At 69.5% G+C, this 55393-nt stretch carries 59 protein-coding genes, 1 tRNA gene and 7 pseudogenes (1 of these 67 cut by a window edge); 45 read left to right on the forward strand and 22 right to left on the reverse strand.

The features are described 5' to 3' along the window. From FE633_RS29465 to FE633_RS29480, 4 genes are all read left to right on the forward strand, one after another. A partial coding sequence (locus tag FE633_RS29465; RefSeq protein ID WP_138048227.1) for a response regulator transcription factor occupies window positions 1-371 on the forward strand: 371 nt, incomplete at its 5' end. Window positions 372-509: 138 nt separating this feature from the next. Further along, window positions 510-3539, forward strand: a complete 3030-nt coding sequence (locus FE633_RS29470) for a helix-turn-helix transcriptional regulator (RefSeq protein WP_138048228.1) — start codon at window positions 510-512, stop codon at window positions 3537-3539. 207 nt (window positions 3540-3746) lie between these two features. Next, window positions 3747-4538 (forward strand): S1 family peptidase, encoded by a 792-nt coding sequence (locus FE633_RS29475; RefSeq protein WP_138048229.1) that lies wholly within the window; start codon window positions 3747-3749, stop codon window positions 4536-4538. A 151-nt stretch (window positions 4539-4689) separates the two neighbouring features. Continuing rightward, window positions 4690-5400 carry a LysE family translocator gene (locus tag FE633_RS29480; RefSeq protein WP_138048230.1) on the forward strand — a complete coding sequence of 237 codons (711 nt, stop codon included), beginning with the start codon at window positions 4690-4692 and terminating at the stop codon, window positions 5398-5400. Between the two features lie 16 nt (window positions 5401-5416). On the opposite strand, the gene FE633_RS29485 is transcribed toward FE633_RS29480, so the two are convergent. Then, window positions 5417-6532, reverse strand: a complete 1116-nt coding sequence (locus tag FE633_RS29485) for a winged helix DNA-binding domain-containing protein (protein WP_138048231.1) — start codon at window positions 6530-6532, stop codon at window positions 5417-5419. A 222-nt stretch (window positions 6533-6754) separates the two neighbouring features. Between FE633_RS29485 and FE633_RS29490 the strand changes: the two genes are divergently transcribed. Both FE633_RS29490 and FE633_RS49860 read left to right on the forward strand, forming a co-directional pair. Then, complete coding sequence (locus FE633_RS29490) at window positions 6755-7927, forward strand: magnesium and cobalt transport protein CorA (RefSeq protein WP_138048232.1); 1173 nt, start codon at window positions 6755-6757, stop codon at window positions 7925-7927. A gap of 44 nt (window positions 7928-7971) precedes the next feature. Further along, window positions 7972-8130: pseudogene (locus FE633_RS49860) on the forward strand (ATP-binding protein); the annotation flags it as partial. A gap of 95 nt (window positions 8131-8225) precedes the next feature. Here FE633_RS49860 and FE633_RS29500 read toward each other — a convergent pair. Next, window positions 8226-8885 (reverse strand): DUF1707 SHOCT-like domain-containing protein, encoded by a 660-nt coding sequence (locus FE633_RS29500; RefSeq protein WP_138048233.1) that lies wholly within the window; start codon window positions 8883-8885, stop codon window positions 8226-8228. 454 nt (window positions 8886-9339) lie between these two features. Between FE633_RS29500 and FE633_RS29505 the strand changes: the two genes are divergently transcribed. From FE633_RS29505 to FE633_RS29520, 4 genes are all read left to right on the forward strand, one after another. Continuing rightward, a complete protein-coding gene (locus FE633_RS29505) occupies window positions 9340-9615 on the forward strand; it encodes a hypothetical protein (protein ID WP_138048234.1) in 276 nt (91 codons plus the stop codon). 55 nt (window positions 9616-9670) lie between these two features. Beyond that, complete coding sequence (locus FE633_RS29510) at window positions 9671-10087, forward strand: endonuclease domain-containing protein (protein ID WP_171060169.1); 417 nt, start codon at window positions 9671-9673, stop codon at window positions 10085-10087. A 590-nt stretch (window positions 10088-10677) separates the two neighbouring features. Further along, window positions 10678-11376: a hypothetical protein gene (locus FE633_RS29515; RefSeq protein ID WP_138048236.1), complete on the forward strand. Its 699-nt coding sequence runs from the start codon at window positions 10678-10680 to the stop codon at window positions 11374-11376. A 293-nt stretch (window positions 11377-11669) separates the two neighbouring features. Next, a complete protein-coding gene (locus FE633_RS29520) occupies window positions 11670-12740 on the forward strand; it encodes a hypothetical protein (protein WP_138048237.1) in 1071 nt (356 codons plus the stop codon). A gap of 620 nt (window positions 12741-13360) precedes the next feature. Here the strand turns inward: FE633_RS29520 and FE633_RS29525 are convergent. The 4 genes and pseudogenes from FE633_RS29525 to FE633_RS29545 all read right to left on the reverse strand — a co-directional run bounded on the left by FE633_RS29525 (window position 13361) and on the right by FE633_RS29545 (window position 16685). Continuing rightward, a complete protein-coding gene (locus FE633_RS29525; protein WP_138048238.1) occupies window positions 13361-14020 on the reverse strand; it encodes an MSMEG_1061 family FMN-dependent PPOX-type flavoprotein in 660 nt (219 codons plus the stop codon). Between the two features lie 178 nt (window positions 14021-14198). Next, window positions 14199-14864, reverse strand: a complete 666-nt coding sequence (locus tag FE633_RS29530; RefSeq protein WP_138048239.1) for a nitroreductase — start codon at window positions 14862-14864, stop codon at window positions 14199-14201. A gap of 66 nt (window positions 14865-14930) precedes the next feature. Continuing rightward, the gene (locus FE633_RS29535; protein WP_138048240.1) at window positions 14931-15374 is read right to left on the reverse strand and encodes a hypothetical protein; all 444 of its coding nucleotides are present in this window, start codon (window positions 15372-15374) and stop codon (window positions 14931-14933) included. 421 nt (window positions 15375-15795) lie between these two features. Beyond that, a pseudogene (locus FE633_RS29545) lies at window positions 15796-16685 on the reverse strand (DUF5655 domain-containing protein). 148 nt (window positions 16686-16833) lie between these two features. On the opposite strand from FE633_RS29545, the gene FE633_RS29550 reads away from it, so the two are divergent. Together FE633_RS29550 and FE633_RS29555 are read left to right on the forward strand one after the other, a co-directional pair. Beyond that, window positions 16834-17151 (forward strand): hypothetical protein, encoded by a 318-nt coding sequence (locus tag FE633_RS29550; protein WP_138048241.1) that lies wholly within the window; start codon window positions 16834-16836, stop codon window positions 17149-17151. Window positions 17152-17173: 22 nt separating this feature from the next. Then, window positions 17174-17365, forward strand: coding sequence for a hypothetical protein (locus tag FE633_RS29555; protein WP_138048242.1), 192 nt, complete (start codon window positions 17174-17176; stop codon window positions 17363-17365). A 253-nt stretch (window positions 17366-17618) separates the two neighbouring features. Here the strand turns inward: FE633_RS29555 and FE633_RS29560 are convergent, their stop codons facing one another. Further along, window positions 17619-18170 (reverse strand): TetR/AcrR family transcriptional regulator, encoded by a 552-nt coding sequence (locus tag FE633_RS29560; protein WP_425473243.1) that lies wholly within the window; start codon window positions 18168-18170, stop codon window positions 17619-17621. 375 nt (window positions 18171-18545) lie between these two features. Here FE633_RS29560 and FE633_RS29565 point away from each other — a divergent pair, with 375 nt between their 5' ends. The 3 genes from FE633_RS29565 (at window position 18546) to FE633_RS29575 (ending at window position 20440) form a co-directional block, all read left to right on the forward strand. Continuing rightward, entirely contained in the window at window positions 18546-18992 is a 447-nt protein-coding gene (locus tag FE633_RS29565; protein ID WP_138048243.1) for an SRPBCC family protein, read from the forward strand. 11 nt (window positions 18993-19003) lie between these two features. Beyond that, on the forward strand, window positions 19004-19333 hold the full coding sequence (locus FE633_RS29570; protein WP_138048244.1) for a TfoX/Sxy family protein: 330 nt from the start codon (window positions 19004-19006) through the stop codon (window positions 19331-19333). Window positions 19334-19438: 105 nt separating this feature from the next. Next, window positions 19439-20440: an NAD-dependent epimerase/dehydratase family protein gene (locus FE633_RS29575; protein WP_138048245.1), complete on the forward strand. Its 1002-nt coding sequence runs from the start codon at window positions 19439-19441 to the stop codon at window positions 20438-20440. A 30-nt stretch (window positions 20441-20470) separates the two neighbouring features. On the opposite strand, the gene FE633_RS29580 is transcribed toward FE633_RS29575, so the two are convergent. Together FE633_RS29580 and FE633_RS29585 are read right to left on the reverse strand one after the other, a co-directional pair. After that, window positions 20471-21586, reverse strand: coding sequence for a sensor histidine kinase (locus FE633_RS29580; RefSeq protein ID WP_138048246.1), 1116 nt, complete (start codon window positions 21584-21586; stop codon window positions 20471-20473). A gap of 2 nt (window positions 21587-21588) precedes the next feature. Next, window positions 21589-22356: a response regulator transcription factor gene (locus tag FE633_RS29585; RefSeq protein WP_138048247.1), complete on the reverse strand. Its 768-nt coding sequence runs from the start codon at window positions 22354-22356 to the stop codon at window positions 21589-21591. 126 nt (window positions 22357-22482) lie between these two features. On the opposite strand from FE633_RS29585, the gene FE633_RS29590 reads away from it, so the two are divergent. Genes FE633_RS29590 through FE633_RS29600 form a run of 3 tightly spaced genes read left to right on the forward strand, consistent with a single transcriptional unit; the run spans window position 22483 to window position 24613 of the window. Then, complete coding sequence (locus FE633_RS29590; RefSeq protein ID WP_171060170.1) at window positions 22483-23205, forward strand: glycosyltransferase family 2 protein; 723 nt, start codon at window positions 22483-22485, stop codon at window positions 23203-23205. Next, window positions 23202-23825 (forward strand): TIGR04282 family arsenosugar biosynthesis glycosyltransferase, encoded by a 624-nt coding sequence (locus FE633_RS29595; protein ID WP_138048249.1) that lies wholly within the window; start codon window positions 23202-23204, stop codon window positions 23823-23825. The genes FE633_RS29590 and FE633_RS29595 overlap by 4 nt, the downstream gene beginning before the upstream one ends. Further along, window positions 23822-24613 (forward strand): class I SAM-dependent methyltransferase, encoded by a 792-nt coding sequence (locus tag FE633_RS29600; protein WP_138048250.1) that lies wholly within the window; start codon window positions 23822-23824, stop codon window positions 24611-24613. Before FE633_RS29595 ends, FE633_RS29600 begins: the two co-directional genes overlap by 4 nt. Before the next feature lie 337 nt (window positions 24614-24950). On the opposite strand, the gene FE633_RS29610 is transcribed toward FE633_RS29600, so the two are convergent. Then, window positions 24951-26216 (reverse strand): molybdopterin-dependent oxidoreductase, encoded by a 1266-nt coding sequence (locus FE633_RS29610; protein WP_138048251.1) that lies wholly within the window; start codon window positions 26214-26216, stop codon window positions 24951-24953. A gap of 114 nt (window positions 26217-26330) precedes the next feature. Here FE633_RS29610 and FE633_RS29615 point away from each other — a divergent pair, with 114 nt between their 5' ends. Then, window positions 26331-27779, forward strand: a complete 1449-nt coding sequence (locus FE633_RS29615; protein ID WP_138048252.1) for a hypothetical protein — start codon at window positions 26331-26333, stop codon at window positions 27777-27779. Here the strand turns inward: FE633_RS29615 and FE633_RS29620 are convergent. Then, window positions 27751-28410, reverse strand: coding sequence for a hypothetical protein (locus FE633_RS29620; RefSeq protein ID WP_138048253.1), 660 nt, complete (start codon window positions 28408-28410; stop codon window positions 27751-27753). The genes FE633_RS29615 and FE633_RS29620 overlap by 29 nt on opposite strands. A 179-nt stretch (window positions 28411-28589) precedes the next feature. Between FE633_RS29620 and FE633_RS29625 the strand changes: the two genes are divergently transcribed. From FE633_RS29625 to FE633_RS29660, 7 genes and pseudogenes are all read left to right on the forward strand, one after another. Next, on the forward strand, window positions 28590-29837 hold the full coding sequence (locus FE633_RS29625) for a lactonase family protein (RefSeq protein ID WP_138048301.1): 1248 nt from the start codon (window positions 28590-28592) through the stop codon (window positions 29835-29837). A 255-nt stretch (window positions 29838-30092) separates the two neighbouring features. Then, window positions 30093-30268: pseudogene (locus tag FE633_RS48735) on the forward strand (TerD family protein); the annotation flags it as partial. A gap of 248 nt (window positions 30269-30516) precedes the next feature. Then, window positions 30517-30708 (forward strand): annotated as a pseudogene (locus FE633_RS29635) (CorA family divalent cation transporter); the annotation flags it as partial. A 959-nt stretch (window positions 30709-31667) separates the two neighbouring features. Continuing rightward, window positions 31668-32093 carry an STAS domain-containing protein gene (locus tag FE633_RS29645; protein ID WP_138048254.1) on the forward strand — a complete coding sequence of 142 codons (426 nt, stop codon included), beginning with the start codon at window positions 31668-31670 and terminating at the stop codon, window positions 32091-32093. Next, a complete protein-coding gene (locus FE633_RS48740; protein WP_246113886.1) occupies window positions 32090-32761 on the forward strand; it encodes a hypothetical protein in 672 nt (223 codons plus the stop codon). Before FE633_RS29645 ends, FE633_RS48740 begins: the two co-directional genes overlap by 4 nt. After that, entirely contained in the window at window positions 32758-33519 is a 762-nt protein-coding gene (locus FE633_RS29655; RefSeq protein WP_246113887.1) for an ANTAR domain-containing protein, read from the forward strand. The genes FE633_RS48740 and FE633_RS29655 overlap by 4 nt, the downstream gene beginning before the upstream one ends. 78 nt (window positions 33520-33597) lie before the next feature. Continuing rightward, on the forward strand, window positions 33598-34314 hold the full coding sequence (locus FE633_RS29660) for a GAF and ANTAR domain-containing protein (protein ID WP_119102852.1): 717 nt from the start codon (window positions 33598-33600) through the stop codon (window positions 34312-34314). 60 nt (window positions 34315-34374) lie between these two features. Here FE633_RS29660 and FE633_RS29665 read toward each other — a convergent pair whose 3' ends face one another. The 8 genes and pseudogenes from FE633_RS29665 to FE633_RS29700 all read right to left on the reverse strand — a co-directional run bounded on the left by FE633_RS29665 (window position 34375) and on the right by FE633_RS29700 (window position 38788). Continuing rightward, a complete protein-coding gene (locus FE633_RS29665) occupies window positions 34375-35346 on the reverse strand; it encodes a YihY/virulence factor BrkB family protein (protein WP_138048256.1) in 972 nt (323 codons plus the stop codon). Between the two features lie 211 nt (window positions 35347-35557). Then, entirely contained in the window at window positions 35558-35992 is a 435-nt protein-coding gene (locus FE633_RS29670) for a hypothetical protein (RefSeq protein WP_138048257.1), read from the reverse strand. 166 nt (window positions 35993-36158) lie between these two features. Beyond that, window positions 36159-36218, reverse strand: a pseudogene (locus FE633_RS49565) (hypothetical protein); the annotation flags it as partial. Window positions 36219-36327: 109 nt separating this feature from the next. After that, window positions 36328-37146, reverse strand: coding sequence for a SigB/SigF/SigG family RNA polymerase sigma factor (locus FE633_RS29680; protein WP_138048258.1), 819 nt, complete (start codon window positions 37144-37146; stop codon window positions 36328-36330). A 313-nt stretch (window positions 37147-37459) separates the two neighbouring features. Continuing rightward, on the reverse strand, window positions 37460-37819 hold the full coding sequence (locus FE633_RS29685; RefSeq protein ID WP_138048302.1) for an ANTAR domain-containing protein: 360 nt from the start codon (window positions 37817-37819) through the stop codon (window positions 37460-37462). A gap of 48 nt (window positions 37820-37867) precedes the next feature. Continuing rightward, window positions 37868-38029, reverse strand: a pseudogene (locus FE633_RS29690) (PRC-barrel domain containing protein); the annotation flags it as partial. Next, window positions 38026-38427, reverse strand: coding sequence for an ANTAR domain-containing protein (locus tag FE633_RS29695; protein ID WP_138048259.1), 402 nt, complete (start codon window positions 38425-38427; stop codon window positions 38026-38028). The pseudogene FE633_RS29690 and the gene FE633_RS29695, both read right to left, overlap by 4 nt. Window positions 38428-38509: 82 nt before the next feature. Then, entirely contained in the window at window positions 38510-38788 is a 279-nt protein-coding gene (locus FE633_RS29700) for a hypothetical protein (RefSeq protein ID WP_138048260.1), read from the reverse strand. A 383-nt stretch (window positions 38789-39171) separates the two neighbouring features. Between FE633_RS29700 and FE633_RS29705 the strand changes: the two genes are divergently transcribed. The 6 genes from FE633_RS29705 to FE633_RS29730 all read left to right on the forward strand — a co-directional run bounded on the left by FE633_RS29705 (window position 39172) and on the right by FE633_RS29730 (window position 42292). Then, window positions 39172-39384, forward strand: a complete 213-nt coding sequence (locus FE633_RS29705) for a hypothetical protein (protein WP_138048261.1) — start codon at window positions 39172-39174, stop codon at window positions 39382-39384. Between the two features lie 117 nt (window positions 39385-39501). After that, the gene (locus FE633_RS29710) at window positions 39502-39684 is read left to right on the forward strand and encodes a hydrophobic protein (protein WP_138048262.1); all 183 of its coding nucleotides are present in this window, start codon (window positions 39502-39504) and stop codon (window positions 39682-39684) included. A 92-nt stretch (window positions 39685-39776) separates the two neighbouring features. Further along, on the forward strand, window positions 39777-39950 hold the full coding sequence (locus FE633_RS29715; RefSeq protein ID WP_138048263.1) for a CsbD family protein: 174 nt from the start codon (window positions 39777-39779) through the stop codon (window positions 39948-39950). A 134-nt stretch (window positions 39951-40084) separates the two neighbouring features. Further along, window positions 40085-40705, forward strand: coding sequence for a hypothetical protein (locus tag FE633_RS29720; RefSeq protein WP_138048264.1), 621 nt, complete (start codon window positions 40085-40087; stop codon window positions 40703-40705). After that, entirely contained in the window at window positions 40705-41142 is a 438-nt protein-coding gene (locus tag FE633_RS29725) for a hypothetical protein (RefSeq protein ID WP_246113888.1), read from the forward strand. The genes FE633_RS29720 and FE633_RS29725 overlap by 1 nt, the downstream gene beginning before the upstream one ends. Before the next feature lie 262 nt (window positions 41143-41404). Continuing rightward, complete coding sequence (locus tag FE633_RS29730; protein WP_138048265.1) at window positions 41405-42292, forward strand: hypothetical protein; 888 nt, start codon at window positions 41405-41407, stop codon at window positions 42290-42292. Window positions 42293-42568: 276 nt separating this feature from the next. Here FE633_RS29730 and FE633_RS47450 read toward each other — a convergent pair whose 3' ends face one another. After that, the gene (locus tag FE633_RS47450; RefSeq protein WP_171060171.1) at window positions 42569-42721 is read right to left on the reverse strand and encodes a hypothetical protein; all 153 of its coding nucleotides are present in this window, start codon (window positions 42719-42721) and stop codon (window positions 42569-42571) included. Between the two features lie 405 nt (window positions 42722-43126). On the opposite strand from FE633_RS47450, the gene FE633_RS47895 reads away from it, so the two are divergent. From FE633_RS47895 to FE633_RS29775, 9 genes are all read left to right on the forward strand, one after another. Further along, a complete protein-coding gene (locus tag FE633_RS47895; protein WP_212747295.1) occupies window positions 43127-43363 on the forward strand; it encodes a sensor histidine kinase in 237 nt (78 codons plus the stop codon). After that, window positions 43330-43500 (forward strand): hypothetical protein, encoded by a 171-nt coding sequence (locus FE633_RS49570; protein WP_342791224.1) that lies wholly within the window; start codon window positions 43330-43332, stop codon window positions 43498-43500. The genes FE633_RS47895 and FE633_RS49570 overlap by 34 nt, the downstream gene beginning before the upstream one ends. Before the next feature lie 94 nt (window positions 43501-43594). Next, window positions 43595-43813, forward strand: a complete 219-nt coding sequence (locus FE633_RS29740) for a rhodanese-like domain-containing protein (RefSeq protein WP_246113889.1) — start codon at window positions 43595-43597, stop codon at window positions 43811-43813. Between the two features lie 190 nt (window positions 43814-44003). Continuing rightward, window positions 44004-45233 (forward strand): NAD(P)/FAD-dependent oxidoreductase, encoded by a 1230-nt coding sequence (locus FE633_RS29745; RefSeq protein ID WP_138048266.1) that lies wholly within the window; start codon window positions 44004-44006, stop codon window positions 45231-45233. Between the two features lie 139 nt (window positions 45234-45372). Continuing rightward, window positions 45373-46758: an MBL fold metallo-hydrolase gene (locus FE633_RS29750; protein WP_138048267.1), complete on the forward strand. Its 1386-nt coding sequence runs from the start codon at window positions 45373-45375 to the stop codon at window positions 46756-46758. Between the two features lie 89 nt (window positions 46759-46847). After that, entirely contained in the window at window positions 46848-47429 is a 582-nt protein-coding gene (locus FE633_RS29755) for a rhodanese-like domain-containing protein (protein ID WP_138048268.1), read from the forward strand. Further along, complete coding sequence (locus FE633_RS29760) at window positions 47426-48400, forward strand: sulfite exporter TauE/SafE family protein (protein ID WP_138048269.1); 975 nt, start codon at window positions 47426-47428, stop codon at window positions 48398-48400. The genes FE633_RS29755 and FE633_RS29760 overlap by 4 nt, the downstream gene beginning before the upstream one ends. Before the next feature lie 387 nt (window positions 48401-48787). Continuing rightward, the gene (locus tag FE633_RS29770; protein WP_246113890.1) at window positions 48788-49918 is read left to right on the forward strand and encodes an aminotransferase class V-fold PLP-dependent enzyme; all 1131 of its coding nucleotides are present in this window, start codon (window positions 48788-48790) and stop codon (window positions 49916-49918) included. Between the two features lie 150 nt (window positions 49919-50068). After that, window positions 50069-50356 carry a metal-sensitive transcriptional regulator gene (locus tag FE633_RS29775; protein WP_138048270.1) on the forward strand — a complete coding sequence of 96 codons (288 nt, stop codon included), beginning with the start codon at window positions 50069-50071 and terminating at the stop codon, window positions 50354-50356. 19 nt (window positions 50357-50375) lie between these two features. Here FE633_RS29775 and FE633_RS48745 read toward each other — a convergent pair. Continuing rightward, a pseudogene (locus FE633_RS48745) lies at window positions 50376-50588 on the reverse strand (sulfite exporter TauE/SafE family protein); the annotation flags it as partial. 180 nt (window positions 50589-50768) lie between these two features. Here FE633_RS48745 and FE633_RS29785 point away from each other — a divergent pair. Next, window positions 50769-50903 carry an FAD-dependent oxidoreductase gene (locus tag FE633_RS29785; protein WP_138048271.1) on the forward strand — a complete coding sequence of 45 codons (135 nt, stop codon included), beginning with the start codon at window positions 50769-50771 and terminating at the stop codon, window positions 50901-50903. A 29-nt stretch (window positions 50904-50932) separates the two neighbouring features. Here the strand turns inward: FE633_RS29785 and FE633_RS29790 are convergent, their stop codons facing one another. After that, window positions 50933-51883 (reverse strand): helix-turn-helix transcriptional regulator, encoded by a 951-nt coding sequence (locus FE633_RS29790; RefSeq protein WP_138048272.1) that lies wholly within the window; start codon window positions 51881-51883, stop codon window positions 50933-50935. A gap of 63 nt (window positions 51884-51946) precedes the next feature. Between FE633_RS29790 and FE633_RS29795 the strand changes: the two genes are divergently transcribed. From FE633_RS29795 to FE633_RS29805, 3 genes are all read left to right on the forward strand, one after another. Beyond that, window positions 51947-54181, forward strand: coding sequence for an ATP-binding cassette domain-containing protein (locus FE633_RS29795; protein WP_138048273.1), 2235 nt, complete (start codon window positions 51947-51949; stop codon window positions 54179-54181). 25 nt (window positions 54182-54206) lie between these two features. Beyond that, window positions 54207-54283, forward strand: a tRNA-Arg gene (locus FE633_RS47455). A gap of 790 nt (window positions 54284-55073) precedes the next feature. After that, window positions 55074-55393, forward strand: the 5' portion of a protein-coding gene (locus tag FE633_RS29805) for an ArsR/SmtB family transcription factor (RefSeq protein ID WP_138048274.1). 802 nt of this gene lie beyond the right edge of the window; only the first 320 of its 1122 coding nucleotides appear in the window; the start codon lies at window positions 55074-55076; its stop codon lies off the right edge, out of view.

Raw genomic sequence — 55393 nt, forward strand, 5'->3', positions numbered from 1 at the left:
CGGCGGCGCGGGGGCCGGAGGCCGCCTCGGGCGCGGCGTGGGAGCAGGTCCGCGAGGCGCACGGGGCGCTGCGGGCGCTGGCACCGCGTGTCGAGGACCCTGCGCTGCGGGCCGAACTCCTCGCGGTGTGCGACACGCTGGCCGCCGCGCCGGCCTCGCCGCCCGTGGCCCACGGGGTTCGCCTCTCCCCGCGTGAACTGGACGTCCTGGCCTTCGTCGCCGCCGGGACGACCAACGCCGCCGCCGCGGATCGGCTCGGTCTGCGGTCCGAGACGGTGAAGGCGTATCTGCGCTCGGCGATGCGCAAGCTGGGGGCGCACACGAGGCTGGAGGCAGTGGTGGCGGCGCGACGGGCCGGGCTGTTGCCCTGAAGTCCGGAGCCATTCACGCACGCGCGCTCTGAAATCCCGTATACCAAAACTCTGTTATTTCCCTCACGGTGCACCCCTCCGAAATTCAGGAGGTCTTTGCTTAATATTGAACCGAACACGACATGAGGGAGGGTCCGCGTGCGGCGGGATTTCGAAGATCCTGTCAGACCCCGTTCCGACCAGGTCATCGGCCGGAACGAGCTGCTGACACGGGCACGTGAGCAGCTCTCCTCCGGCGGCAGCGTCCTCTTGTACGGTCCGCCCGGAATCGGAAAGTCGACCGCCCTTCGGGCACTGGCCGCGGAATACGCCGAATCAGCCCGGACCGTGTTGCGCTGCTCGGCCACCGAGTCGGAATCGCACCTCCCCTTCCTCGCCCTCGTCGATCTGCTCGGTCTCGTCGCCGACGGGGTGGCGCACGCGCTGCCGGCCCCGCAGCGCGCCGCTCTCGAAGCGGCGCTCACCGGCCGTGCCGAATCGTCCCTGCATCAGGGCGGTCTGGCACTGCGCCTCGCGGTGCTGTCGGTACTGCGCGCACTCGCGGCCAAGGGCGAGGTCCTGCTCGTCGCCGACGACCTCCAGTGGCTGGACGCGCCCAGCGCGGAGCTGCTCGGCTTCGCGGCCCGTCGCCTCGGCGGGCTGCCGGTACGGATGCTCGGCGCGGTGCGTACGGGCACCGAACCGAAGGAGCAGGAACACGTTCCGTATCTACGCGCGTATCCTCCGGAGTCGCTCGCCCTGCGCCTGGCTCCCCTCTCCCACCCGCAGGTTTCCGAGCTCCTCGCCGCCCGCGGCTACACCGGCCTGCGCCGCTCGACCGTCCGCGACATCCATCTCACCAGCGGCGGCAACCCGCTGTTCGCGCTCGAACTCGGCCGCGCCCTGGCCGAGAGCCCGACACCGCCGCGCCCCGGCGAGCCGCTGCCGGTGCCGACCTCGCTGCGCGCACTCGTCCTCAGCCGCCTCGACCTGCTGTCCACCGAGGCCCGGCGCACCTTGCTCGTCGCGAGCGCCGGAGCACGCCCCACGCTGGCGCTGCTGCACGCCGCGGGCCGTACGAACGCCGAGGCCGAGACGGCGCTCGCGGCCTCGCTCGGACTGGTGGCGACCAACGGACCGGAGGGCCAGGACGGGGCCGTACGGTTCGCGCATCCACTCGTCTCGGCGGCGCTGTACGCGCAGGCGACGCCCCAGGAGCAGCGGGCCGCCCACTCCGCGCTGTCCACGGCGGCCTCCGACCCGATCGAGCGTGCGCGCCATCTGGCCCTGGCCACCACCGGAAAGGACGAGCGTGTCGCCGCACGGCTCTCCGAGGCCGCGGCACTGGCCCGAGACCGTGGCGCACCCTCGGTCGCGGCCCAGCTCGGGATGCTCGCGGCCCGGCACACCCCGCCCGGCGCCCTACCCGGCGCGGACGAACGCCGGTTGAGATCCGCCGAGGACGCGCTGACCTCCGGCGACATCGACCTCGCGCGCGAAGTGGCCCGCGACGTACTGGACCGGGCGACCGACGCGGCGGTCCGGGTGCGCGCCTGGATGGTCGTGATCGACGCGGCCGGCCAGGCCATGAGCGAGGTCGACGCCGTCTTCCCGCAGGCCCTCGCGGACGCGGGCGACGACCCGCGGCTGCTCGCCCTCGTCCGGTACCAACTGGCCTGGCGCGCGCTGCTCGTCGAGGGAGAGATGGCCAAGGGCCGGGAGGAGGCCGCGCACGCCGCGCGGCTCGCCGCCTCCGCCGGCGACCGCAGCACCGAGTTGCTCGCCCTGTCGTTCCAGGCCCAGATGGAGACCTTGATGGGGCATCCCGATGCCTTGGCGACCGTCGAACGGGCACTCACGGAACCGCAGGACCCGAGGGTGGCCTGCGACCACAACGGCGCGGGCGCCACCCGGTTCCGCTGGCAGATCATGAGCGACCAGCTCACCGAGGCACGTACGACGATCACCCGGCTGCTGAGCGATGTGCGGCGGCGCGGCATGGTCGAGAGCGAGGTGCACTTCCTGCGCGGGCTCGCCGAGACCGAACTGCGCTCCGGACACTGCGGCCGAGCGCTCGCCCTCGCCCACGAGAGCCTGCGGCTCGGACGGGACACCGGGATCGGTGAGGCGGCGGGCAACATGTTCACCTCCCTCGCCGAGGCCGCGGGCGGCGACCTCGACCGGGCGCTCGCCCTGGCGGGCGACGCGGTCAGCCGCGCCGAGGAGGACGGCGACCTGATCTATCTGTCACGTGCGCTGGGCGCGCTCGGCCATGCCCGGCTCGTGGCCGGGGACGCCGCCGGAACGGTGCAGTCGCTGCGCAGGGCACGGGAGTTGGAGCAGGGGCTCGGCATCTTCGATCCCGCACGGGGCCGCTGGCACGGCGACCTCGCCGAGGCGCTGATCCGAATCGGCGAACCAACGGAGGCGCAGGACGTCATCGACGCCACGCGCGAGCACGCGGAGCGGCTCGGGCGCGCCAGCGTCCTCGCCGTACTGGACCGTGCCGAGGCCCTGGTGAAGGCCGCGCACGGCGAACACGAGGCGGCGGCCCAGCAGTTGGCCTCGGCCCAGGCCCGGCTCGGACGCTTGGGGTACGGACTCGAAGAAGCGCGCGCCGCTTTGGAGTTGGCGCGGCTGCGGGTGGAGCGGGCGCAGGGGGCGGGGGCCGGGGGAGGGTCCGGGCCGGGAACGGGGGCGAGCGCGTACGACGAGGCGACGCGGCTGTTCCGGCGGTGCCAAGCCGCGCCGTGGCTACGCCAGTTGGAGGCGACTGTTGGGGCTTTGACCGGTCCTGCCGCCTCTTCCGCCTCCGCGGACTCCACGTCCACCAGCAGCACGGCGTCGGGGGCGCCGACTGACTCAGCCGCCCCCGCACCCTCCGTGGCTTCCGGGTCATCCGGGTCATCCGGGTCATCCGGGGCTCCCGGGGCATCCCCGGCCCCTGGGGTTGCCCCCGCCTCGTCGGCCGCCCGGAATGCTTGCCCGGAACTCGACCAGCTCGCCGCGACAGAACGTCAGGTCGCCTCGCTCGTCCTGGAAGGGGCCACCAACCGCGAGATCGCCGCACGGTTGTTCATCAGCGTGAAGACGGTCGAGGCGACCCTCACCAGGGTCTACCGGAAACTGGGGATCCGCTCACGGGTCGACATCGTGCGGTTGGCGGCGGGACAGAAGCGGACTGGATGACCTTGAGGACCCCGCTGACCTGAGGGCCCCAAAAGGGATGGCGGTGGGCAACCGAGGGTTTTCCCTCGCCAACTCCCGCAGGGGGTTCCCTCATTGGGGAGAGCACGGGTCCGCTTCTAGCGTGGGACACGCCCCGCAGGCCGTCGCACCCCCACGCACCACAGACCCCCCACAGTGCACCCCCCACCGGCACTCCTGAGGAGATCCATGTTCGGGCTCACCCTTGCCAAAAAGGCCCTCGTCGTGACCGCGGCGGTCGCCGCCGCCACGACGACCGGCCTGCTCGGCGCGACCACCGCAAACGCCGCTCCCCAGCCCATCGTCGGCGGCTCGACGACCACGGCGTCCGCGTACCCGTACGTCATGCAGATCACCGACTCCTCGCAGAACCAGTTCTGCGGCGGCACCCTGGTCTCCGCGACCAAGGTCGTCACCGCCGCCCACTGCATGGTCGACGAGACCACCAGCAGCGTCCGTGTGGTCGGCGGCCGCACCTACCGCAACGGCACGAACGGCACGGTGGCCAGAGTCAGCAAGATATGGATCCACCCGGACTACACCGACGCCACGGAGGGCGACGACGTCGCCGTCCTCACCCTGTCGACCTCCATGCCGTACACGCCGATCGGTTACGTCTCCTCCTCCGACACCGGCGTGTACGCGGCCGGCACCACGGCCCGCATCCTCGGCTGGGGCACCACCAGCTCGAACGGTTCCTCCTCCAACCAGCTGCGCACCGCTACGGTCCCGACCGTCTCGAACTCCTCCTGCTCCTCCTCGTACGGCTCCCGGTTCGTCGCGAGCGACATGGTGTGCGCGGGCTACACGCAGGGCGGCACCGACACCTGCCAGGGCGACAGCGGCGGCCCGTTCGTCATCGGCGGCCGGCTCGCCGGCATCACGTCGTGGGGCGACGGCTGCGCGGCCGCCGGCTCGCCCGGCGTCTACACCCGGCTGACGACCTTCTCGTCGCTGGTGACGACGCAGATCAACTCCTGAGCACCCTCTCAGGTAACGCCAGGGGGCGTTGCGGTCCGCCACGAGCGGTTCGCAACGCCCCCTATCCATGTGCCGTCCGCCGCCCCCCGTTCAGGCCTGGACACGTTGTCACTGCCGGCTGCTTGAATGGGTTGCCGAGGGGGTGACGGACATGGTGTCCACGGATCGTTTCCTGGCCTTCGCGGCCATGTCGCTGCTGGTGATCGTGATTCCGGGCCCCAGCGTGCTGTTCGTGATCGGCCGCGCACTCGCCCACGGCAGGCGCACGGCGGTGGCGACGGCGCTCGGGAACGTGATCGGCTCGTACGTCCTGGTCGTGGCGGTGGCCGTCGGCATCGGCTCGCTCGTCGAGCGCTCGGTCGCGGTCTTCCTGACCGTCAAGCTGGCGGGCGCCGCGTATCTGGTGTTCCTCGGCGTCCAGGCGTTCCGCCACCGCAAGGACCTGAAGGCCTCGCCGATCGGGGCGGGGGTGACGGGGTCGCCGGACGCGACGGGGTCGGCAGGCCCGACGGGATCGGCGGGTGCGGCGGGATCGGCGGGTGCGGCGCGCGGCGATCTGCGGACAGTCCTGGACGGCGCCGTCGTCGGCGTCACGAACCCCAAGGGCATCGTCTTCTTCGCCGCCGTACTCCCCCAGTTCGTGGACCACTCTGCCGGTCAACTGCCCTTGCAGATGCTCCTGTTGGGCCTGGTGCCGATATCCATAGGCCTGGTCACGGACACCCTGTGGGGCCTGAGCGCGGCCGCGGCCCGCACCTGGTTCGCGCGCTCGGACCGCCGCCTGTCGATGATCGGCGGCGCGGGCGGCTTCACCATGATCGGGCTGGGCGTGACGGTCGCGGCGACGGGCCGGGCGGACTGAGATTCCACCGGCACCCTCAGGCGCGTACGACGCTGCCGAACCGGATGTCGTGCGAGGAGGCCGCGCTCAGCACCGACAGCACCCGCTCCCCTTCCTCGACGACCTGGTCACGCTCACCCTTGGTGAGCGGGTCGAACGGCTCGACGGTGAGCACGGCGCGGTCGCGCGACTCCTCCAGCCGCCACACGCCCCTGAGGAATCCGTCCACGAGCAACGTGCGGTACGCCTGGTTGCCCTGCCAGCTGCGCCCCTTGTACTCGGCGGGGACAACTCGGGAGCGGTCGGCGTGCGAGAGGAGCAGGTTGTCGAACTCGGGCAGCAGGCGAGGTGGTGCGGGGGTGTCCGCGTCCGGGCGGGGCGCGTCCGGGAGGTCGAAGAGTTCGACGCCGTTCTCGTCGCGGAAGGTGATCAACTGGGGCCGCAGGCGTTCAAAGGCCTCGCGCAGCCGGGTCAGGCCCGCCCAGGTCTGCATGTCCTTGACGGAGGCGGGGCCGAAGGCGGCGAGATAGCGCAGCACGGTCGAGTCGGGTGCGGGAGCGGGCTCGGCGGGGCGGCCGAGCCAGTGCTCGGCGGTGGTGAGCGCGACCTGGCCGCTCCTGCCCCACATCCCGCGCGGCGTGACCTGGACGAGGGGCAGCCGGCAGCGGGCCGCGATGGAGAGGGCCTGCGGGTCGGCGTGGGGCCACTCGACGAGCAGCGCCTCGCGCAACTCCTTCATGGTGCGCGGCTCGGCCTCGACCAGCTCCCGGCTGATCGCGGCGAGCCGGTCCAGGTCGACCCCGGCGAGCCCGTCGCGGAAGCCGTACAACTCCCGTTCGCGGGCGGCCTGCACCAGCGGCCGCAGCGTGAGGCAGTCGTCGGCGGTGTGCGTGTGGATGGTCGAGCGCAGGGTCACGATGCGTACGACCTCGCGGGCGCCCATCGCCGCCGACAGTTCCTCGGGGTCGAAGCCCTCCAGCCGGGCGGCGAGCGCGTAGTACGGCGGTTTCACGTTCTGCGCCTGCAGACCGACGAGGTGCTCGACGGCGTCCTTCGCGGACAGGGCTGCGCGACGCAGGAGCAGTTGCCGCTCGAGAGTCGCACGGTTCAGCGCTCGGACGCTCAGCACAGGGGCGGTCGAGGTCTTCGTCATGCTGCGCACGCTAGCCGGACTTGCGGACACCTTCTGTCCGCAAACCTTGCCGATCTCCTACCCGACTCCCCAGCCGGCCCTCATGGCGAGGTCATTTGACCCGTATATCCTGCCCGTGATCAGAGAGACAGAGTCAGACAGAGCCAGAGCCAGACAGAACCGCGAGCCAGACAGAACCTGCGAGTCAGAGCCACAGACCTTCGAACACGGGAGGCAGCCGCGATGCCGGAGCGCCGAGTCCGCCCCGTACCCGCCGCGAAGAGCAGCCGGAAGCCGGTGTGGCGGCGCGCCATGACTCCGTCGGCCCCACCGTCCGGGGAGCCGCCGAAGACCCGTCCGGCCCCGCCTGCCGCGACCGCCGCGGAGCCCGCCGTCGCCAGCGTCGTCGAGGCGGCCCTCTACCGCGACGGGGTACGCGTCTCCACGCCCGGCTCACTCGCGCAGACCTTCCGTGAGCTGCGCGAGCAGCGGGACGGCATGGCGTGGATCGGTCTGGCCCGTCCGACGGAGGCCGAAATCCTGTCGCTGGCCGAGGAGTTCGACCTCCACCCGCTCGCCGTCGAGGACGCGATGGAGGCGCATCAGCGCCCCAAGCTGGAACGCTACGGCGAGACTCTGTTCGTCGTCCTGCGCGCCGCCCGCTATCTCGACGCTCCGGAGGAGGTGGACTTCGGCGAGCTGCACGTGTTCGTCGGCCCCGACTTCGTGATCACGGTCCGGCACGGTGCGGCGCCGGACCTCTCGGCCGTCCGTCGCCGCATGGAAGAGACACCGGAACTGTTGAAGCTGGGCCCGGAGGCGGTCCTGTACGCGATCCTGGACGCGGTGGTCGACGGCTACCTGCCGGTCGTCGCCGGCGTCCAGAACGACATCGACGAGATCGAGACCGAGGTCTTCCGCGGCGACCCGGAGGTCTCCCGCCGCATCTACGAACTCTCCCGCGAAATGGTCGAGTTCCAGCGCGCCACCCGCCCTCTGGTCGGCATGCTGCACAGCCTGATGGCGGGCTTCGCCAAGTACGACACCGACGAGGAACTCCAGCGCTACCTCCGCGACGTCGCCGACCACGTCACCCACACCAGCGAACGCGTCGACGGCTTCCGCCAGGGCCTCGCCGACATCCTCACGGTGAACGCGACGCTGGTCACGCAGCAACAGAACGCGGAGATGCGGGCGTTGGCGGAGGCGGGCTTCGAACAGAACGAGGAGATCAAGAAGATCTCCTCTTGGGCGGCGATTCTGTTCGCTCCGACACTGGTCGGGACGGTCTACGGCATGAACTTCGAGCACATGCCGGAGTTGCACTGGGTATTCGGATACCCTCTTTCGATCGCCCTTATGGCGGTTGTTTGTACCAGTTTGTACGTCATCTTCAAGCGGCGAGATTGGCTCTGAGCTCTGGGACCGGCGGGTTCGACGGCGGTGACCAGGACACCGGGAACGACAGCGACCTTGCCTGGAGCCGCACCTTCACCGACCCGCGGCTCTGCGCGGCGATCGTGGACAGGCGCGCCTTCAACGCCACCTTGATCGAGACTGGTACTGAGTCCTACAGGCTCGCCCACAGCAAAGCCAACCAGACTGAGCAGTCGAGCTGACCAGGCTCGCTCAGCAACAACACCGCAATACGCGAGCGTCGCCCCGTACAAGAGACCTCAGCGGCCAGCCCCGCCGCCAGTTCACAACGATGGAGTCAAGCGCCTGCAGAACGAGACGTTGGCCTGCGCAGCAGCCACTGCCCGAACGTCCGACGCCGGGGCCGCACCACCACGCGGCCGTGGGCCTTCTGGCCGACCAGCTCCACTCGCAGAGTGACCGGCGTATCAGGGTTCGTCGGAGTCTGACGGTACTTGACCCTGCTGTGTACCAGCTGCAGACCATCCGTATCGACCACGATGCCCGGCCTCGTGACCAGCGTCAGGGTCTTCCCCGTCATGGCCACGTCGATCCGCAAGGTGTCGTGCGTGATCACTGCGTCAGTGAAGTCAAGTGTCACCTCGCAGTACGTCACCGCGAGCTCCAGCCTCCGCGGTACCACCCAGCGCCCCACGCGCTCGACCGCGCCGCTGTGGACCTGTTCGATCCGAACTACGTCCTTGACCTCTGGCACAGTCGCGCCAGCCGTAGCCGATACGGGCGGCAGGTCGGCGGTGAGCGCGGTCAGTTCACTAACAGTCCGCGCCGACAGGGCAGCTTCCAGGCGCTCGTCCAACTCGTCCGCGGTCAGCAGGCCGTCCCCCGCCGCGATACGCAGCACATCCACCACCCGGTCCCGGTCGGCATGAGAGGCTCGCAGCCCGGGCGACGAGCTGGGGCCGGAGTGCTTCCCGGTGGGCGAAATCTCTCCCGACATGCTTCCCATCCTGGTCCCGTCGAACGTCTCCGCGCGACGCAGGCAGCGACGCATGCAGAAGACTAGCGTTATATCGCGACATGGATCCCGGCTGGGTCCCATCACGGAGAGGCGATGGTCAGCGGCGATTCACGACATGCGACGTCCATCATGCCGAGGCCCGGTCGCGACAACAACCGCACTCCAGAGGCCCGTTCACACCGCTTCCCGAGGCCGCTTCAGCGCGTCCGAAATGCGCAGAACCTTCACCAACCAGGATCACCGCAGACCAACATGCTGGAACCGCTGAACAGCGTCAGGGCAGCGTGGCTTTGTAGGTCAGTCTTGAGGCCAGTGGTGGGTGGGTTTTGACTCCAGTGCTGTCAGCGGACAGTTGATGTCGGTGAGTTCTGACTCCACTGGGGGCCTTGCGGTGGGACTATCGGAGTGCATCAGCTAGCCCTGGGTGGCTCAAGTGCCCTATTCGAAGGTCGAGTTCTACGCGGCGATACGCCATGACGCTCGGGTCGAAGGGCTGTCCAGCAGGGCTTTGTCGGCCAAGTACGGGGTGGGCCGCAGGACGGTCGCGATGGCGCTGGAGTCGGTGTGGCCGGCGCCGCGCAACCAGCTTCCACCCCGGATCTCGCGCCTGGATCCGTTCAAGGCGACGATCGACGAGATCCTGCGGGATGACCTGGACGCGCCGCGCAAGCAGCGGCACTCCCGATGCCCACCCACACCAGCCCTGTGACCAGCAACCTCAGCGCGGGCGCGTATGCCGGCGGTGCCGACAACTGCAACGCCGGATGTGGCGCTACGGGCTGACGATCGCCCGATTCAACGCCGTCCTGCGCGTACAGAACTTCGCGATTGCGCTGTGCGGCGACAACGAAGAAGAGGACGACTTCGGAATTCCGCACACGAAGGCGTCCAACTGGCACATCGACCACGACCACACCTGCTGTGGGCCCGGCTCCTCGTGCGGGAACTGCGTACGGGGTCTGCTGTGCCGCCAGTGCAACATGGAGTACCTCCCTGCTTACGAGCGTCTCCCGGCGCACATGCGCGACAGCGCACTGTTCAACACCTACCTCACCGACCCTCCGGCCCAGCGGCCGGAGGCCGAAGTGATCAAGGGCAGGGACAACATGTACCTGCCGACATCGCACGCGTTCCTTATGGACCGGAAGTTCGCCGACGCCCTCGAAGCTGCGGCCGGGTAGCGCAATCATGGCGCTGACAGCACGTGACAGTGCCCGTGCAAGGACTTGTCCCCCTTCAGGGTGATCGAAGGCCGGAAAGTCCACCGAGCCACCGCCCAGCGTGGCTGTGTGACCTACGATGCAAACGCGGCTTGACCACCGCTCCCCGGAGACGATTCGGCCCTGGTCCTCCACGCTCGGGTGAACCGGTCATCCAACGAACCACCGCGCTTCCCACCGGATCTCGATTCCGTACGTCCTGGGCCGAGACGTGCAGGAGACCCATGAGCGCACTGCACCAAGACGTTGCCTTGCTCCGACGCCTCTGCACAGGCGAGAGCGTCCAACAGGCCCGCCGGGCGGTGGATGTACTTCAGGACGGCCAATCACCCATTCCACAGGCGGCCTCGCCAGCTCAACAGCGCCTTGAGGCCCGCGTACTGCTTGGGCTCCTGGAGTTCCGGAACATCTACACCCGTTTCCCCCTTGGGATCACCGCGGTTCAGCCCCAGTCAGACGTCATCGCCCTTGGTGTAGAGAGCGAAGAGCGGGCAGTTGAAATCCTCTTCAACCTCCTGCCCTCGTACGCCCCGGGCCACGAGGTGCAGGGCGTGCCCGGCCTGCGTATCACGCGACGGGATCGGACAGCGATCGAATTGCAGGTCCTGGGAGAGCCCGCCCGGCTGCGGCTGACCGGACTACCGGCCACCGTCTGGCGCAGCGCCGAGGCACGAACGCTCTCCAACTGGATCGACCCGGACAGCATGCAGTTGTGCTGGCGCTCCTCGCCGCACACCTGGACGCCGGCAGAGCGAGAGCACCACGCTCAATGGGAAGACGACAATGATCACTACGTCCGGGTGACGCAACGCGGGGCCTGGCTGAGCAGCGGCCTGCTCCGGCGTGCTGCGCTCCTGCACACCATCGCCAACACGTTCCTGGTCGACGGCCATCGCGGCGCGGCCTTCGACGTGGCACGGCTTGTCCTGCGGTCCTCGCATGCCCGCGAGCAAGGACCGGGGCCGCACAACATCGTGGCGGCCCTGGTGGACCCCGTGTGCGGTCTGCCCCTCCTGCTCAAGAGATTCCGGGGGGACACGGACCAAAACTACGGCAACGACCAGCAGTTCGTCCTCGAAGACCCCGGCAAAACGGCCGCGCTTGAACTCCGGGCCACAGTGGAACGGCCTCCCTCCCGCCTGCCGCCCGAACTCTGGCAGGCCATTCTCCGCCGCATGCCCCGCGCGGGATTCACGAGCGGCCTGTCCCCCAGCGTCCTCGCCGGCTTCTGCAGTCTGGGCGCCCCATAGGGCTGGGCAGCTGGCAGTCAGTCCGCCCCCGTCGTCGGTCCTCGGAGCGGCACGCGCTAGGCCGTCTCCGTGAAAATGTCCAGCGGCCCGTTCCGGGGACGGACCTTGCGCCTGCCAGGTGCGTAGGGTGCGTCGCACGGGCCCAGCGAGGTCCGACGTGCGGCGCGCCCACCCGACGGGGCGTGCCGAGAGGAGCCAACTCGGCTGGCGTCGCATCTAAGTACGGACACGTGCACCGCGGAGGACAGCCGCGCATCCTGGGTCGGGACAGGCAACGCGGCGGAAAGCCTTCCGTGAAGAGCACCCGTGTGGAACGACGCGCCCAAAAGCTCCAACTGGCGACCGGGATGACTTGGACCGATGCCCTCAAGCGGGTGAAGTCCCTCCCACCCACATCACCACTGATCCCCGAGGCGCACCCCAGCCAGGCCGTCCTGGAGAGCTACGTCCTGTCAGGCCACGCCTGGCCGATGATCGATACCCGCAACCCGTGGGGCATCCGATCCACCGACGCGCACCCCGACAGCCTCGTCCTGACCTTCGAGAACGACGTCGCCCAGTCCGTCGCCTCGGAATCCATGGCAAAGGAACTGATCCGCAATCTCGTCCCCTGCTTCGACGAGCACGGTGAGGTACGCGGCATCCCGGGAGCCCGCTTCACCGTGGACGACGACGGTATTCACATCCGACGGATCGGAATGCCGGGTTCGCTCATGATCCTGGGCGTCCCCGCCGAGGACTGGTACGCCGCCCTGCCCCTCCAACGAGAAGAGAACGACGCGGACGGAAGGCGCTACTGCCATGAGCACAGCCCCCACCAGTGGCAACGCAGCGAAGCGGCCTACCGTGAACCGGCCACCTGCACCGTCCTGGGCCGGCACCACTACCGCAAGAAACCCTCAGCCTGGCTCACCAGCGGCCTGCTACGCCGCGCCCCACTGCTGCGGACCATCGGCGTGCCCCTGAGCACCACGGCGTGGACCAACCTCACCGAAGACGGCGGCTCGGAATGGATCATCGAATACATCAACGAACCCGGCGCGAACATGCCCTGCTACCACGAGGGCTTTACCAATCTGCTGACCGACCCGGACTGCGGCCTGCTGATCATCGGTACGGAACTGGACTGCTGCTGTGGCCTTCCACCCGAGTCCTACTGGGGCTGCCGGTTCTACGCCCGCAGCAGCACCGGACAACCCGGCGCGCTCCAAATCCGCTTCTCCCGCCGGTCCGGCGACAGGGCGCAGTTCTACAAGGCCGACCTGGCGGACTACGCGGAGCGTCGGCGGCTCTATCAGCCCATCCCCGCCCACCTCAGCCGCAGGCGCGCCGAACCGATCCATAACCGCCACCGAAACGGATGAGCAAGGCGGTTAGTCGGTTGGCCAAACCTGCACTGCGCCCCGGCCCTGCAGTTGTCCGAGGACGTCCTGCTCGCCGCACTCGAGGGAAAGCGAGACACGACGTACTGGCCACTGTCCGTTCCGCCTCCGGACCGGCAGGGCCGTCCCGAGTGACCAACTGCGGTTGGGTGCAGCGGACCCCCCGCAGAGCCCTCCACTCGTGACCCCAGAGGCCGTACGACCGGGAATCACCGACACCTTCTGGCACAAGCCCCCCCGCCGGCTGGCCCGACCGCTCAGGCCCAGGCATCAACGCGGCGGCCGAGGGGCGGAATATAGCCGCAGATCGCCGGTTAGCCAAACCGGTGATCTCTGGGTTATCGGGGCATCGGGCGTCACCTTCCGTAGTGTCTCGTCGGGATGGTCTGCGCCGTGATCTCGGCGTCGAAGACGCGGAGATCACGTGTCTCGGCTGTGTGCCGGGGCGAGGTTCATCCGTGCGGGTGAAGCGTTTGGAATCTCAGCCTCTACGAGTTGCCGGGCACGACCGCCTCTATTTCGGGCCGCCCCGCGATTGATCTTGGGGGGTGCTGGTCCGGGGATTCGACGGGCTGGTGGTTCAGTTAGCGCAGGTCGGCCCGTTACTCGTACCGGTACTTCAGCGAGTCTGCTTCCGCCTGCTCGATGTCAGCGATCGTCAGCTCCGGCATCCGCAGCTGGGCCAGTGTCACCTCGGCCGAGGTCGGCTGGGCGTCCGCCGACAGCCACTGCTCCGGCTTCCAGGCCCCGCTGCGCAGGAGCGACTTGGGGCAGTGCGGGTAGACCTCCTCGATCCCCAGCACCAGCGCACTGGCCGGAGGTTTGCCCACGGCGGTCAGCTGCGACAGCAGCTCCGGGCGGGTGGAGACGCAGGCCCGGCCGTTCACCCTGAGCGTCGTGGTGCGCCCCGGGATGACGAACAGTAGCCCGGCCCGTCCGGTGGCGATGACGTTCTGCAGGGTGTCCAGACGCTTGTTGCCGGTCGCGTCCGGTATCGCCACCGTCCGTGCGTCCAGGACGGCAACGAACCCGGCGGGGCCGCCGCGCGGGGAAACGTCGCAGTTGCCCTCGGCGTCCGCGCTGGCGACCAGGACCAGCGATGAGCAGCCGATCAACCGCCGGGTCTGCTCGGTGAGTTCGGTCATCTGCTTGCGTATGGCCGTGTCCTTGGGCAGTTCGTAGACCCGGCGCAACGTGTCCTGATCGGGCACGGCGTCGAGGCGGAGCGAGTCGAAGGCACTGCTGGCAAGGGATGTCGTCATGCCACCGACCCTAAAGGGCCGACCTGCGACTGATCTTGGTCGGTGAGTGCGGGGCCATAGAGACGGTCGCGCCCAGCCGAACCCGCGGGCCAACACGCCCCGAGATCAAACGCGGGTCAGCCCGTTAGGGGCCAAGGGGGGCTCATAGGCTGTCCTGCAGATCTTGACTGCCTGACGGTCACACTCCGATGAAGCTCACTGTTTCCGTCATATCCGCTCGCCCGGTACGCGGCCGGGGCACGCCTTCCTTCTCGAAGCCCACCGAGACACCGCAGAACAGTACGAGCCCGTCATCGGCTCCAACTATCTGGCTGACGGTCTTGCGATACATCGTCCACATCACCTGGGGACAGCTGTGCACCCCTTCCGCCCTCAGCAACAGCATGACCGTCTGCAAGTACATCCCCGCATCTCCCCACTGCCCGGGCCCCATCGTCCGGTCGAGGTAGCAGAACAGCACGACCGGCGCTCCGAACGCCCCCGAGTTCAAGGCGGCGATCTTCATGGGCCTGTCGGGGTCGTCGCGCTCGATTCCCAGCGCTTCGTACCGCTGGGCGGCCGCAGCGGAAAAGCGGTCCAGATACGGCGAAGGCAGCTCGGCCGGATACATCGGATACTCCCGCTCATCGCCCGGATCTCCCGCAAGCGCCCTGGCCGTCGCACGCTTCTTCAGTTCGGCCAAGGGATCGCCGGCCACGACATAGACATGCCACGGCTGGAGATTTCCACTCGACGGAGCCCGCGTGGCAGCGGTCAGCACTCGTTCGAGAACCTCTTTGGGTACCGGCTCATCGCTGAAAGCCCGCACGGCCCGCCGACTGTCCACAGCTTCATACACGTCCACGTGGTTCTCGTCCTCTCACTCAACGACAACCACCTCTCTACCCTCTTGAGCACGCGCCGGAGGAGTTCATGGGCGGGGCAGAGGGACGACGCCTGCAGGGGCGGTGGGGCTGATTGTGCTCAGCTGGCGGCGGAGCCGCTGGAGTTCGTCGTCCTGGGCGGCCAGGGCCGACAGGGCCAGTTGATGGCGTTCCTTGAGCTGGGCGAGTTCGGTGTGAGTGCGGGCGAGTTTGCTGGTGAGTCGCTGGTTGTGTGCTCGCAGGCGGAGGATTTGAGCCTCGCGCGGGTCGGGCTGCTGGCCGGCGGCCCGGGCGGTGGAACGTCGTTGCTCGAACTCGTCCTTGAGATGTCCCCAGGTCCGGTAGAGAGCTGCGCGGGAGATGCCGGCCTCGCGGGCTAGGGTCTTGACGTCGCAGGCCCCACCGGACGGAATCTGCCCGGCCAGCAGACGGTCGATGGCCGCGCGGACCCGCCGTTCTGCCTGATCGCGCTGTTCTGCGGTGAGGGCCATGTCATTTCGCCTTTCTGCTGGCCTTGTCGATTTCTTCCAGGACGTGCTGCGAACGTTCCTGCTCCGCACGCAGGCGGGTCTTCTCCCCTGCCGGAATGCGAGGGCTGCTCAGCAGTGCAGTGCCGTTGTCGGCTGCCGTCTGCCAGATGGGCCGGTGAACGAGGTGGTGGGTGGCCTGCGGGCAGCGGGCGCTGTCACACAGCCCGGTCAGCGGTGCGCTCGCGGACTTGGCGCCGGCGAGCTAACCCCACAACCGATCAACGGGAGATGAGGCATGTGAGACACGCAAAGAAAGCAGCGACAACGCCGCATCATTGATAGTCCACCGCCACCACCTGCCCGTACGTCGGAAGGCATCACCACCACAACATCCACAGCCTCGCAGTCCCGTACGGGTCCGCATCACAGCCGCGCGCGGCGGCTACCCCGCCGCGTAGCTCGCGCGGAAGAGGTCCACAGCCCGCTCCACGTCCCGCTCGCAGCGCAACTGCAACTCCAGGTCGCCCGTGCCGTGGTGGCCGAGCTCTGTCACGTCCCGGGTGAAGCCGGGCACGAGGTCGACATCCCTCGGGTCGGCCTTGAGGTAGACGAGGAGCTTGGTCTTCTGCGGCGGGCAGACACAGGCGAAGTTCCGCAGGCGCTGATACGCGCGGTACTGCTTGCGCTGCACCCGGCTGACGCCGTCCCCGAGGCCGAGCAAAACCTCATCAACCGCCTCCGCCAGCTCCGCCAGCGCCCCACTGAGCCCGCGGACCGGCGGCAGCCCGGCCGCGCGCCGGCGAACCCGCTTGACGGCCGGCGTGCTCCCACTGACGGAAGCCACGGTCTCAAGACCAATCAGGTCCTTGCCGAAGAAGCGGTAGCGGACCAGGTCGATGCTGCGCCGGTACTCGCGTACCGCGTGAACGTCGTAGCGGGTGAAGTCGCCGGCGACACAGATCAACCGGGGTGCGCTCCACAGGACCTGGGACGCGGCCCACGCCCCGAGCCGGTCGCGAACCAGGTTCCGGAAGGCGTCCTTGTGGGCCATCAGCCACGACATGTAGTAAAGGCCCTGGTTGATTACCCCGCGTCGGTGCCGCGCTTGTACTCCACGATCACCGGCGCCCCGTTCTCGTCGAGCCCCAGCGAGTCGATCCGCCCGCCGTCAACACAGTCGATGACGTACTCGCTCGCCAGAAACCGCACCCCCAGCATCGTCTCCATGTGCGCCTCGACGAGGCCCTGTACGTCTGCCTCGACCTCAGCAAGACGCGGCGCGACCTCAGTCACGCCGCCATCCGTCGTGTGGAACAGCTTCAGACCCGACACCTTCCCCTCTTCGGCTCGAAGATCGAGAACGTCAGGGAGGGGCAGGATTGTTTCCGCGAGGGACACGAGCAAAACCGCAGGCAAGACGCCCTTCGTAGCAGGCTCCAGAATCGCCACGCACTCCACGTGATGCATCATCGGGCTCAGGTTGCAGAAGCGCCGCAGTCACCCCGGGACCGGTCGCGACGTCGTCGCCCGCCACGGCTGTCCACTGGGCACCCTCTGCACGGACCTCGGTAACCGCGAGGACGACCTCGGCCCCGAGGCCGCGAAGCTGATGAGCCTCGTCCTCGACTGGGCGGAGGACCAGTTCCGCCAGCTCAACACGGACGACCCGCGTGCGTGCGCGGTCCACCTCCTCACCGGCGTGCAGGGCGGCGCGCTCCTGGCCAACGCCTTCCGTGATCCCGACCTGCTCACCCGGCACGTACGCCACCTCGAGGAATGGATCGACTCACTGTCATAGGCGGCCGACTGTCGTGCCGCGAGTGACAGCACCCGCCACCACCACGCTGAGCACCGCGGATTCAGCCGCGCCGGTCGAGTACCACTACTTCGAGGAATACGCGCCGGGCTCGGTGTGCGTCCACGGCAGCATCACCATGACGGAGGGGTGTGGCCGGTCCGCCTGGGCGACAGCCTGTGCCTGCGCAGGACCGACCGGCAGGCCCGCGTCCTGAGCCTGCCACGGATGATGTTCACGGCGGTCATGGTGCGCAGCGCGGTTCCTCACCGGTCGCTGCGCCTGTCGGCGGAGTTCCTCACACCGTTCGGGTCGCTGGTGATCCGACAACCGCCGATCCGCCATCGACACCGGGCCGTCCGACGAAAAGGCCGCCGAGGCGACGGCGACCAGACCGACCGGGGTTGAACTGCGCGTTGGCCCCGGCTCCTTCGCAGGCTCGTCAATCCCGGTCACCTCGTCAATCCCGGTCACACAGCTCGTATCGCGCCGATCGAATCCAGCGCAATGGCCACGGTCCGCTTCAGGGTTCGGGGCTCGGCCCCGGCTCGTGAGCGCAGGTTCACGCCGTATGCAAGCAGCGCCAGAAGCTCGGCGGCGGCTTCGAGATCGGTACCGGTAGCGACCTGCCGCTGGGCCTCGGCTGTGCTCAGGGCCGCATGCATCCCGCGCTTCAGTTCCTGATGATGGCCCTCGAGAATCGCCCGGACCTCGGGGGCGCTGTTCTCCGCACCGGCGTGCGCGTTGGAGACCATGCAGCCCCAGCCCGCGTACTCCCCGGAGCAACGTGTCTCGATCAAGCCGGTGAAGAAGTCCGAGATCGCGGGCAGTCCCCGTTCGTCGTCCGCCAGACGGCGGAGTACGAGCCGGGAACGCTGCTCAACGTAACGCTGCAAGGCGGCGAGGTAGAGGTCCTGCTTGCCGCCGAACGTGGCGTAGAGGCTGGAGCGGTTGAGTCCGGTCGCCGTCACGACGTGGTCGACCGCGCGGACGAGCTCCGTGGTCACACACCCCCCGCGCATCCATGATCGCCCGGCTCTTGTCGACGAGCCCCTGGGTGTGGCTGAGCTGGAGGGATGGCTTGAGCGTGCAGTTGATGAAGAGTGCGCGCAGGTCGTCGAAGCGGTAACCGTCGTCAGTGGACGGGGCGGGTGGTACTCCCGTGGTGACTCCCGGGGAGGAGGGCAGACAGGTTCGGGAGGCGGCACTGCGCGCCGCCTCGGGCGGCAGCGTCTCGCGGAAATCGCGAATTGTCCCGTTTCGACGCACGGCCACACGACGCCTCTGCCCGGCGTCTGCCAGCTCGTCGTGCGCCCGCCACGCATGTCGAGGATCCTGGACGCAGCACCAGGACTCACTCCCCAATCCCCGGTCGGGCGAAGCAAGGCAGCAGCACGATGACGATCGACGTGTCCGCGGAGCGCGTGATCCCGCTCCCGCCCGAACGGGTGGCCGAGTACGCCATGGACTGGCGCCATGACGCCGAGTGGACCCAGGGCATCCGCACCGCGGAGCTGACCCGGGAGACGGACGAGGGCGGCTTCGGCGTGGGCGCCGAGATCACCCGAACAGCGCATTTCCTCGGCCGACGCATCGACTACGTCCTGCGCGTGGCGGCGTACGAGCCGCCTCGGCTACTGGACATGATCTCCGTCGTCGGCCCCATGCCCATGCACGTCACCTACACCTTCGAGCCGGACCCGAGCGGCACCCTTGCCCGCATTCGCGTCCAGGGCGGCGGGGGCGGCTTCTACCGGCTGGCCGCGCCTCTCCTGGCCCGCCAGGTCCGCTCCTCCATCGACAAGGACCTGCGCGACCTCGAGCACCGCCTCACCAGGCACTAGGAGGAACCTTCGTGGCGTACGACGAAGGACTGGCTGAACGGGTCAGACAACGGCTCGGCGCTGATCCGGACATCACGGAAAAGCGCATGTTCGGCGGGATTGCCTTCCTGCACCGCGGCAACATGGTCGTGGGCGTGAGCGGCGACGATCTCATGGTGCGGGTCGGCGCTGACAACACCGACGCGGCACTGGCCCGGCCCGGCACGCGTGTCTTCGACATGACCGGTCGCCCGATGCGAGGCTGGATCCTCGTCGCCGGGACCGCTCTCACGGAGGATGACGTCCTCGGCGGGTGGATCGACGAGGGACGCGCCTTCGCCGAGAGTCTGCCACCCAAGTAGTACGTCGGTCAGCCTTCTCGCCGGGGTGTGCGCGTTGTCTTACGGACTCGTGACGTGGTCGGCGCGCTCCCGTGGTGCGGCGAGGCGCCGCCCTAACGTGGGCGCATGCGTGTACTGGTCACCGGCGGTGCCGGGTTCATCGGGTCCCATGTCGTCGAGGCGCTTCAGGCGCGCGGGCACGAGCCCGTCGTGTTCGACGTGCGCGACGACCCCGACTCGGACGTGCGGGACCGGGAGGCGGTTGCCCGCGCCCTGTCCGGGGTGGACGCCGTGTGCCACCAGGCGGCGATGGTCGGGCTGGGCACGGGGTTCGCTGACGCGGCGGAGTACGTCTCGCGCAACGATCTCGGCACCGCCGTGCTGCTCACGGCGATGGCGGAGGCGGGGGTGCGGCGGCTGGCGCTGGCCGGATCGATGGTCGTCTACGGGGAGGGGCGTTACACCTGCGGGCGGCACGGGGTGGTGCGGCCGGGGCCTCGGGCCGTCACCGATCTGGCGGCCGGGCGTTTCGAGCCGCGCTGTCCGGTGTGCCGGGAGGCGGTGTCGCCAGGGCTGGTCGGGGAGGACACACCGGCCGATCCGCGGAACGTGTACGCGACGACCAAGCTCGCCCAGGAGCATCTGGCCTCCGCGTGGGCGCGGTCGACGGGCGGGGCGGCGGTGTCCCTGCGCTACCACAACGTGTACGGCCCCCGGATGCCACGGGACACCCCGTACGCCGGGGTCGCTTCCTTCTTCCGTTCGGCGCTCGCCCGGGGTGAGAGCCCGCGTGTGTACGAGGACGGCCGGCAGCGGCGGGACTTCGTGCACGTACGGGATGTGGCGGCGGCCAACGTGGCGGCGCTCGAGGCAGATTCCGCCGCCGGAGCCCTCGTCGCGTACAACACCGGCAGCGGTGAACCGCACACGGTCGGGGAGATGGCGCGAGCGCTGGCCACAGCCTACGGCGGCCCCGAGCCCGTCGTGACCGGGCAGTACCGGCTCGGGGACGTCCGGCACATCACGGCGGACTCGTCGCGGCTGCGGGCCGAGCTGAGCTGGAAGCCCGAAGTCGCCTTTGTGGAGGGGATGCGGGAGTTCGCGCGGGCCGGGATGCGTGGCTCGTAAGTACGTCTGGGACCGGTGGTGCTGCCCGTTTCAGGAAGCGGCCGCGGGCAGCACCACCTCGAAGCGGCAGCCGCCGGGGATGTTGCGTACGGTGGCGCTGCCCTGGTGGGCCTCCACGATGCCGCGGACGATGGCCAGGCCCAGCCCTGCGCCCGCCGGAGGCGTGCGGGCGTGCGTGCCACGCCAGCCGGTGTCGAAGACGCGGGGCAGGTCCTCCTCGGGGATGCCGCCGCAGCCGTCCGTCACGGACAGCACCACCACTCCGTCGGCCAGGCGTTCGGCGGCCACCATGACGGTGCCGTCCGTGGGAGTGCGGCGGATCGCGTTGACCAGGAGGTTGCCCAGGACGCGGCTCATCTCCTTGCCGTCCACCTCCACCGGGACCCGCTCGACACGGTCCCCGACGAGGCGCACCCCGTGTTCGCGGGCCAGCGGATACACCCCGGCGAGGGCATCGCCGACCAGGTCGTAGACGGACATCCGGGAGGGCGACAGAGCCAGGGTGCCGGCATGGATGCGGGAGAGTTCGAAGAGGTCGCCGACCATGTCGTTGAGGCGTTCGACCTCGGTACGGATCTGGCGCAGGTAGCGGCCCGGGTCGGCGGCTACGCCGTCCTCCAGCGCCTCGGCCATCGCGCGCAGGCCGGCCAGAGGGGTGCGCAGGTCGTGCGAGATCCATGCGACGAGTTCCCGGCGGGAGGACTCCAGCATGCGTTCACGCTCCCGGGACTCGGCGAGCTTCGCGCTGGTGGCCTCCAGTTCGCGGCTGAGCGCGGACAGTTCGGCGGTGGCGGGACCCTCGGGTGCCGTGAAGTCGCCGCCGTCACCGAAGGAGCGGGTGGCGAGGGTGAGTTCGCGGCTGCGCGCGACCACCCAGCGGCCCAGCAGCAACGCGGTGGCCAGGGAGACGACGGCCGCCATCGCCACCACCGTCGTGACCACGGTCAGGTCGTGCGCGGACAGGAACATCGCCTGTGCCACGGCGAGTGTGCCCGCGAGCATCGCGGTCACGGCGACGGCGGCCACCACGGTCAGTGAGGTGGTCAGTGAGCGGCGGCGCAGCAGCCACAGTGTGCCCGCGCCGAGCAGTCCGGCCGCGGCGGCGCCGAGGAAGGCGTATACGGCGATGAGGAGGGTGTCGCTCATGGTCACTCCTCGCCCTGGGCGGAAGTGCCGGCAGGATCGAAGCGGTAGCCGACGCCCCACACCGTCTGGATCAGGCGGGGCCGGGCGGGATCGTCCTCGACCTTGTTGCGCAGTCGTCGGACGTGGACGGTGACGGTCGAGAGGTCACCGAAGTCCCAGCCCCACACCTCGTTCATCAGGTCCTCGCGGCTGTACGCCCGGCCCGGATGGCGGAGGAAGAACGCGAGGAGGTCGAACTCGCGCAGGGTGAGGGCCAGTTCGCCGCCGTTCTTGGTGGCGCGGCGCGCGGCCGGGTCGACGGTGAGGCCGGCCGAGTCCAGGGGGCGCACGCCCGCGGTGGGCCGCGTGCGGCGCAGGACCGACTCCACCCTCAGCACCAGTTCTCTGGGGCTGAACGGCTTGGTGACGTAGTCGTCCGCGCCCACCTCCAGCCCCAGGATGCGGTCGTCCTCGTCGCCGCGGGCGGTGAGCATGATGACCGGCACGGGGCCGCGGTCGCGCATGCGCCGGCATACCTCCAGGCCGTCCATGCCGGGCAGCATCAGATCCAGCACCACCAGGTCCGGCCAGTGCACGGTGGCGCTGGCGAGTGCGGTCGGCCCGTCCCCGGCCCGGTCCACGACGTATCCCGCGCGGTCCAGGTAGCCCGAGACGACCTCCGCGACCGTGGGGTCGTCGTCGACAACGAGGACGCGGGCGGCCCCGGCCCCGCGACCGGTTCTGTCGCCACCGGCGGATCTGTCCGCCGTCGGCTCGTACGGCTGCTGCATACGGCCAGCCTCGCATTGCGCGCTGCTCCGCGTCGCGCTCCAGCCGCCGGCAGGCACGGACGTCCGTGTTTCGTAAGGAGCCGAAGTCCGATATGCGCCATTCGCGTTCGTAGGGTGAAAACCGTGATGACCTCTTCCGCACCCGAGGACGTCGATGTCGTCCTCCCCTGCCTGAACGAGGCCGAAGCCCTGCCCTGGGTGCTCGACCGCATCCCTCCCGGCTGGCGCGCCCTCGTCGTGGACAACAGCTCCACCGACGGCTCGGCCGACATCGCCCGGGAACTCGGCGCGACCGTCGTCCACGAGCCCCGCCGCGGCTTCGGCGCCGCCGGTCATGCGGGGCTGACCGCCGCGAGTGCCGAGACTGTGTGTTTCTGTGACTGCGACGCCTCCCTGGACCCGGCCCTGCTCGTGCCGTTCGTGCGTGAAGTGCGGGGCGGCGAGGCCGACTTGGTGCTCGGGCGGCGCCGATCGCAGGGCCGGGGCGTCTGGCCCGCACACGCGCGGGCCGGCAATATCGCGCTCGCACTGATGCTGCGCCGCCGCACCGGACTGCGCCTGCACGACCTCGGCCCGCTGCGGGCCGCCCGCCGCGAGGCACTGCTCGCCCTCGGCCTGACCGACCGGCGCAGCGGCTACCCCCTGCAGATGGTCGTGCGCGCCGCCGACGCGGGCTGGCGCGTCACCGAGCACGACGTCCCGTATCTGCCGCGGTCCGGAGCCTCCAAGGTGACGGGCACCTGGCGCGGCACCTGGCAGGCGGTACGGGACATGAGTCGCGTCCTGGCCGAGCAGCCCGTCACACCCGCAGCGACCGCAGCGCGAGCGCGAGGAGGAACCCGCCGATGACCACCCTGCTCGTCATCGCCAAGGAGCCCCGGCCGGGGCGGGTGAAGACCCGGCTCACCCCGCCGTTCACGCCCGAGGAGGCCGCGGCGCTCGCCGAGGCGGCCCTCACGGACACCCTGCGAGCGGTGGCCGCGGCACCCGCACGGCGCCGGGTCCTCGTCCTCGACGGAGAGACCGGGCCCTGGCTGCCGCCCGGCTTCGACGTCGTACCGCAGTGCGTGGGCGGCCTCGACGAGCGGCTGGCGGCGGCCTTCGCCGGCTGCGACGGTCCGGCCCTGCTGATCGGGATGGACACCCCGCAGGTGACACAGGAGCTGCTCACCCTGGGTTTCGACGGGTATGGGTATGACGCCTGCTTCGGGCCGGCCGAGGACGGCGGCTTCTGGGCGCTCGGGCTGGCCCACCCGGACCCGGCGCTGCTGCGCGGGGTCCCGATGTCGACGCCCACCACCGGCGCCGAGCAGCGCGCCCGGCTCGTCGCCGCAGGACTGCGCGTGCGCGACCTGCCGCGCCTGAGAGACGTCGACACCGCCGACGACGCCGAAGCGGTAGCCGCCACAGCGCCACACAGCTGCTTCGCCGCAGAGCTGACCCGGCTCCGGGCGGTCGCCCGCCGATGAGCACGGCACACGAGGTGAGAGCGCGGGACACCGCGCAGCACAGCTGGTCCGCCGACCCCTACGCCGACGCCCTCCGGACCGGCCACGGACCGCTCTTCCTCCGCCGCAGCGACGGCTGGCTGCTGCCGCTGGACGTCGAGCGGTGGTGCGGGCCCGCCGACGCCGTGGACCTGCGGATCCTGGACCGGTGCGAGGGTGCGGTGCTCGACGTCGGGTGCGGACCGGGACGACTGGTCGCGGAACTCGCCGCCCGGGGCCGGACCGCGCTCGGCATCGACATCAACGAGGCCGCCGTCGCCCATACCCTGGGCCTCGGCGGGCAGGCCCTGTGGCGCTCGGTCTTCGAACCGCTCCCTGGCGAGGGCCGGTGGAACACCGCCCTGCTCCTGGACGAGAACCTCGGCATCGGCGGCGACCCTCACGCCCTGCTCCGCAGACTGGCCGAACTGCTGCTGCCGGGTGGCCTGTTGCTCGCCGAGACGGTCCCGGTGGACGTGGACGAGCGCATCAACGTCCACATCGTGCGCGGCACCGATACCCCGGGGACCGCCGGCGCCATGTTCCCCTGGGCCCGGCTCGGCACCCCGGCGCTGCTCCGGTACGCCCGCCCGCTGGGCTGGCGTACCGTCGATCAGTGGTCGGTCGGCGGCCGCTGTTTCGTCGCCCTGCGCAGCCGCAGCCACAGCCGCAGCACCAACAGCAGCGCCGAGCCGCCGAAGAGCACGGCCGTGATCAGCAGCCAGCGGGCGAGGAAGCCGTCTCCGGACAGGCCGGTCGCCGAGGGGTAGTGGTCCGCCACCCGGCCGCTGATGAGCGGGAACCACACCAGCAGGAGCAGCCCGGACAGAGCAGCCGGCACACGGACGTACAGAGCCCACTCCCGATGGCCGGCCGCACCGAGCGACCGTATGACCGCGCGGTCCGCCACCGCGTACAGCGGCAGCAGCACCAAGTCGTGGACCAGCGCCGCCCCCACGAACCACACCGCCACCTGGACCCAGTCGTCCGCCAGCAGCCGCACACCCGCATAACCGGCCAACGCGAACGAGCAGGCCAGAAGCAGCAGTTGGAGCGGGCTGCCCGCCCTGGCACGGATGCGCGTCACAGGTCTCATCGGAAGTCCTCTCAGAGGTCGCCGAACGTCATCCGGGCCACCCACTTGGTGTTCAGCACGCCGGGAGCGGCGGGGACGATGATGCGGGCCGGGTAGCCGTGGTCGGGGGTCAGCGGCTCGCCGTTGACGTCCAGGGCGAGCAGGGAACGTGGGTCGCGCACCTGGTTGGCGCGCAGGGCCGCCGAGCGGAACGCTCCTCGGCGCTGGAGGGACTCCACCAGGACGTCGGGCGCCGCGTCCGCGTCGTATCCCACCATGGCGGCGAGATCCCGCAGCCGTACGCCCCGCCACCACTGGTCGGAGGTCGACCAGCCCTCCACGCAGGCGATGGGCAGCGCCGAACTGTGCAGGGGCAGATCCAGCAGCTCGGCCCGGCTCAACCGGACGGTCCCGGAGCGCCCCCTGACGACCAGCCGCCACGCCGCCTCGCTCGTCTCGGCGGCGCTGATCCCCCGGGACGCGGCCGTCTTGTTGATCTGGAAGCCGCCCGGGCCACTGCCCGGATCGGCACCCCCGTGCGGCGCAAGGAGGGCCGTCCGCCGCAACGGACCGTCGAAGTTCTGCCCCACGGTCGTCCCGAACAACAGCAGCGAACCACCCCCGACCAGCCACAGCGCCCCGCGCCGCGACACGGTGGGCTCCTCAGGCCGCGGGGAGACCAACGGGAAGTCCGGCTCCATACCGGCCTCCTCCTGCGGGCCCTTCCCCTCCCTCATGCGACGCAGATTGCGTACGGCAGCCGGCGCCCGCAGCACCACGTGAACGACGAACGCGGCGAAGAACACCCACGCCCCGTAGAAGTGCAGCGGATAGAAGGAACCGGGAAAGACGTAGTCCAACTGGATGTTGAGAACGCCCGTCACGAACTCGAAGAGCACGCCGCCGACCAGCAGGAGCAGCGAGATCCGCTCCAGGGCGTGGGCGAGCGACCGGGCCGGCGGCAGCGCGAACAACTTGGGCACCACCGACCACAGTTTGGCCAGCAGGACAGGGACGAGCGTGATCCCGAGCGTGACATGGACGCCCTGGTTGAGCCGGTACAGCCAGGACGGATCGGTCGGCCAGGAGAAGAGGTAGAAGCCGAGCAGTCCCTTGTCCGGGGTCTTGTCGTTGACCGGCGACAGGTCGGGGTTGTATGCGGCGTAGGACAGCAGCCCGGTCACGAACAGCACGGTGATCCCGACGAGCATCACGACACCGAGGACCGAGGTGAACCACGGACCGCGCAGGGGACTGCGCCAGAATCCGGGGGAGGAAGGCAGGCGTTGGTCGGGCATGTTCCGACGTTAGGCAGGAACCTGCCTGTACAGGGGTGTGCAACCCATGACGAAATTCTGACGTCAGCACCGCGGGCGACCCTGTTCGACCCCTTCCGCCCTAGCGTTCCGTGTGTGATCCGCACCTCGTTCCGCGACCTGGCCGCTGTCCTGGCCGCCGTCCTCCTCGTCGTCGCGGCCGTCCTGGTCGGTCGACACCTTCACTTCACCTACGACAACCTGCACGTGGGCTGGCCGCCCCTGTACGCCAACTGGGGCCCCCACATCGGCCCCGGCACCCCGGCTGCACTGGTCGTCGCGGTCGCCGTCGTGGCGTACGGCCCGCGCGTGGCCGCCCGGCTGCCGTGGCGCGCGTTGCTCGGCGCGGCCTGGGGTGCGGCGATGGCGTGGACGTGGTCACTGGCGCTGATCGACGGCTGGCAGCGCGGGATCGCGGTGCGGCTCACGACCAGGTACGAGTACCTGCAGGTCATCGACCGCTTCCAGGACATTCCCGCGACACTGCGGGACTTCACCGGTCACATCCTGCTCCACTCCCCCGACCACTGGCCCCCACATGTGGCGGGCCACCCTCCGGCGGCAACGGTCACGTTCGTCCTGCTAGACCGGGTCGGACTCGGCGGCGGGGGCTGGGCCGGAGTCTGGTGCATCACCGTCGGTGCGTCGGCATGCGTGGCGGTACTGGTCGCCGTGCGGGCGCTCGCGGACGAGGCGCTCGCGCGGCGGGCGGCGCCGTTCCTGGTGATGGCTCCGGCCGCGGTGTGGATGGGGACGTCCGCGGACGGGTACTTCGCGGCGGTCGCCGCTTGGACGATCGCCTTCCTCGCCCTCGCGGTCACCGGATACCGACCGCAGCTCACCGGTTTCGCCGCCGGGCTCCTCTTCGGCCTCACCTGCTACCTCTCCTACGGACTCACCCTCTTCGCCGTGATCGCGGGCGCCGTCCTGCTGCTCGGCGGCCCGCGACGAACCCGGCCCCTGCCCTACGCCCTCGCCGGAGTCACCGTCGTCCCGCTCGTGTTCACCCTCGCGGGCTTCAACTGGTGGGAGGCGTACCACCTCCTGGTCGAGCGCTACTTCCAAGGGGCCGGCGGCATCCGGCCCTACGGCTACTGGGTGTGGGCCAACCTCGCCTGCACGGTCCTGATCGTGGGCCCGGCGACAGTGGCGGGCCTGCGGCGAACTGGCGCCACGCTCCTTGAGACCCCGCCATGGCTCAGGGCACGTTCTTCCCCCGACGCTCCCCCACACGTCCGGACACCCGACCACCACGGCGCTTCCGTAGGTGTCGTCTCTGCCCTCCGCCGGCGTGTCGTGCCCCTGGCGGGAGGGCCCGACGCCTCCCCTGACCTCCGCCTCGCCCTGCTCGTCGCCGCCGCGTTCGCCGCTCTGCTCATCGCCGATCTGTCCGGGATGAGCAAGGCGGAGACCGAGCGCATCTGGCTGCCGTTCGCCACCTGGCTACTGGCCGCAGGCGCGTTCCTGACCCGACCCCGTGCCTGGCTCGCTGCCCAGGCCGCACTCGCCCTGTTTCTCAATCACCTGCTGCTGACCGGCTGGTGACGCCCGCCCGGCGGCGGGGAAACATGCCGGCCTCGCCGGTGGGGCCACTCCTCCCGGTCCCCCAGGCGAGCAGCGCGAAGCCGAAAGCGAAGCCGAGCATCGTCCATACGCCGCGTGGCCAGAAGATGTGGCTGTCGACGAAGGACCAGCCGGCCGCGAGGAGCACCATCGTGCCGGGAAGGATTCGGGTGCCGTACTTCGGGAACAGCGCGACCGCCGTGGCCACGATGGCGCCGATGAGGGCGTAGGCACCGGCCTGCCCGAGCGCCTCACCCGCGTCGTAGAGCGGGCGCTTGACCGGCCCAAGGCTCGCTGTCTCGTCGACGTGCTCGACCGCGGTTCCGGCCGCGATACCGGCGACCGCGTCGAGACCGGTGTAGAAGGCCGCGTAGACGAAGGCACCCGCCCAGGCCGCCACGGTGGCGAAGCCCGCCAGGCCAAGTCGGGGCCGATGCCACAGAGGGACCAGGAGACCGACCGTGAGCAGGGGAAAGACCGGCAGTAGCGCGATGTGCAACTGCGCCCAGTCCGCAGCCGTCGATCTGGAGAGCCCATGCGGATGCGCGATGCCCGCCGCAGCCAGCACGAGTGGAGCGGCGGTGACGAGGGCGATGCTTCGAATGGTCAACACGCCTGCGAGCGTAGGCGCGTGAGGTCGCCCGATGAGGCCGCGTAAGGGTTCCGTAAGACGCTTTACGAAAGTCTGACGCGACCGTCATTCCACATCGGCACACCGCTTCCTCTGGCCACTCTGGTGCCGTCCACAGCCGTGGACGGCACCCCGCTGACACAGAGGAACGGGACGTGAACATGAACAGCAGCCACAGGGACCCCCGCACGAGCCGACCCGCCGGCACGCCCAGTGGCCACCGGGCGAAGTCCAGGACACGGCGCATCGTCATCGGCGGCGGGGCTCTCGCCTCCGCGGCGGCGGTCACCGTGGCCGTGACCGTGGCCTCGGCCAGCCAGGACTCCCGGAGCACTGCCGGGGCCGACCATGCCGTCTTCGTTCAGGGCAACGAGCTGAGCGGCAACACCATCCATGCCTTCGCGCGGGGCGACGACGGCACGCTGAGTCCCTCGGGGACCTACGCGACCGGCGGCAAGGGCGGTGACCAGGTCGACGCACCCACTGACTCACTCGCCTCCCAGGGCTCGCTCGTCTACGACGACGTTTCAGGCATGCTGCTGGCCGTCAACGCGGGCAGCGGCACGGTGACCTCCTTCCGCGTCGAGGGACAGCAGCTGAAGGACCGGCGCGTCGTGGACTCCGGCGGCGAGTTCCCCGCCAGTGTCGCGGTGCACGGCGCAATCGCGTACGTCATGAACGCGGGCGGCGAGGGCAGCATCCAGGGCTTCAAGATCACCAGCAAGGGACTGAAGCCGCTGAAGGGGTCCCACCGTTCCCTGGGCCTGGACAACGAGGACCTCCCCCTGTTCTCCAGCTCGCCCGGCGAGGTCGAGTTCACCCCGGACGGCCGCAACCTGGTCGTCACCACCAAGTCCAACAACACCGTCGAGGTCTTCCCCATGAAACGAAACGGCCTCCCGGCCGTCGCCGAACCGGTCCTCAACGAGTCCGCGGGAGGCGTGCCCTTCGCGATCAGCTTCGACAAGACGGGGAAGCGCATGGTGGTCGCCGAGGCCGAGAAGTCCACCGTCACCACGTACCAGGTGAAGCGCGACGGCCGGCTGAAGGTCCTTCAGGAGCCGCTGGCCAACGGCCAGGAGACCCTGTGCTGGCTGGAGCGCGCGGGCAACTACTTCTACGGCGGCAACACCGGCAACTCCACCGTCACCGGGTACCGCATGGACAAGGGCGGCCGACTCTCCCTGACCAACGAGGTGGGCATCGCCACCCCGCCCTCAGCCAACTCGCAGGGCGTGATCGACCTCGCCGTGACCGAGGACGAGAAATTCGTCTACGTTCAGAACGCCGTCTCCGGCACCGTCGACGGCTTCCGCGTCGAAGCCAACGGCGCGCTCACCAAGGTCACGACGGCTGAGGGCCTGCCCGCCTTCGACGAGTCCGGAATGGAGGGCATCGCCGCCGTCTGACACGGACACGACCGTCGCAGAGAGCCCTCTTGGGACACAGAGGACTTGCGCAGCGGTCTGGAGGAATCCTCCAGGTCGAACGGTCACCTTCCACTGACCGAAGCCCCCGGCGCTAAGGTCAGGGCCCCGGGCCCGCCGAAAGCCGGGAGCCCAAAGGCGAGCTTCGCACGAGGCTTCAACAGGATGACCGAGAGCCATGCTTGACCATGCGGGGACCATGCCGTGATGGTTCGATACGGGAGAGGCAGCAATCCGGTGAGCAGCGACAGCCGGGGAGTTGGGAAGGCCGAGGTACGGCTCAAGTGGGACCCGGGTCCTTGGAATCAGCCACCTCACCATCTCGACATCATCGCCACGACCTACTCAACGGATGCTCCCTACGGACGCCCGTGTATGTCGTCCACTTCGGCAGCCGCTCACCGGACGGCACCAACCCACCTCGCGCCCCCACGTTCCATACTGACGAGCGCGGATTGTAAGACGTTCGCCAACGCATCCCGCCATCCCGCAGAAGGGGCCCGCTCTGTGGGGAGAATCTGGGGAGCATGGATGTCCCTGGGGAGCGCGTGGGGAGAATCGACTGCGTAACCGGGTACGAGCCTGAAAGACCGTGAAAGAAAGTTCCGCGCAGGTCAGAGACAAGATCGATCGCGTTGCCGCAGGTCACGGCCACCCGGCAGACAACTTCAAGAAGATCTCGGCCTGGGCGGCGATTCTCTTTGCTCCCACACTCGTGGGAACGATTTACGGCATGAACTTCGAGGACATGCCTGAGTTGGGCTGGAGCTTCGGATACCCCTTCGCGATCGGCTTGATGGGGGTGGTTTGCGTCAGTCTGTACGTGATTTTCAAGCGGCGGGACTCGCTCTAGGGTCCGGCAATCACCCCTCAAGCCACTCGGACTGTTCGCTCTCGCATCGCGCGAAAACAGAGCTGTGACAAGCCCTGGGGAGAAGTGATGCGGGTGATCTCCTCGTCCTGCCGCCAACAACGCCCCTGACCAGGTCTTTTGGGCGACCGTGAACGCTGGGGAGAATCCGGGGAGGAACGAACTGCAGCCCACACCATGCGCCTGCGGCATCGAGCACGCCTGGTTTCCCGCTCGGCGCCCCCTACAGAGCCCACAGACCCTGCGGCGCATCACAGACAGTGACATAGCAGTTGAAGCCGGCCCCGAAGGCGAGTGAATCCGCCGCCCCCTGCGTTGATTCCGGGGACTTCCCGTGCGGCCCTCCCGGCGATCTTCTCGTCCGTGAAGGTCGTCCGGCCGCGGTCTCCACCGGTTCCTGAGGTCCGGGCCGTGCGACTTGCAGCATTGTCCAGTTCAGTGCTCGGCTCGTCGGGATCGAGCTTCTACAGGGTTGAACTGTTCGGCTCCGTCATGCGAAGCCACCTCCTCGGGCAGTCGACGGACTGCCATTCCTGAGCGGCTGTTGGCCGCCGCCTTCGCGCTGCCTGCCCCCAAGTACCGTGCAGGGCACCGGATATGTGCGCGCCACCTGCGTTGTGGCACTGTCCACAATCTGGGAATGGGCGGCTTCCGGCCGTCCGCCGGACTAGGGAAGGGACTATGCTGCTGTACGGACGTCCCAGACCCCGGCGGCTCGTCGTTGCTCGACACAAATGGCTACGGGGAGCGGATCTTTCGTCCGTCACCCGGCGCATCCCTGGAGGGAACTGGGTGGGTCCTCTGTCCTGTCGCACAGGCTGCCGGACCTGCCGTTGCTCCACCTCCGCCGAACGTACGCCCCTGCCCGCAGCGCGCCAAGGGGGCCGGGAATCCCGGCGTCACCGCGTGCGCTGCCGGATGGTCTTCTGAACCGAGGCTTCATGCCCGTACCGCAGCTCAACGTCTACCGCCATGGTCGAAGGCACCGGGCACTGATCACCCTGGCCGGTGAGATCGACCTGGAATCGGCGCCGCTGGTGCGCGCGGCACTGGCGCGGTGTCTGAGCGACGGCTTCCGTGCCATCGACGTCGACCTCACCCCCGTCACCTTCTGCGACTGCAGCGGCCTCAACGCCTTCCTGGACGCCGCGCAGAAGACCACGGAGGCCGGCGGGACTCTGCGTCTGCACCACCCACCACCGACACTGGGCCCATTGCTCGACCTCACCGGTTCCGGGTTCCTGCTGCTTGGCGTTCCGTTCGGGAAACTGACGCATCCTCTCGGGGGTGTACCAGCCCCGGCCGCCCAAGCCCCGCCGCGCCGGACCGTTCCGCTTGCCTCTGTCCTCTCGGGCGATGCGCGGTGACGGCCCGGTCCGGGCAGGGGCAGCCGTACAAGCCCCGTGGTGGCGAACCGTCCGACGCGGACGCGGACGCGGTGCGGTTGCGTCAGGTGAACCGCTGGCAGGCGCAGGGCGTGAGCGGGGGGCTCGCGGATCTGTACGTGGACTCCCGCGAGACGTCACCCCGTGAGGCGTACCGCCGTCCCAGCCGCCGGCACTTTCTGAACCGTCTCACCGCCGACATCCGTCGGCCGGGGTTCGCCATGGTGATCGCGGAGACGGACCACCTGGTGGGATGCGCCTTCGGTTTCCCGGTGCGCAGCGACGGCTATTGGTGGCTCGGGTTCGACGGAGCACTGCCGCACAGCATCAAGCAACTCACCGAGTCGGGCGGCGTCTTCGCGATCATCGACATCCTGGTCCGCCCGCACCCGCAGGACCAGGACGTGGCCCGCCGGTTGCAGGAGCGGCTGCTGACGGATCACCAGGCGTCTCTCGGTGCCACCCTGGTGGACCGGGCCGATCGCCCAACGCTCACTGCGCTCCGCTCCTGGGGATGGCTGGACGCGGGAGAGATCTGGAGGCCGATCAGCGCCACGCTGCTCCGGGTGCTGGTCCTTCCCGTCGGGGAACGTACCGCGGAGAGGCTGGAGGGCCTGGCGCCCGATGCCTGGACCCGGTGGCCCGGGTGAGGTCCGACAGCCGCTCGGCTCGTATCCAGGCGCTGGTCGTCGAGCAGGCGGCCCGACGCGGCGCCCGGGTCGGCGTGGTGGATGTGTGCACCGCGGCCGTGGCCGCGCTGCCGGTCGGCGGGGCAGGGCTGTCGGCGATGTCCCGGACCACGACGAGCCATCCGCTGTGCAGCACCGACGACATCAGCGAGCAGCTGGAGGAGCTCCAGCTCACCCTGGGCGAGGGACCCTGCGTGGACGCCTTCACACAGGGTTCCGCCATCCTGACACCCGATCTGCTGACCGGCGCAACGCAGGACCGCTGGCCCGTGTTCGCCGATGCGGCGCTGGAAGCCGGGGCACGCGCGGTGTTCGCGCTCCCCCTGCAGATAGGGGCGATCAGCCCGGGAGTCCTGGACCTGTACGCCGACGTGCCGACGATGCTGGACGCCGAGGAGTTGGCCGACGCGCTGGCGTTCGCCGATCTCGCGACGCTGCTCCTGCTCGATACTCGGATCGACGAGACGGGCGCGCCGACCGGCGGACCGTTACCGGACCGCGGCTTCGAGGACCTGGGCGGATACCGGCCGGAGATCGACCAGGCCACCGGCATCCTCACCGTCCAGCTCGGCGTCGGCATCGACGAAGCCTTCGTCCGGCTCCGTGCTTACGCCTATACGCAGGGACGCCGACTCGCCGAGGTGGCCGCCGACGTGGTGGCCCACCGGCTCCGCTTCTCCCCCGACGCGGAACCGAGACCAACCGACGAGGAAACCTGACGCACCGGTGCCGACCGACGAACGTACTGCACTTCCCGCCCCCTCCCGGCGGGACCCGTCTCAAGCGAGGGTGTCACGATGAATCAGCAGCTCCTGGCCAAGACCTTCGTCGAGCTGGCGGACAACCTGGTCGCCGACTTCGACCTCATCGACTTCCTGCGCCTGCTCACCGACCGCTGCGTGGGCATGCTCGGCGCCAGTGCGGCCGGGGTGCTGCTCGCGGACCGCGACGGCGAACTCCGCGTCATGGCCGCCTCCGACGAACAGGTACGCCTGCTGGAGCTCTTCCAGCTCCAGAACGACGAAGGCCCCTGCCTGGAGTGCTTCCGCACCGGCACACCGGTGATCGTCCCCGACCTGACCCGCGAGGTCGACCGCTGGCCGCGCTTCGTCACGGCAGCCCACCGCAGCGGCTTCGGCGCGGTCCAGGCCCTGCCCATGCGTCTGCGCGACGAGGTCGTCGGCGCCCTGAACCTCTTCCGCGCCGCCCCCGGCCCCTTCGACCCGGCCGCCACCCTCATCGCCCAGGCCCTCGCCGACGTCGCCACCATCAGCCTCCTGCAACAACGCACCACCCACCGCAGCACCGTCCTCAACGAACAGCTGCAGACCGCACTCAACAGCCGGGTACTGATCGAGCAGGCCAAGGGGAAACTCGCCGAACGCCAGAACATCGACATGGAGCAGGCCTTCACCGCACTGCGCGGCTACGCCCGCGCCCACAACCGACGCCTGTCCGACGTCGCCCGCGCCTTGATCGACGGCTCCGAACCCCTCCCCGGCCTGGTGGCCTGACTCCGTCGCCAAAGCGGTGACCCGTACGCAGCTGCCCAAGCACGAGGAATCACGCTCGGATCACGGGCCGCGCTTATGGAGGCGCGGTGCTGCTGGTGCGCGGCTGCCGACTGGCGCACGCTGTGGTGGGGCGTCGGCTGCGGGGCTGATCCCAGGCTCCGGGCTCTCGCCCTCGGCTGTCTCGCCGGACTGCACCGCCGTCCCCGCTGCTGTCGCTGTCCAGGCGGCGCAGTACAGCAGCAGCCTCGCCATGAGGTTGATCCACAGCACGACCGCGACCGGCACGGCGAAGGCGCCGTACATGCTCTTCGCCGCAACGCCCTGGAGGTAGCCGGTCAGCAACCACTTGAGCAGTTCGAAGCCCACCGCACCGATCAGCCCGGCGACCACGACCGCACGTCGGCCGGGATGCACCCGCGGCAGCCGGGTGAGCAGGTAGGCCAGCAGGAGAAAGTCGACGACCAGGGCGATGGCCAGGCCGGTGAAGAACAGCAGAGCGCGTCCCGCCCCGCCCTCGATGTCGGCCTTGTCGGCGGCCCAGCCGACGGCACTGCTGGCGAACACCGAACTACCGATCGCGACCAGCCCGACCGCGCCGAGCCCGACCAGCACCACGGAGTCCTTGAGCTTGAGCAGGAACGGATTGCCCGGGTCCTGCTCCTTCTCCCACACCGCGCGCAGGCACCCGCGCAGAGCGCCGACCCAGTTGACGCCGATCACGAGCAGCAGCGCGCCCGCGATCAGCCCGACGGACCCGGCATGCTCGACGAAACCGTCCAGGTCCAGGAGGTCGGAGAGGCCTGGCGCCTGGGCGGCGATCTTGTCCTGGAGTTTCCCCAGCTGCTCCTCGCTCAGCAGCTCGGCACCGATCGCCGCGCTCACGGTGATCAGCGGAAAGAGGGCGACGAAACTGGTGAAGGTGACGGCCGCGGCGAGCCTGGCCCAGTGGACGGCATCCAGCCGCTCGAACGCCTGCCAAGCGTGCGTCCGCAGCAGCTTTCCGATCACAGGCAGCCGTCTCGGCCATTCCATGAGCAACACCCACTCCCTGTACCCCACGGCCGAGGAGAGAGTCATCCGGCGGGGAAACCCGCACCGCCTTCCGGCATTTGAGAGCCGTGCGACGATCGCCGAGGTCTGCGCCGGAGCAAGCCGATGACGACCGCTGCGGCGCGAGGTCGTCCGGTGCGGCGACGCCGTCTGTGGGGCGCGCGGCAGGTCGTCAGGCGGCCGACCTGGATCGTCAGTGAGCGGCCCGGTGCCGGTGGCGGAACCAGTGGTCCTTGTGACGGGGGCGATCGACCAGGCCGGCAGGGTCTTCGTCATCCCTCTCCGTCTGCGCCGTCTGCGCGCGGGCGGAGTCGCGTTCGTTGATCAGAACGTCCCGTTCCTGTTCGGCTGCGGCTGTCTCGCGGCGAGACTGCTTGAGCCCGCGACGTGCGGTGCTGCCGCGACGAGCGGTGCGGCGCGCGCCGGTCAGGAGGAGGCTCAGCCCGAGCAGAGCCGCCGCCCCGACGACGAGTCCGTAGAGGAAGAGGGTGCCGGTGGAGCCGGTGACGTCGACTCCGAAGACGGAGAATCCGCCGGTGAACTCGTGGGCGCTGCCACTGTTGGAAAGAACGCCGGCGACGCCGATGACTACCGCGGCGACGAGAATGACAAGTCCGAGGATGATCATGACGTGCTCCTGGGATCTGCTTCCTGCCCCCACGGTAGAGCCGTTCTGCCCGGCACGCCACCGCCATGGGTTGCGTCTTCCTTGAGGATGAGGTAATGGCGAGACCTGAGGACTTCCCGAAGGGCTGCGCCGCGACCTGGGCCAGCGCACCCTGGCGGTCCGCCGACTCTCCGCCGCTGCCGAGGGCGATCCGGACGGCCAGTACACCGATCAGGACGTACACCACTCGTGTGCGGCAAAGCCTGCCCGGCCGGCGGCAGTCAGTGTCTGCCTCTCAGCGGAGCGACGGGTGTTGGGCCTGGCGGCCCGGCGCCGCCCGTGCACCCGGGACGTCGTCACGCTGCCCTCCTCAGATCGTGGGTGTCGGCCATGACCTGGTCGTGCAGGCGTGCGCAGGTGCGGGTGATCAGACGGGAGACGTGCATCTGGGAGATGCCGAGTTGTAGGGCGATGCGGTGCTGAGTCATCTCGCAGAAGAACCTCATGTAGAGGATCTGGCGTTCGCGTTCGGGCAGTGCTTGCAGCAGAGGGCGGAGCGCCTCGCGGTTGACGACCCGGTCGAAGCCGGGCTCCATGCCACCGAGGGTGTCGGTCAGTGGGTGGCTGTCCGCGGAGTGGCCGGGCAGGGCGTCCATGGACACGGCGGTGAAGCTCTCCAGCGCCCCCTGGCCCAGCCGTACCTCGGCCTCGGTCAGGCCAGTGAGTGCGGCGATCTCATGGACGGAGGGTTCGTGGCCGTTGCGCGAAGCGCACTCATTGCCGACGGAGCGGACCCGGCCGCGCAGCTCCTGTACACGCCGCGGCACATGCACGACCCAGAGTTCGTCACGGAAGTGCCGCTTCACCTCGCCGAGGATCGTCGGTATGGCAAAGCTCGGAAAGGCGGTTCCGCGACTGGGGTCGAAGCGGGCTACCGCCTTGACCAGGCCCAGTTGGGCGACCTGCTTGAGGTCCTCGAAGGTCTCGCCGCGATGACGGAATCGCCCAGCGAGGCGTACGGCCATCGGCATCCAGGCGCACACCACCTCCTGCCGCAGCGCAGACCTCTCAGGGCCGTCCGGCAGGGCGGCGATACAGCGGAAGGCGACGTCGGTGTCCGGTGCGTCGTCGTAGGGACGTGCGCTTCGTGGGCTCCGTGTGCGTGCGTTCGGCATGGGCGCGTGTCTCCCTGATCGGTGGCGTCGCTCACCGTGGGAGCCGGCAGACCGCAGCGCGATGGGGAGCAGCGACAGCTGCTCCCACGGGCGTGCCTCCGGTCTGAAGCACACTGGACGCCTTCCCGGACAAGCCCCTTTGAAACAGGGTCTCTGCAGCCCATCTGCGGCAATCCGTCGGGGACCGCGCGGGCACAGAAACGTGGAGGGCGCGGTAGCGGACTCGGCCCAGGGCTGCGACGGTTGCTCTGGGCGAAGGCACCGGAGAGTTGAACCCACAGCGTCCGGTGCCGTCCGCTGGACGCGCATGTCGTCACCGCCGGTCTGCCAGATGGAGGCGCCGCAGTGCCCGGCGAAGCTCCCGCTGTATCGGTTCCGGGAGCGTCTCGTCCTTCGTCGTGGCGACCAGGGCCGCAGCCACGTCCCGGAGCTTGATGTTGCAGTGCTGCGACACGTCCACCAGCACGTCCCAGGCCCTCTCGCTGGAAGACGGTGCCAGGGCCATCACCATGCCGCGCGCCTGGTCGATCACCGCACGGCTCGCCAGCGCGTGGCCCAACTGCTCGTTTCTGGCGCGTAGTTCGACGACCTCTGTCAGTAGTGCCGTTTCCTCCGCCGAAGCCACGGCCGTCAACAGCCGCTGTTCTTCGCGGGGCGTGGTCAGCTGGCGCATGGTGCGTATCTCACAGGGCAGACATCCTGTCCGCAGGCGGTCAGCGGCGACCAGACGGTGCCGGGTGGGCAGTCCGATCCGTACGGTGGACATGGCCCGCTCATCGGTGGTGGTGTCCACATACACCGTCTCCAGGACACGGATCTTGTGCGACTCGGTGTCGACGACATCGCGGTTGCCCCATTCCCGGACGCCGGCTGGGTGAATCATGGCCTTCCCCTTCGGGAGGGCTCATCCGCCGGTGGAGAGTCGCACCCCCGGTCTTCCGCGTAAAGCTGCCGCAGGGCACGCCGCAGCGCCCGCTGCATCAGCCGCGAGAGCGGCTCACCCTCCCAGGCGGCGACCATGGCTGCAGCGACCTCCGGAAGTTTGGTGTTGCACTGCCGCGAGATATCCACCAGCAGTTTCCCGGCCGGCCCACGGCGGCACGGGGCCAGGACCATCACCATGCCGCAGGCCTGGTCGATGACCGTGCGGCCGGCCAGTGCCCGCCGTAGCTGATCATTCTCGGCGCGCAGTGCGACGACATCCTGACCGGTCGCATTCTCCGCCGAGGCCTCAGCCGCCACATCCCACCAATTCTCTGGGAGCATGGTTGTGCGATGCATGGCATCTGCCTCTCCACGATTACCGTGCGTCCGGTGTGGCTGATGCGCCCCGGATTCTCTGGACGTCGGGCAACTTCATCGGTCACCCGCGGCGTTCATGGTCCCGACGGTCCTCGCGCCTCCAGCGCGCCCGGTGCCGACGGCTGTAGCGACGGTCCCAGCGGTCCTGACGATCCCGGCGGTTCTCGTAGTCCCGGTAGTCCCCGAGATCGGAACCGTCGCCACGGGTCCAGCCTCCCCCGCGATCGCGGCCGTGCCGGGTGGCGCCGAAGACCAACACGGCCGCGGCCACCCACCAGATGGCGTTGATGAAGCCGAGGCCGAACAAGACCACGATCAGGATGAGAAGCAGAACGAACACGGCGGGCCTCCCCGGAGCCGAACAAAGCATCACTGCCGGGGGCCGGGGCCAGTACGAACAGCGTAGCCCTCCCCAGAGATTGCGGATAGCGACCCACGTCAGCGCCTTCCGCCGGGACCAGATGGCCACTTGACATCTGTCCAGGGAGCGCGGCGAGGGCTAGCGTGTGCGGTACGGCCCGAGCCCCCGGCAGCGTCGAACGCCTCTCGCGCCCCTTCGAGGGCGCACCTTGCGCATCAGTGCCGGACCCTGTCCCGCCCGCAGCGGGCCGCTCCCGCACTCGCCGTCGCTACGCGATCCCGGCGCAGCCTCGATGCGCCCCAAGCGGGCACCGTCCATCCGCTGCCCGCCATGTCGCACGTATCCACCGACAGGCGATACACATGTACGCACTGATCGTTCCCGCTTCGACCCCCTTCGTCCTGCTCGTCACCGTGATGGGTCTGTCCTGGTGGGAGGACCATGTCCTGCCGGCGCCGCCGGCCGAGCCGCTCGAAGCCGCCGCCGAGGCTCCGTTTGTCCCAGCGGCCCCTGCCCAGCTCGCAGAACTCCCCCGTGTCGACACTGCGTTGACAAGGGACGTCGTCGGGCGTTGACTGGCAGCACGGCGTAGGGCTATGCCACTCCGGATCACTCGGGCGACGCATTCCACCTTCCCACTTCGCCCGGACCCCGCGGAACTCAGGAACTTCCCGCGATCTGGAGGCCCGGCGATGTTCTGGATTCTTCTCCTTCTGCTGATCCTGGTGGTGTTCGGGTTCGGCTTCACCATGCAGACCCTTTGGTGGGTCGCCGCCGTACTCCTGGTCGTCTGGATCGTCGGCTTCGCGATGCGCGGGCGCGGCAGTGGCAGGCGTGGCGGTGGCGGCCGCCGGTACGGCCGCAGTCGCGGATAGCCCACACCAGGCGCTCTCCCGCCCGCGGGAACGGCGGCCTGATACGGCGATCACGCGCGGGAGCCCATCCAGCGAACGAGCAGAGGACAACCATGAGCGTCGGACGGACGATCAGGCACAAGACCCAGGCATTCAAGGGCCGGGTCACCGAACGTATCGGCCGGACCACCCGCAACAGGCGACTGCAGCGCGAAGGCAGGACCGACCGGGTCTCCGGAAATCTGAAGCAGTCAGGTGACAAGGCCAAGAACGCTTTCAGGCGCTGACCACGAACGCCCCAGGTGGTGTCCCCGTTGCGCGGACGCTACCCGACAGGCCAACGCGTAGTCAGCCGACAGGAATTGATGGGGACGGTAATGAAGCAGAGCACCCTACGAGCCGAGAGCCAGAGAAGGCAGCCATGCTGACCATCGTGATCATCGCCGTGATCGTCATCGTGGCGGTCGCCCTCCTCGTCGTCGGACGTGGCCGCATCCGGGACGGCGGCGGGCGCGGGCTGAGGCACCGCTTCGGACCCGAGTACGACCGTGCCGTCGCCGACCACGACGGCGACACAAAGGCGGCCGAGCGGGAACTCGGCGAGCGCGTCAAGCAGCACGGCTCCCTCACGGAACAACCGCTGTCACCCGAGGCCCGCGCGCAGTACACGACTCAGTGGGCCGGCGTTCAGGAGCAGTTCGTCGACTCGCCGCACAAGGCAGTCACCGAGGCGGAGGCACTCCTTGCACACCTGGCGAAGGACCGGGGCTTCCCCGGTGAACAGTTCGAGGAGCAGTTCGCCGCCCTCTCCGTCCACCACGCCGCCCATGTCCGCGGCTACCGCAGCATGCACACGGCCGCCCGCGGCCAGAGCGGTACCGAGGAAATGCGGGAGGCCATGGTCGAAGCCCGAAGCCTCTTCGAGGCACTGGTCACCGAACAACGGGCCGACCCGGACCAGGACAGTCCGCAGACCCCCGACGACCGCGGCCACGCGCCGTGGGCACTGAACCGACGCCACGCGAAGGGAAGCAGCACCTGATGTCACACAACGCCCAACACGCACTGCACCCCCAGACCGGAAGCCCGAATCCCGCGACCCCGCGCGCCCCGCAGACACCCCGCACCGAATCCGCTGACGCACAGCGTGAACGCGACACCACCGCGGACCGCCCCGATCGCCCGCCGGGCCCGGAACTGGTCCCGCAGGGCGAACGGGACGAGCTCACCCTGCGCCTCCAACAGGCCCTGAACAACTTCGTCGACAGCCCACACAAGGCGGTGGAGGAGGCCGACGCCGTCTTCGACGACATCGCCACCCAGATCACCAACACCCTCACCGAACGGCGCCGCGTCCTGCGCGCAAGCTGGCAGGACCAGGACACCGATGCCCAGACCGAGGAACTACGGCTCGCGCTCAGGCAATACCGGGAGATCACCGAACGACTGCTGCACATGTCGGCGCCTGCCAGTCAGTAACACTGTCCTCCCCGCGGAAACCACTGCCGCCGCAGTGACCGGTGCGTACACCACACCGGTCGGACTGCGGCGGCTGCGTTCTGGAGGCGGGGCCTACGCACGCTCAACTGCTCCTGCAGAACCCGTGCCTGGGCCGGCGCGTATCAGCCCGACCTCCATCAACCCTCCCGTTGACGCCGCCATGAGCGGGACAAGCCCGGCCATCACGCAGTGGCCGGCGAGTTGTTGCCCGGCTCGGTCCTTGCCGTCCGCCATCACACCGATGGTCACGGAGCCGATGGCTGCCGGGCTCCAGAACTATCAAGGGATATTGATGGAGAATCTCAGAGAAGAAAAACGGGCGCCCAAGCGCAAGGTGCTCGACCTGACTCTTGTGCAGGTAGTAGCGAGCGCACTCGCGACTGTGGTGGGCGCGGTGCTGGCGTCCCTGCTGGGGGTAACCGGGACGATCATCGGCGCCGCCGTGATCAGTACCAGCGCCACGACAGGCGCAGCCGTCTTCTCGCATGCTTTCCGACGGACGGGCGAGGGGATCCGCGGCCGAGTGCCGGCCGTAGGAGTGCCGAGGACGCCGGGCCAGGAGCGGGCGGAGCACCGCGCGGACGCCCGGGCGGCATTCGGTTTACCGGCGGAAGCTACGGCTGTTGACGCGATGCCGCCCTTCGGTCCCGGTGGCCCGGATGATGAGCACCGCGGGACAACGGCGGCCTCCGCGCCCTCCGAAGCTGAGTCGGTCACCACCTATCGGGGTGGCTCCCTCCGGAGGTCCATCGGCTGGAAGAAGTACGCCCTGGCCACGGGCCTGGTGTTCGCCCTGGCGATGGTCACGGTGACCTCGGTGGAGCTGATCATGGGCAAGCCGGTAGCAGCCGTGGTCAAGAACGAGCCGGGCAGGGGAACCTCGGTGGGCGGTGGCACGGCCGGTACCCCCGGCCCCGCGGACCGCCGCACACCCACCCCAGGTGCGTCCAGTGGCGCGGCGTCGCAGACGGGCGGCTCTGCCGCGCCGGACGCGAGCGCGGCGCCGGATACCAGTTCTCGTCCCAGCTCCAGCTCCAGTTCCAGTTCCAGTTCCAGTTCCAACGCTTCGGTGTCGTCCGCGCCGTCCAGCGGCGGCGCCGTGCGCAGTTCCAACGCCACCGCTGATTGAACAGTGAAAGGCGTTCCCCGCCCCCGAGCACTGCCCCCAGCAGATTGGGGAGCTTGAAGAGTGTCAATCCCCTCGCAGCGTGGAGACGATCTATGCGGCCAGTCCCTCGGCGAGGGCGGCTCGGTAGTCACGTGACTGAACGGTGCCGAGCCTTCGGAAGGCCGCCTGAACCGCCGCGAGCAGTACTCGCTTCCCCTGTCCGTGTGCATGATCACGCCGCGCACGTCGCCACGGGTGGCCGCGGCCATGTTCAGGGACGCCACGACCAGGTCGGCGTCATGACGGGCGGCCATCGCTTAAGCCGAGCAGGCGGTGGGAGAACAGGTCGATGACCGTCGCCAGATACAGCCTGCCCTCGCCGGTTTCGATCTCGGTGAGATCACCCGCCCGGACGGGATCGGGCTGCTCGGCGGTGAAGTCCCGGCGCACGAAGTCCGTGGCAGCCGGCCGCTTGCCCTACCTCGTCAGCGACCGGCGGCGACGCATCTTCCGTCCGGCCAGACCGAGTTCGGCCATGACCTTCGCGACCGTGTTCACCGACACTCGTCAGCCTCTGCGTACCAGCTGGATGAACACCTTCGGCGAGCCGTAGGCGCCACCCGAGCCGTGGAAGATACTCCTCGATCTCCTCGGCCAACTGCTGTCGGCGCACCTCACGCGCGATCGGCGGACGATCCCGCCACTTGTAGAACCACGACTCGGACACCCCCAGCGCCCGGCAGGCGGTGCGGTACAAAATCCGGCCAGTGGCCGCTCGATCCACGCGACGGTCTCCGGCAGGGTCTCGGCGTACCGTGTCACCTCCTCGTACCCCAGCCAGCGATTCGTGGCCTCGTGGGTGAAGTAGGTGAGGCGGACCCGGCCGTCGCGGTCGGGGTGATCAGCAGCTGCAAGGCCGAGGAGACGCCACGCCCCGGCGAAGCGCTGGTCGAGGTGGCCGACACCGGTCCGGGCATCCCCGCCGGCCAGCTGCCGTACGTCTTCGACCGTCTCTGGCGAGGATCCGCACCCGCGCCAGAGGCGGCAGCGGCATCGGCATCGCCGTCGCCGTCGCCGTCGCCAAAGAGCTGATCACCGCCCACGGCGGAACGGTCTCCGCCGACTCCGAACCGGGCGGCGGGACGCGGATGAACCTCCGGCTGCCCAGGGCCGAGTCACGGGGACCACGGCTCATTCCCGCCCCTGGCACGGAGCCGCGTGTTGCCTGACGGGCAAATACCCCCAGGGGTATTTGACGACCCACCCTCAGCCGCCGTACTCTCGGCGAGAAGAAACCCCCGGGGGTATTTGAGGAGGCAACAAGTGGCTCGTGAAACGCAGCAGGCGTTCGCCGCGGCCTGGGCCGAAGGCGGGCTCGTGATCGACGTACGGGAGGCGGACGAGCAGACGGCCGGGCACGTACCGAGCGCGCGGCTGATGCCACTGCGTTCCGTGCCTGCCCGGTGCGACGAGCTGCCCGCCGACCGGTCGGTGTTCGTGATCTGCGCCAGCGGCAACCGCAGCAGGACCGCCGCCGGCTGAATGACCTCCCGCGGCATCGATGCCTACTCCGTGACTGGCGGCACCGGGGCATGGGCCCACGCCGGACACCACGAGCACGCAGCCTGAACGACTCCGCCTTCAGCCTTCGCTGCGGCCACCGACCACCAGCCACCACCCACTGAAGACCACCCACAATCCGCACATCGGCCAGTTGGGAAGGAGTACCGCCTTGGCCACCACCCCCTCACCCTCCGACGCACCGATCGTCGGCCGACACCGCGTCGCCGTCGTCGGCGGCGGCAGCGCCGGCATCAGCGTCGCCGCCCGTCTGCGCCGCGCCGGCGTCACCGACATCACCCTGATCGAACCGTCCGACACCCACTGGTACCAGCCGCTGTGGACCCTCGTCGGAGGCGGCCAGGCCCCCCTGCGCACGACCCGCCGCGCCGAGGGGTCCGTCATACCCGACGGGGTACGGTGGATCCGCCGCCGCGCCTTGGCCGTTGACCCCCAGGCCCGCACGGTGACCCTGTCCGGCGGCGACGAACTCACCTACGAGTACCTGGTCATGTCGCCCGGTCTCCAACTCGACTGGGACGGCGTACCCGGCCTCGCCGAGGCCGTCGGCCACGACCGAGTGAGCAGCAACTACGCACCGGAGTACGCCCCGCGCACCTGGGAGCTGATCCAGGGGATGCGCTCCGGCACAGCCGTCTTCACTCACCCGGTCACCCCGCTGAAATGCGGCGGCGCCCCGCAGAAGATCGCCTACCTGGCCGCCGACCACTGGCGCAAGCAGAAGGTCCTGGACGACATCCGCATCATCCTGGTGATGCCCGACCCGGCGATCTTCAAGGTGCCCGCCTGGTCACAAGTCCTGGATAAGGTGGCCGCCCGCTACGGCATCGAGGTGCGGCTTCGCTCGGAGATGACCGCCGTCGACGGCGACGGCCGCACAGTGACTGTCACCGACCGTGCGAACGGCACCAAGGAGACCATCGGCTACGACCTCCTGCACGCCGTGCCGCCGCAGAGCGCGCCCGACTGGGTCAAAGCGAGCCCGCTCGCCGACCCCGCGAGTCCCCAGGGATTCATCGCCGCGGACAAGCACACGCTCCAACACCCGTACTACGACAACGTCTTCGCGCTCGGCGACGTCGCGAACCTGCCCACCTCGAAGACCGGCGCGGCCGTACGCAAGCAGGCACCGGTCGTCGCCGGCAACCTGCTCGACGTCATGAACAGCCGTTCTCCGTCGCACCGGTACGACGGCTACACCTCCTGCCCGCTGGTGACCGCCCGCGACCGGATGCTGCTTGCCGAGTTCGACTACGACCTGCACCCCACACCCACGTTCCCGCTGCTCGGCCCCTTCAAGGAGCGGCGCACGATGTGGCTGTTCAAGCGGTACGGGCTGCCGCCGGTGTACTGGCACGGCATGCTCACCGGCCGCCTCTGACCGGTCGGCCCGGGCATCCCCCGACCCGGGCCGACCAACCCGCCCCACCCCACGCCTCGAACCGGGCGAACCAGACGCCCCCATATACCCCCACGGGTATTAACAGAATCCACTCTTCCGACCTGGAGGACGCCCAACCATGTTCTTCGCCCAGTACTACCTCGACTGCCTCTCCCAGGCGTCCTACATGATCGCCGACGAGGCCACCGGCAGGGCCGTCGTCGTCGATCCACGCCGCGACGTCTCCGAGTACCTCACCGACGCCGCCACCCACGGTTTCACCATCGAGGCCGTCCTCAACACCCACTTCCACGCCGACTTCCTCGCCGGCCACCTGGAGCTGGCCGACCGCACCGGCGCCTGGATCGGCTACGGGCAGCGCGCCGAGACCGAGTACCCCATCCGCAAACTGTCCCACGGAGAGCGGATCAGCCTCGGCGACGTCCAGCTGCAGATCCTCGAAACCCCCGGCCACACCCCGGAGTCGATCAGCATCCTGGTCCACGAGCACGCAGACGACACGCTCCCCTACGGCGTCCTCACCGGCGACGCCCTGTTCATCGGCGACGTCGGCCGGCCCGATCTGCTCGCCTCGCTCGGCGCGACCGCCGACGAACTCGGCCGCATGCTCTACGACACCATCCAGAACAAGCTGATGGCCCTGCCCGACGCCGTCCGCGTCTTCCCCGCCCACGGCGCAGGATCCGCCTGCGGCAAGAACCTCTCCACCCGCCGCCAGTCCACCATCGGCGAACAGCGCGCCACCAACTACGCCTGCCGCCCCATGAGCGAGGAGAACTTCGTCGAGCTGGTCACCGTCGGGCAGCCCTCCGCGCCCGCCTACTTCGTCTACGACGCCATCCTCAACCGCAAGGAACACAGCCTGTTCGACACGGCCAACCCACCCCGGCCGCTGTCCACCGAGGAGTTCCTGGAGCACGGCGCGGCCGGTGCGGTCGTCGTCGACGCGCGCTCCCCACAGGACTTCGCCACCGGGCACCTGAACGGCTCGGTCAACGTGCCCGCCGACGGCCGCTTCGCCGAGCAGGCCGGCATGGTCGTCGCCCCCGAGCAGGAGGTCGTCGTCGTCGCGCCCCAGGACCGCGAGGAGGAGATCGTCACCCGGCTGGCGCGTATCGGCTTCGACAAGGTCGGCGGGTACCTGCGGGAACCCGAGGGCGCCTTCCCCGCCCTGGCCGACGAGATACGCCAGGCCAGCCGCCTGACCGCCGACGAGCTGCGCCGGGCGCTCGACGGCGACGAACCCCCGCTCGTCCTCGACGTGCGCAACACCGCCGAACGCGAAGAAGGGTTCATCAACGGCTCGCTGCACATCCCACTGCCCGAGCTCGCCCGCCGTGTGGACGAGATCCCGGCCGACCGGCCCCTCGTCGTCCACTGCGCGGGCGGCCACCGCTCCTCCATCGCCGCCAGCCTGCTGCGACACAAGGGCCGCACCGACGTCTCCGACCTGCTCGGCGGCTACGGCGCCTGGCTCGCCCAGCCCGCACCGGCCGACGCCTGATCCACCCCACCCCCGGGCGGGCGGCCCCGAGGCATCGGCCGCCGCCCACCCCCGTCAAGACAACGCTTCAAAGGCGACAAGGAGCCCCGATGACCACCCACGCCGACAAACCACGACTCAATCCCGCCGCTCTGCGCAACCTGACCCGGGACGGGGAGGGCCCGCGCCTGCTGGACGTGCGCACGCCCGGCGAGTTCCGCACCGCCCACATCCCCGGTTCCTACAACGTGCCCCTCGACACCCTCCGCGAGCACCGGGCGGAGCTGCTCCACCACCTCAACGAGGACGTCATACTCATCTGCCGCTCCGGTGCCCGCGCCGCCCAGGCCGAACAGGCCCTGGCTGAAGCCGGACTGCCCAATCTGCGCGTCCTCGACGGCGGCGTCACGGCGTGGGAGACCGCTGGAGGCCCGCTCACCCGCGGCCCGGAACGCTGGGACCTGGAGCGCCAAGTGCGCCTGGTCGCCGGCACCCTCGTCCTGGTGAGCGGCATCGCGGACCTGTTCCTGCCCGGACTGCACCTGATCGGTACGGCCGTCGGGGCCGGCCTGGCCATCGCCGCGCTCACCAACACCTGCGCCATGGGCATGCTGCTGTCGAAGCTGCCCTACAACCGCGGCCCGCGCACCGACGTCGACACCGTCGTCGCCGCCCTGCGGGATTCGTCGTGATCGCCGTCATCATCGCCGCGTCACTGCTCATCGGGGCCGGCCTCGGCGTCCTGGGCGGCGGCGGGTCCATCGTGACCGTGCCCATCCTGATCTACCTGGCCGGAATGGAGACCAAGGAGGCCATCGCCACCTCACTGTTCGTCGTCGGCGTCACCAGTGCCGCCGGGGTCGTCTCGCACGCCCGTGCCGGACGCGTCCGCTGGCGTACGGGTCTGTTGTTCGGTCTGGCCGGCATGACCGGCGCCTACGCGGGCGGTCGGCTGGCCGAGTTCGTCCCCGGCAGCGTCCTGCTGCTCGCGTTCGCCCTCATGATGATCGCCACCGCCGTCGCCATGATCCGGGGACGCAAGCGGCAGCCGAAGAAGGTCCACCACGAACTGCCCGTGTTCCACGTACTGTTGGAAGGCATCGTCGTGGGCCTGATCACCGGACTGGTCGGCGCGGGCGGAGGCTTCCTGGTCGTGCCCGCCCTGGCCCTGCTGGGCGGACTGCCGATGACCGTGGCCGTCGGCACCTCGCTGCTGGTCATCTCCATGAAGTCCTTCGCGGGCCTGGCCGGTTACCTCGCCAGCGTGCACATCGACTGGGGGTTCGCGGCCCTCGTCACGGCAACCGCCGTCGTCGGCAGCCTGATCGGCGGCCGCTTCGCCGGACGCATCCCGCAGGACGCCCTGCGCAAGTCCTTCGGCTGGTTCGTCGCCGTCATGGGCGTGTCAGTCCTCGGCCGGCAGATCAGCTCCGGCCTGCGTCACACCCTGCTGACGAGCCCCTGGACGTGGGCCTCCGTGGCCGCGGCGGCGGGGGTCGTGTTCAGCTGGTACATGTTGTGTGGCTCCGACGGACGAACGCCGGAACGGGCAGGCAACGCCTCGGCGCCGTCGGACGACGCAAGCGGGCGGACTGTCTCGCGCCCCATCCCTGCTGAGACCGTGCGGAGCAATGGCACCACCGCGCCACTGCGCGACACGTAGCGACGTAACTTGCCTACGGCTCGCAGCCGCGGACCGCCCCATCAGCCGGGTCACCCTGGACGTGGGTCCGGACCAGGGGCTGAGCCGGGAGTCTGGGCGGCGCTCACCGCCGACGAGGCACGCAACCTGGCCCGCCTGCTCCTCCTGCAGGCCGGCCTGACCGAGCGCGGTACCGAGCCCGCCGACCCGTCACGGAAGAGCTCCCACTTCTTCTGAACTTCGACACCGGTCCGGGTCACTCCAGGATCCGCAGATACTCCCGGTCGCCCAGAAGTTCCAGACGGCGTCAGAGCACCGGGTTGTCGGACGGGGCGGTCCGCGACCTGCCGCGGCAGGGGCCGGCCCAGGACGGGGACACCGGCCCGGCGGGCGGCGAGCAGCGACCTGGTGATCTTCTGCGGCTCGGGCGCCACCGCGGCGGTGAACAAACTGGTCGGCATTCTGGAGCTGCGCCGCCCCGAGCAGCCACCCGAGGCCGAGCGCCCTGTGGTCTTCGTGGGGCCGTACGAGCATCCCTCCAACGAGCTGCCCTGGCGTGAGTCGATCGCCGACGTCATGGTCATCGACGAGGCCCCGGACGGCCACATCGACCTCGCCCGGCTCGAGGCGGGACTGCGGCAGTACGCCGACCGGCCGCTGCGCATCGGCAGCTGCTCCGCCGCCTCCAACGTCACCGGCATCCTGACCGACGCCGACCGCATCGCCCGGCTGCTGCACGCGCATGGGGCCCTCTCCTTCTGGGACTACGCGGCGGCCGCCCCGTACGTGCCGATCCGATTGAAGGAAAGCGAGCCCGGCATGAGCGATCACAAGGGCGCGCTCTTCCTGTCACCGCACAAGTTCGTCGGCGGCCCGCAGACCCCGGGTGTCCTCGTCGTACGCCGCGAACTGATCCGCAGCCGGGTGCCCACCGCGCCGGGCGGTGGCACCGTCGCTTCCGTCGACCCGCTCGGTCACCGCTATCTCGACGACCCGGTCGCGCGCGAGGAGGGCGGCACCCCGGCCATCGTCGAGTCCATCCGCGCCGGGCTGGTCTTCGCCCTCAAACAGGCCGTCGGCACCGACACGATCCAGGCCGCCGAGGAGCGCCACTGGCGGGAGACTCTGGCCGCTGGGACAGCAATCCGCGGATCGAGATCCTCGGCAACCACCATGCCCGGCGGCTGTCCATCATCTCTTTCCGCATCCGTCACGGCGATCACTCCTACCTGCACCACAACTATGTCGTCGCCCTGCTCAACGACCTGTTCGGCGTCCAGGCCCGTGGCGGCTGCTCGTGCGCCGGACCGTACGGCCATCGCCTGCTTGCCATCGACGCGGCCGCCTGGACGACGGCCCCACCGGGCTGCCGGCCGACTTCGAGCGGATGCGCTGGTTCCCGCTGCCGCCCGTCTGCCTGGAACAAAACCGGAACGGCACCGGTTGAGCGATATACCCCACTGGGTATATGAGAGGAGGCCGTGCACTCGCAATCGGGCTCGCTGCCGCCGCAGGCCCTGGAGCAGAGACGTCGGATGACGGTGAGCTCGTGCAACCGGGTGCAGGCCCGGACGGCGCCAAGGGTGACGGAAGTCGGGTGTTGGTCGTGACAGATGTGATCCTTAATGGTCGACGCCGCCCCGAACAGGGACGCATAGTACCCCTAGGGGTATTTTTCGAGGAGTGATCGTGGAACTGGAACTTGAGGGCGCAGACCTGAAGGCCGTGCTGAACCGGCTACGCCGCGCGCAGGGTCAGATCTCCGGCGTGATCCGGATGATCGAAGAGGGACGGGACTGCGAGGACGTCGTCACGCAGCTCGCCGCGGCCTCCCGCGCGCTCGACCGGGCCGGTTTCGCGATCATCGCGACCGGCTTGCAGCAGTGCGTGGCGGACATGGACTCCGGTCGGAAGAACGGTGAGGACACGGACGCGATGCGCGCCCGGCTGGAGAAACTGTTCCTGTCGCTGGCGTGAGAGCCTGCCGCGGCGGCTGTCACAGCACGGCGTCGATCAGCATGAAGGCCACCACCGCCGGCAGCACCAGAGCGAAGATCCGTTGAAGTGTGTGCCCGGATACCTTCGTGGCCAGCCGCTTCCCTTCCCACGCACCGAGGATCGCGGCCCTGACGAACGACCCGACGACCGCCCGGTCCAGCCCCTCGACCCTACCGGCGCGCGTCGTCGGCGCGGCCAGGGAGTTGGCCGTTCTCCCGGCGCCCAGGCTCCGGGTTTCTCTCCGGCTGCGAGCCGTTCGAGAAGCACGCGCTGCCGTTCGTTGAGGACGTACCGCCGATGCACGCGCACCGCCCACACCCGCGCCCCCACACCCTGCATGGAGCGTGCGCTGCTGGGGAGCGCGTGAGGAGCGCTGGGCCACCACGCGTTGATGGAGCACGCACGGCGCCCGGAGGGACGGATCCACTTCGCCGGCGAGCACACCTCCCACGAGCCCAATGGCGGGTCCATGAACTACGCGCTGGAATCCGCCGTCCGGGTTCTCCTCGAACTGTCGGGCTCGTGATGTCGCACGCCGCCGGGACGGCCGGCCGGTCACTGACGGCCGAGGCGGGCGCCGAACCGCCGCAACACCTCGCGGAACTCCGCGGGCTCCTCGACGCGGAAGTCGGCGTCGAGGAAGGCGAGACGCGGCAGGAGCCACTGCCAGGAGTCGAGCATGAGGACGGCGTGGGTCCCGCCTCCGGCGGCCGCCGTGAGGTCGATGTCCTCATGCGCGAACGCGTCCGCCACCTCCGTCATCGGGGCGTCGATCGTCACCACCACACGCTGCCGTTTTCTGTTGATGCCCTGGCGGAGGTAGTCGACGCCGGTCCCCGCGGGCAGCGCGCGCGGTGCGAACGTCCTGCTCTGCGCCTGGAGTTCACTGACGCGGTCGATGCGGAACACGCGCCAGTCCTCCTTGTCGGTGTCCCATCCCAGCAGGTACCACCTCAGGAGCAGGTGGATCTGGCGATAGGGCTCGACCCTGCGCGAGGTGGCCGTCCCGTTCGCGCCGACGTAATGGAACGTCACGACGCGCTCGTGCGTGATCGCTTCGGCGAGCGTGCTCATCGTCTCCGCACTGATGCTCGGCGTCGGCGTCGGCGTCGTCTCCAGACTGGTGCGCAGCGCAGCCACGCGGGGGCGCAGCCGCTTGGGCAGGTACTGATCGACCTTGCCGTAGGCGCGGATCGCCGCGTCGTCGACGCTGCCCTCGCGCGCGTTGCCGGTCGCGCCGAGGGCGGCCAGGCCCAGGAGGGTCGCGATGGCCTCGTCGTCGTCGAGGAGCAGCGGGGGCATGGCCCGCCCGGCCGTGAGCCGGTAGTAGCCGCCCGGGCCTGGCTGCGCCTCGACCGGGTATCCGTAGCCGCGGAGCCGGTTGATGTCGCGCCGCAGGGTGCGCGGGGGGACGTCCAGCCGGGCCGCCAGCTCCTCACCCGTGAACGTCTTGCCCGACTGCAGCACGACCAGCAGAGCGAGGATGCGTTGCATGACGTCGGCCATGACCGCATCGTCGCAGACAGTCGCGGCCACTTTCCGTCCACATCTCGCAGTACGGTCCCGAATATGTCCAACCAAAGGATCCGGATCAGGCGAGCCCGTACCCACAACCTGCAAGACCTCGACGTGGACGTGCCCCGCTCACAAGTCGTGGTCTTCGTCGGCGTGTCGGGCTCGGGCAAGTCGTCGCTGGTGTTCGACACGATCGCAGCGGAGGCGGGCTACCAGCTGCACGAGACGTTCCCGCCCTACATCCGCAACCGGCTGCCGAAGTGGACCCGCCCCGAAGTCCGCGCGATCGAGGGGCTCTCCCCGGTGGTGGTGATCGACCAGCGGCGCCTGGGCGGGAACGCCCGCTCCACGGTCGGGACGATCACGGACACCTGGACCTACCTCCGGCTGCTGTTCTCCCGGGTGAGCACACCGCACGTCGGCGAGTCCAGCCACTTCTCCTTCAACGACCCGGCCGGCATGTGCCCCACCTGCTCGGGCATCGGCGAGGTCGTGGCCAGCGCCGTCGACCGTTTCATCGACCCGGACAGGTCGCTGCGCGAGGGCGCCGTCCTGCTGCCCGGGTTCGCCGTCAACGGTTACTGGTACACGAACTTCGCCGACATCGGCGTCTTCGACGTCGACAAGCCGCTGCGCCACTGGGGCCGGACCGAGCGGGACGCGCTGCTGTACGGCATCGGGTCCGCCGGGTCGCTGGCGAACCGGCTGCCCAAGGGCTACCAGGGCGTCGTCGAGCGGTTCGAGCGCATCTACCTGCGCACCTCCGACGACATGAACGATCGCAAGAAGGAAGCCCTCGCCAAGTTCACCCGTTCCAAGGTGTGCACGGACTGCTGCGGGGACCGTCTCAACGAGGCGAGCCGGGCGGCCACGGTGCTCGACCACACCATCGGCGAGATGGCGCGGATGGAGGTCGATGAGCTCGCGGAGCTGATGACGGGCGTGACCGACGCGGCCGTGGCACCGGTGGTGGCCGCGCTGACGGAACGACTCCAGGCGATGATCACCATCGGGCTCGGCTACCTCCACCTCGGCCGCGCCACCACGACGCTCTCGGGCGGCGAGTCCCAGCGGATCAAGACCGTCAAGCACCTGGGCAGCAGCCTCACCGAGATGCTCTACGTATTCGACGAACCCACCGTCGGACTGCACCCCCACGACATCTCCTCCATGACCGAGCTGCTCAAGCAGCTCCGGGACAAGGGCAACAGCGTCCTCGTGGTCGAGCACGACCCCGCCGTCATGGCCATCGCCGACCAGATCATCGAGGTCGGGCCCCTCGCGGGCGCGCACGGCGGAACGCTCGTCTACCAGGGCAGCTTCCGTGGCCTCCGCACGGCCGGCACCGCCACGACGGCGGCGCTGTCACAGCGCCGGCCCATCAAGGACGATCCGCGGACGCCACGGGGACACATCACCGTGGCCGACGCCACGCGCAACAACCTCAAGAACGTGACCGTGGACATTCCGACGGGCGTGACAACCGTGCTCACCGGCGTGGCCGGCTCCGGGAAATCCAGTCTCGCGAGCGAACTCGTCACCCAGCACGACGCGGTCGTGATCGACCAGAAACCGGTCAGCACCAACCGCCGCTCGACCCCCATCACCTACACCGGGATCGCGACCCCCATCCGTAAGGTTTTCGCACGTCACAACCAGGTCCCAGCCAGCCTGTTCAGCGCCAACTCCGAGGGCGCCTGCCCCGAGTGCAAGGGCCTCGGGATCGTCTCCACCGACCTGGCGTTCATGGAGGATCAGGAGACGGTCTGCGAGACCTGCCAGGGGCGCCGGTTCACGCCCGAGGTCCTGCAGTACCGGGTCGACGGGCTGTCCTTCGCCGACATCGACGACCTCACGGTCACCGACGCCATCGACCGGCTCTCCGATCACACGGTCACGAAGGCGCTGCGCCACCTCGACGAGGTCGGCCTGGGCTACCTCCGGCTCGGCCAGCCCCTCACGTCTCTCTCCGGAGGTGAATGCCAGCGCGTGAAGATCGCCAAGGAGCTCCGGGACTCCACCGACCCGGCCCTCTACATCCTCGACGAGCCCACCACCGGCCTGCATCTACGCGACATCGACACCCTGCTGAGCCACCTCGACGGCCTGGTGGACCACGGTCACACCGTCGTGCTGATCGAGCACAACCTCGACGTCATCCGACGGGCGGACTGGATCATCGACCTCGGCCCCGGTCCCGGGAAGCACGGCGGGCAGATCCTCTATCAGGGACCCGTCGCCGGCATCACCTCCACGGCCACCGCCGAAGCGCTGCACGAAACCGTCTGATCCTGCCGCCATGGCACCGCCCGGGGCCCGTGTCCCAGACCGGCCAACAGGGCAGGCGCCTTCTAAGCGCTTGGCCGCAGGATCGAGTGCTGCCGGGGGGCGCAAGTCTCCGCCCTCCCTTATGGGAGGGCTTTTTGCTGGTCAGGTTGCATGCCAGCCGACACGGCGAAGCCCCGGACGCCCTCTTGATGATCAAGGGCGGGCTCCGGGGCTGTCCGGCTGTTACCGGGTTCTTGCGGGTGGCCGTGTCGAATACGTGTCGAAGTTTCTGCGGTCGTGAGGTCAGTCGGCGGACGGCCGCTCGGGAAGATCTCCGGCAGCTTCGAGCCGCCTCTTCAGGTCGGGCAGCTGGCCCTCGACACAGCGGGCGTAGGTCGCCAGGAGCACCGCAACGCTGTTCCCGGCCCACTCGGCCACCTGGGCGGGCGGGATCCCGTCGTTCAGCCACTTCGTCAGACGCGTGTTCCGGTTGTCGTAGACGCGCCGCCCCCGAGGCAGAGGTCTACGTCGTCGGCTACCCCGCGATCCTGCCCTCCGACGTCGAAGTGCGGCCGCGAACTGCTCATCACGCCCGGCGACGTGAACTACTTGCGCGAGAAGGAGGAACAGCTCAACGCCATGCTGAAGCAGCGCGCCGAAGCCGCTGGAGCCCACTACGTCGACACCTACACGCCCCTCGAGGGTCACGACGTCTGCGCGGACGCGGCACCCGCTGGATCGAACCCCTCATCTCCGACAGCGACGCGGCCGCCGTCCACCCCAACGAGCGCGGCGAACGCGCCATGGCCGACGCCGTCCTGCACACGCTCACAACATCGGTGTAGGCCGAAGGCTGAGAACGCGGCGCGGCGCGGCTCCCGTCGCGGATGCCGTGAGGCAAGGATGACGGGTCATGACGATCGTGTTCCGGGTCCCTGCCGGTGGTGCGGAGCGGGTGGGGTTCGCCTACTCGCCGACGATGGAAGCCGTACTGAGTCTTCATGTGCTGGTGGAGCCCAAGCACCACCCCGTCCAGCACGGCTGGGTGCGTGCGATGCGCAAGCTGTCCCCGGCGCTGAAGCGGGAGATCGAGGCGTTCTCCTACGCGGTGCGCTCGTACTTCCCCGAGTTTCTCTTTCCGCAGCCGACCGGCGGACTGGCGGACTTCGAAGACGAACTGGCCGGCTTGCGCGGGGCGGATCCGGAGCTGGTCCGCCTGGAGTTCGCCGTCCC

Source organism: Streptomyces montanus, from assembly GCF_005786655.1.
Classification (GTDB): domain Bacteria; phylum Actinomycetota; class Actinomycetes; order Streptomycetales; family Streptomycetaceae; genus Streptomyces; species Streptomyces sporangiiformans.

Excerpts from the sequence above, each read along its gene's own strand:
- FE633_RS29565 (WP_138048243.1), top strand. The coding sequence starts at position 18,546 with ATGACGATCGACGTGTCCGCGGAGCGCGTGATCCCGCTCCCGCCCGAA.
- FE633_RS29695 (WP_138048259.1), bottom strand. The coding sequence starts at position 38,427 with ATGCATCGCACAACCATGCTCCCAGAGAATTGGTGGGATGTGGCGGCT.
- FE633_RS29485 (WP_138048231.1), bottom strand. The coding sequence starts at position 6,532 with ATGACGAAGACCTCGACCGCCCCTGTGCTGAGCGTCCGAGCGCTGAAC.
- FE633_RS29480 (WP_138048230.1), top strand. The coding sequence starts at position 4,690 with ATGGTGTCCACGGATCGTTTCCTGGCCTTCGCGGCCATGTCGCTGCTG.
- FE633_RS29645 (WP_138048254.1), top strand. The coding sequence starts at position 31,668 with ATGCCCGTACCGCAGCTCAACGTCTACCGCCATGGTCGAAGGCACCGG.
- FE633_RS29680 (WP_138048258.1), bottom strand. The coding sequence starts at position 37,146 with ATGCCGAACGCACGCACACGGAGCCCACGAAGCGCACGTCCCTACGAC.
- FE633_RS29730 (WP_138048265.1), top strand. The coding sequence starts at position 41,405 with ATGGTCACGGAGCCGATGGCTGCCGGGCTCCAGAACTATCAAGGGATA.
- FE633_RS29590 (WP_171060170.1), top strand. The coding sequence starts at position 22,483 with ATGACCTCTTCCGCACCCGAGGACGTCGATGTCGTCCTCCCCTGCCTG.
- FE633_RS29710 (WP_138048262.1), top strand. The coding sequence starts at position 39,502 with ATGTTCTGGATTCTTCTCCTTCTGCTGATCCTGGTGGTGTTCGGGTTC.
- FE633_RS29575 (WP_138048245.1), top strand. The coding sequence starts at position 19,439 with ATGCGTGTACTGGTCACCGGCGGTGCCGGGTTCATCGGGTCCCATGTC.
- FE633_RS29600 (WP_138048250.1), top strand. The coding sequence starts at position 23,822 with ATGAGCACGGCACACGAGGTGAGAGCGCGGGACACCGCGCAGCACAGC.
- FE633_RS29715 (WP_138048263.1), top strand. The coding sequence starts at position 39,777 with ATGAGCGTCGGACGGACGATCAGGCACAAGACCCAGGCATTCAAGGGC.
- FE633_RS29720 (WP_138048264.1), top strand. The coding sequence starts at position 40,085 with ATGCTGACCATCGTGATCATCGCCGTGATCGTCATCGTGGCGGTCGCC.
- FE633_RS29525 (WP_138048238.1), bottom strand. The coding sequence starts at position 14,020 with ATGACGACATCCCTTGCCAGCAGTGCCTTCGACTCGCTCCGCCTCGAC.
- FE633_RS29610 (WP_138048251.1), bottom strand. The coding sequence starts at position 26,216 with ATGCCCGACCAACGCCTGCCTTCCTCCCCCGGATTCTGGCGCAGTCCC.
- FE633_RS29535 (WP_138048240.1), bottom strand. The coding sequence starts at position 15,374 with ATGGCCCTCACCGCAGAACAGCGCGATCAGGCAGAACGGCGGGTCCGC.
- FE633_RS29510 (WP_171060169.1), top strand. The coding sequence starts at position 9,671 with ATGTGGCGCTACGGGCTGACGATCGCCCGATTCAACGCCGTCCTGCGC.
- FE633_RS29585 (WP_138048247.1), bottom strand. The coding sequence starts at position 22,356 with ATGCAGCAGCCGTACGAGCCGACGGCGGACAGATCCGCCGGTGGCGAC.
- FE633_RS29560 (WP_425473243.1), bottom strand. The coding sequence starts at position 18,170 with ATGCGCGGGGGGTGTGTGACCACGGAGCTCGTCCGCGCGGTCGACCAC.
- FE633_RS29595 (WP_138048249.1), top strand. The coding sequence starts at position 23,202 with ATGACCACCCTGCTCGTCATCGCCAAGGAGCCCCGGCCGGGGCGGGTG.
- FE633_RS29785 (WP_138048271.1), top strand. The coding sequence starts at position 50,769 with ATGGAGCACGCACGGCGCCCGGAGGGACGGATCCACTTCGCCGGCGAG.
- FE633_RS29685 (WP_138048302.1), bottom strand. The coding sequence starts at position 37,819 with ATGCGCCAGCTGACCACGCCCCGCGAAGAACAGCGGCTGTTGACGGCC.
- FE633_RS29665 (WP_138048256.1), bottom strand. The coding sequence starts at position 35,346 with ATGGAATGGCCGAGACGGCTGCCTGTGATCGGAAAGCTGCTGCGGACG.
- FE633_RS29755 (WP_138048268.1), top strand. The coding sequence starts at position 46,848 with ATGACCACCCACGCCGACAAACCACGACTCAATCCCGCCGCTCTGCGC.
- FE633_RS29490 (WP_138048232.1), top strand. The coding sequence starts at position 6,755 with ATGCCGGAGCGCCGAGTCCGCCCCGTACCCGCCGCGAAGAGCAGCCGG.
- FE633_RS29670 (WP_138048257.1), bottom strand. The coding sequence starts at position 35,992 with ATGATCATCCTCGGACTTGTCATTCTCGTCGCCGCGGTAGTCATCGGC.
- FE633_RS29475 (WP_138048229.1), top strand. The coding sequence starts at position 3,747 with ATGTTCGGGCTCACCCTTGCCAAAAAGGCCCTCGTCGTGACCGCGGCG.
- FE633_RS29625 (WP_138048301.1), top strand. The coding sequence starts at position 28,590 with ATGAACAGCAGCCACAGGGACCCCCGCACGAGCCGACCCGCCGGCACG.
- FE633_RS29725 (WP_246113888.1), top strand. The coding sequence starts at position 40,705 with ATGTCACACAACGCCCAACACGCACTGCACCCCCAGACCGGAAGCCCG.
- FE633_RS29580 (WP_138048246.1), bottom strand. The coding sequence starts at position 21,586 with ATGAGCGACACCCTCCTCATCGCCGTATACGCCTTCCTCGGCGCCGCC.
- FE633_RS29790 (WP_138048272.1), bottom strand. The coding sequence starts at position 51,883 with ATGGCCGACGTCATGCAACGCATCCTCGCTCTGCTGGTCGTGCTGCAG.
- FE633_RS29705 (WP_138048261.1), top strand. The coding sequence starts at position 39,172 with ATGTACGCACTGATCGTTCCCGCTTCGACCCCCTTCGTCCTGCTCGTC.
- FE633_RS29500 (WP_138048233.1), bottom strand. The coding sequence starts at position 8,885 with ATGTCGGGAGAGATTTCGCCCACCGGGAAGCACTCCGGCCCCAGCTCG.
- FE633_RS29660 (WP_119102852.1), top strand. The coding sequence starts at position 33,598 with ATGAATCAGCAGCTCCTGGCCAAGACCTTCGTCGAGCTGGCGGACAAC.
- FE633_RS29795 (WP_138048273.1), top strand. The coding sequence starts at position 51,947 with ATGTCCAACCAAAGGATCCGGATCAGGCGAGCCCGTACCCACAACCTG.
- FE633_RS29750 (WP_138048267.1), top strand. The coding sequence starts at position 45,373 with ATGTTCTTCGCCCAGTACTACCTCGACTGCCTCTCCCAGGCGTCCTAC.